Raw genomic sequence first — 57,671 nt, forward strand, 5'->3', positions numbered from 1 at the left:
CTCACAGGAACCTTAGAAGGGGATGTCGTCGTCGGAGAGCACGCCCGACCGGGTGCCGACCACCGCGAACGGGTCGGCGGCCTGGGTGATCGAGCGGAGCGTCCCGGTCGGTGCGGCGCCGGCCTCGGAGACCCGGGTCGCCCAGGCCGGGAACGGGAAGTCCAGGCAGAGCGGCACCGGGATGTCCGGCTGGTTGACGAACATCGTGCCCGGCTTGGCCAGCAGCGCCCGCTGCCGCTGCGCGGCGGGCAGGAAGCCGTACTCCGGGCGGGACGCCTCGGCCGGGTCGAGCCGGCCGACCACCCGGATCGCCGAGTTGGTGACGATCCGCCGCTCCACCTCGCTGGCGGTCTGCTGCGCCCCGATCAGGATCACCCCGAGCGAGCGCCCCCGCTCGGCGATGTCCAGCAGCACCTCCTTGATCGGCGAGGACCCCTCCCGGGGTGCGTACTTGTTCAGCTCGTCGAGTACGACGAAGAGCAGTGGCTTGGCGGTGCCGGCCTTCTCCTTGCGCTCGAACTCGGTCTTCAGGGTCACCCCGACCACGAACCGCTGGGCCCGGTCCGGCAGGTTGTGCAGGTCGACCACGGTCACCTGGGCGCTCTCGGCGGTGTTCACGCTGTGCGGCCGGCGGGTGGCGAGGTCGCCCCGGATGAGCCGGGCCAGGTCCTTCTTGCTGCCGATCAGCCGCCGGGCGAAGGCGTTGACGGTGCCCATGTTGACCGCGCTGCCGGCCCACTCCGACCGGGTCTCGTCGTCGGTGAGCTGCTCGACGATGTGGTCCACCAGGTCGGGGTAGGAGTTGATCCGTGTCCCGTCGACGCTGACGCCACCGTCGGCGGGCTGGGCGTACCGGGCCAGGTGGGCGGCGACCGAGTGCACCACCATGGTGTATTGCTGGCGCTCGTCGTCGGCGTCGGCGAAGACGTACGGCAGCAGCCGGTCGGCGCAGAACTCGGTAAGCGTCCAGTAGAAGCTGTCGACCCCGGTGAGCCGGCTGCTCACGTCGGGGGTGCCGGAGGAGTCGCCGGGCCGGGGCGGGGCGTAGACCCGGACGTCCGGGAACGCCCCGGCATCCAGCCCCAGCTTCGCGTACGTCTCGGTGGTGGCCGCGTCGAGCCGGCTGTTCGGGTGGTCGAGGAAAAGCAGGTCCTCGCCCTTGACGTTGAAGATCAGTGCCTTGGCGTTCACGGCGTCGCCGCCGAGCACTCCGGAGCGGAACACCGAGTAGAGCAGGAAGGTGGCGAAGCTGGTCTTGGTGGCCACCCCGGAGATGCCGGAGATCGATACGTGTGCCCCGCGCGAGCCGTCCAGGAAGTCGGCGTTGAGGAAGACCGGTACGCCGTCCCGGCCGATCCCCATCGGCACCCGGCGTTCCATCCGGTCGAAGTGCAGTGCCGCCGACCGGGCCTCGCCCTCGGCCCGGTAGACGACCGCGCCGGGGGAGGGTGGCACGTAGAACTCCGGGTCGACCCGGGTGGTGGTGATCTCGGCCGCCTCCTGCACCATCGCCGGCAGGGTGCCGTCGGCGATGGCGAAGACGTCGGAGTCGAACTGCGCCCCCTCGTGTCGGGCCCGGACCTGGGTGACCACCCCGGCGATGGTGACCGGCTCCCGGTCGGGCAGTTCGCGCCGGGTCACCACCACGTCGTCGAGCTGGAGGTAGCTGCCCGGGGTGACCGCCGTCCAGAACTGCAACGGGGTGGCGTCGGCGGTGCCCAGCACCCGGCCGACCGCCGCGCCCGGATCCTCCGGTGGGCTGTCGGTCACCGCGCCACTCCGGTCGGTATTGCCCCGGTCGGTGCCGTCCCGGTCATGGTGAGAATCTGGTCAAGACACACGAGTCGCATCCTGCCTCACTAGTACGACACCGTGCCACGCGGCGCGGCGGTGACACTCAGGGAAGCCGCCGGGTTCGTCCCGCAGTCGGTCGTACACGGCTGCTTTGCGGCACATTAACCAGATCTTGCCGGTCCGCTCCCGGTGCCCGGCTACCCTCTCGGGCCATGATGACCCTCAATCCGCCCCCGGTCAGGGGCAACACGCCGGCACCGGCGGGACGCGACACCCGGCGGAGCCGGCGTACTCCGGTCTTCGTGGCCGCCCTGCTGGTGGCCGCCGCCGTCGGCGCCGGAGCCGCCGCCACCGCCGAGCCCGCTCCGGCCGGTGCCGAGCCGGGCCGGGTGCACGTCTCGGAGAACTTCGACGGCAGCGCGCTGCCGGCCGGCTGGCGCGCGGTCGACGGCACCTGGCGGGTGCAGAACGGCCGGCTCTACGGCACCTCGGCCAGCTCCAGCCAGAACAACAAGATCACTTTTGGTACGTACCTGGCGCACTTCCGCTTCGAGGCGACCGTACGCTTCGAGTCCGTGACCGCGAGCACCCGCTGGGCCGCGCTCGGCCTCGACGTACCGGCGACCGGGGCGACCCCGTGGTGGATCGCCACCATGCGCAGCGGCAGCACCGCCGCCAACGGGCTGGAGTTCGCCGAACGCACCACCGGCGACGCCTGGAACGTGACGGAGACCGCCGCCGCGCCGACCGCCGCCGGTACCGGCCGGGACGTCCGGGTCGCCATCGAGGTGCACGGCAGCCAGGCCCGGTGGTCCTTCGACGGCCGGGAGATCCTCCGGACCAGCAGTCTGCGCCGCTCCGGTACGGCCGGCCAGGCGCTCTTCGTCAACGGCGCCACCGTCTCCTTCGACGATGTCCGGATCACCGAGCTGGCCCCGAGCGCCCTGCTCCGACCGCCGGGCAGCCCGGTCGCGGTGATCGCCCACCGGGGTGCTTCGGCGGCGGCCCCGGAGAACACCCTGGTCGCCCAGGAGATCGCCCGGCGCGGCGGCGCCGACTGGATCGAGAACGACGTGCAGCCGAGCAGCGACGGCGTGCCGTTCGTGCTGCACGACGCGACCGTGGACCGCACCACCGACGGCACCGGCGCGATCCGCTCGCTGACCAGCGCCCGGCTCAAGACGCTCGACGCGGGCTCCTGGTTCGCCCCGCACTACGCCGGCACCCGGATGCCGACCCTGGCCGAGCAGTTGGCGGACCTGCGTACCCGGGGTGGCCGGCTGGTCCTGGAGATCAAGGGCGCACACACCCGGGCCGAGGTCTCCCGGATCGTCGCGATCGTCCGCGAGCAGCAGATGACCGACCGGGTACTCGTGCAGAGCTTCGAGGTCGACGTGCTGCGGTACACCCGGGAACTCGCCCCGGAGCTGCCGCTCGGGCTGCTCCGCAGCACCCTGGACGCCGACCCGGTGGCGATCTCCACCGAACTCGGGCTGGCCACCTACAACCCCTCCTCGGCGGCCCTGCTCAGCCGGCCGGCGATCGTCGGCGACCTGCACCGGGCCGGGATCGCGCTGATGGTCTGGACGGTGGACACCCCGGCCGGCTGGCGGCAGCTCGACGACCTGGGCGTGGACGGGATCATCACCAACCGCCCGGCCGAACTCGTCGGCTGGAACGCCGCCCAGGGGTAGTGGTGCGCGGCGGTGCCCCGGGAGCCGGGGCACCGCCCTCGGGCGATTAGGCGCGGGCGTACCGGAGCAGCAGCTCGTCCCCGGCGGCGAGGACGTGCCGCAGCGACATCCCGTGCGGCGTGCTGGTCGGCCCGGCGGTGATCCGCCCGGCGCCCGGACCGGTCAGCATCGGCGCCACCGTCAGGCAGACCTCGTCGACCAGGCCGGCGGCGGTCAGCGAGCCGAACAGGTGCGGCCCGCCCTCGCTGAGCAGTTGGCCGTGCCCCCGGCGGTGCAGGTCGGCCAGGCCGGTGGCCAGGTCGACCTGCTCCTCGCCGCAGCGCAGCAGCTCGGCGACCTCGGCGAGCCCGGCCGGCGCCTCGGCCCGCGCGGAGGTGAGCACCACCGGCCGGACCGGGGCGTCCGCGAAAGCCGCCGACTCCGGGTCGAGGTTCAGCGCCCGGGAGACCACCACCAGGGTCGGGTACTCGGTCAGCCCGTGCTCCCGCCGCCAGGCCCGGCGCCGCTCGTCCAGCCGCAGCGCCCGGTACGCCTCGTTCCGCAGCGTGCCGGCGCCGACCAGCAGCGCGTCGCAGACCATCCGCAGCAGCCCGAAGACCCGCTTGTCCGGCGGGCTGGAGAGCCCGGCGGAGTGGCCGTCCAGCTCCACCGCCCCGTCGATGCTGGCGACGAAGTTCATCCGCAGGTGGGGCTGGTCGAGACGCGGATAGAGCGTGATCAGCGCCGACTCGTCCAGGGGTGCCGTCGCCGGGGCAGGCCACAGCCGGGTTATTCCGACATTACCGGTCATTCGCTGGCCGGACCGGTGACCGGAGGGACGGGTCCGGGGGTACGGTGCTGGCAGTCGCACCAGTTGCGGCCCCGGCAGTCGTCGTGCCTGTCGTCCCGGCAGGCTCGGCAGATCATGCCGGTAAGCCTATGCCGAGAGGGTGGGAGACGATGCGCCGTCAGATCTTCCAGCTCAAGGTGTCGCTCGCCGACGTCACACCGCCGGTCTGGCGGCGGGTGCAGGTGCCGGGCGGCTACACCCTGGACCGGGTGCACCGGGTGTTCCAGTCCGTACTGGGCTGGCAGAACTGCCACCTGCACTCGTTCGATATCGACGGGATGCAGTACGGCGTACCGGATCCCGAGGGGGAGTTGACGCTCCGCGACGAGTTGGACACCCGGCTGGACGCGGTGGCGACCAAGGGCGGTCGGTTCCTCTACACCTACGACTTCGGCGACTGGTGGGAACACGACGTGACCGTCGAGGACGTCTTCGGCGCCGATCCCGACGAGCGCTACCCGGTCTGTTCCGCCGGTGACGGAGCCTGCCCGCCGGAGGACGTCGGCGGCCCGTACGGCTACCGGCAGTTCCTCGCCGCGATGGCCGACCCGGCGCACCCGGAGCACGAGACGTTGCGTTCCTGGCTCGGCCGGTCCTTCGATCCGTCGACTTTCGACCCGGGCCGGGCGAGCACCCTGGCCCGCTGGCTGAGCTGACCCGGGTACGCCCCGGCCGCTGGCCACTGTGGAGTGGCGCCGTGTGCGGCGGGTACGGCGGTCGTACCCGCGCCTGCACCGGCGTCCGCATGCTGCCCGCCCGTCGGGCGGTGGCCCGGAGGTCGGCCCGGCCGTTACCTCGGGGATAACGCCCCGCTTTGCGGGTGAGTGACCCAGCGCCGACGGTAACGAAATGGGAACGCTCCCAGATGACCATTGACACCCTCGAAACGCGCCGGCAATCTCATGGGAGCGCTCCCGGCGGTTTGTGGCCGAGGCCACTCGACCGCTGACGCGGCGTCGAACCGAATCCCCATCGCGCGGCGTCGGGCCACCCGCCCGGCGCCGTCGGCGGGCGGACATACGCACCTCGGCGACACCGGAAATGCCAGAGGACACCAGCACCAGCAGCACCGTCGACACACGAATCTCCGCCACCACCACAACACGAGTTACCCACCTGAGAGGGGTCAGGGATGAGCGTCATCAGGCGCCGGCTCCGCACCGTCGCGGTCGCCGCGCTCGCCGCGGGCGTGGCTCTCGGCAGCACGGCGTGCAGTAAGAGCGACAACGAGGGATCCAGCGGCGAAGGGGGAGAGGTCAAGCTGGTCCTACAGACCTTCTCGAACTTCGGTTACGACCAGGCGATCAAGGACTTCGAGGCCGCCAACCCCACCATCAAGGTCGAGCACCAGAAGATGGGCGAGCTGCGGGACTTCCAGCCGAAGCTGGTGCAGTGGCTCGCCGCGGGCAGCGGTGCCGGCGACGTGGTCGGGCTCGAAGAGGGCGTGCTGCTGGGGTACGTGCAGAACCACGACAAGTTCGCCAACCTGCTGGAACTCGGGGCGACCGAGCTGAAGTCCAGCTTCCCCGAGTGGAAGTGGAACAACGCCCTGACCCCGGACGGCCAGAAGCTGATCGGGCTCGGCACCGACGTCGGCGGCCTGGCCATGTGCTACCGCAAGGACCTCTTCCAGCAGGCCGGCCTGCCGACCGACCGTGAAGAGGTGTCGAAGCGGATCAGCACCTGGCAGGACTACATCGCGCTGGGCAAGGAGTTCAAGGCCAGCGGTAAGGCCAAGGCCGCCTGGCTGGACAGCGCGACCAGCCTGATGCAGCCGTACGTGATGCAGAACTCCGAGACGTTCTTCTTCGACAAGGAGAACAAGTTCATCGGCGAGACCAACCCGGTCGTCAAGCAGACCTGGGACATGGGCCTCCAGATGGCCACCGACGGGCTGACCGCCAAGGCACAGCGCTGGAGCGCCGACTGGGACGCCGCCTTCAAGAACTCGGCGTTCGCCACCCTCCCCTGCCCGGCGTGGATGACCGAGGGCGTCATCGCCCCCAAGTCCGGCCCGGGGAACTCCGGCAAGTGGGACATCGCCAAGATCCCCGGCGGTGGCGGCAACTGGGGTGGCTCCTACCTGGCGGTGCCGGCCCAGACCAAGCACCCGAAGGAGGCGTACCTGCTGGCCAAGTACCTGACCAGCAAGGAGGGCCACCTGGCGGCGTTCAAGGAGGCCGGTGCGATGCCGTCCGACATCGCCGGCATCGAGGACCCGGCGTTCAAGGACAAGAAGAGCGACTACTTCAGCGGCGCACCCACCGGCCAGATCTTCGGCGAGAGCGTCAAGAACATGAAGCCGGTCTTCCTCGGCGCCAAGCACCAGCAGATCTGGGAGACGGTGGTCGAGCCGCAGATGCAGGCGGCCGAGCGCGGCCAGCTCAGTTCGGACGCCGCCTGGAAGAAGGCGATGGCCGAGGCCAAGAAGCTGACCAGCTAGGTCGACCGGTGACCTGCCGCGCCCCCGGGTGAGGAGTGCCCGTGGGCCGGCGGCGGTGCCCACACCCGCAGCACAGGGTGTGGGCACCGCCGCGAGGTCACCGGCCGGTCCACCTCCCCGGAAGGACCCCGCAATGAGCTCTGCTGTCGGCGCGGCACCAGTACGGCACGCTGCCACGCCACCCACCCCGGAACAGCCGCACCGCCGGCGGTCGTACCGCCTCGGGCGCTGGGACATCAAGTACTCGCCGTACCTCTACGTCGCCCCGTTCTTCCTGCTCTTCGGGGTCTTCGGCCTCTTCCCGGTCCTCTACACGGTCTACGTCTCGCTCTTCGAGTACGACCTGCTCAGCGGCAGCAAGGAGTTCGTCGGGCTGGAGAACTACCGGGTCCTGCTGGACGACTCCCAGTTCTGGAACGCCGCGTACAACACCTTCGGCATGTTCGTGCTCAGCACCGTGCCGCAGCTCGTGGTGGCGCTGATGATCGCCAACCTGCTGAACCGGCAGATGCGGGCCCGTACCCTGTTCCGGATGGGGATCCTGATCCCCAACATCACCTCGGTGGCCGCGGTCGGCATCATCTTCGCGTTGATCTTCGCCGACCGGTACGGCCTGGTGAACTGGCTGCTCGGCACCGTCGGCGTCGACCCGATCGCCTGGCGGGACAACCGGTACGCCTCGTGGTTCGCGGTCGCCTTCATGGTCGACTGGCGGTGGACCGGCTACAACGCGCTGATCTACCTCGGTGCGATGCAGGCCATCCCCCGGGACCTCTACGAGTCGGCGTCCCTGGACGGCGCCTCCACCTGGCGGCAGTTCTGGAAGATCACGGTCCCGCTGATCCGGCCGACCATCCTCTTCACGATCATCATCTCCACCATCGGCGGTCTACAGATCTTCACCGAGCCCCTGATGTACGGCTACGGGCTGATCCGCGGCGGCGCATCGAACGAGTTCCAGACGCTGGCGATGTACATCTACGAGCGGACCTTCACCGGCAACTTCGAGTACGGGTCCGGCGCCGCGATGTCCTGGCTGCTCTTCCTGATGATCGTCATCTTCGCGCTGATCAACTTCGCGATGGTCCGCCGCTCGGTCAAGGGGGAGCAGAAGTGACCACCACGCAGACCCTGCCCCGTACCGTGACTCCCACGCCACCGCCGTCCCGCCGACGCCGCCGGGCAGCACCCGGGGCCCGGCTCTGGCAGGCCAGCCCGCTGACCTACCTCGCGCTGGTGATCGGCTCGGTGCTCTCGGTCTTCCCGATCGTCTGGTCGTTCATCATCGCCTCCCGGGACAACAGCGCGGTCTACGAGATGCCGCCGACCCCGGGCGGCAAGCTGTTCGAGAACATCGACCGGATGCTGGCCAACGAGGACGCCGCGTTCCTCTACGGCCTGGTCAACTCGGCCGTGGTCTCCTCCGTGGTGACCATCTCGGTGATCTTCTTCTCCACCCTGGCCGGCTTCGCCTTCGCGAAGCTCAAGTTCCGGGGCAGCAACGCGCTGCTGCTGGTGATCATCCTGACCATGATGGTCCCGACCCAGCTCGGCATCATCCCGCTCTACCTGATGATGGTGGAGCTGGGCTGGACCGGCACCCTCCAGGCGGTCATCGTGCCGTTCCTGGTCCAGGGCTTCGGGGTCTTCATGATGCGCCAGTACGCGATGTCGGCGATCAGCGACGAGCTGATCGAGGCGGCCCGGCTCGACGGCTGCTCCACCTGGCGGGTCTACTGGAACGTGGTGCTGCCGGCGCTGCGCCCGGCGGCGGCCGTACTCGGGCTGCTGACGTTCATGCAGACCTGGAACGAGTTCCTCTGGCCGTTCGTCGTGCTCACTCCCGACACGCCGACCGTGCAGTACTCGTTGAAGATCCTTTCGTCCGGCCTGTACCAGACGGATTATGTAGCTCTGTTCGCCGGTACCGCGCTGGCGACCCTGCCGCTGCTGATCGTGTTCATCATCTTCGGCCGCCAGATCATCGGCGGCATCATGGAAGGCGCCGTCAAGTCGTGAGCAACTCCGCGAGCCCACAGTCCACGCAACTGCTCGAGGAGGGTGAGGGCGCAACCTTTCCCCCCGGCTTCGTCTGGGGCGCGGCCACCGCGGCGTACCAGATCGAGGGTGCGGTGCACGAGGGCGGTCGAAGCGCGTCGATCTGGGACACCTTCAGCCACACCCCGGGCCGGGTCCTGCACGGGCACACCGGGGACGTCGCCTGCGACCACTACCACCGGTACCCGGACGACGTGAAGCTGATGGCCGAGCTGGGGCTGAAGGCGTACCGGCTGTCGGTGGCCTGGCCCCGGATCCAGCCGGACGGGCACGGCCCGGGCAACCAGGCCGGGCTGGACTTCTACCGGCGGCTGACCGACGAGCTGCTGGAGCACGGCATCGAGCCGTGGATCACGCTCTACCACTGGGACCTGCCGCAGGCGATCGAGGACGCCGGCGGGTGGCCCAACCGGGACACCGCCGCCCGGTTCGCCGAGTACGCCGAGCTGACCGTCGCGGCCCTCGGCGACCGGGTCCGGCACTGGATCACCCTCAACGAGCCGTGGTGCTCGGCCTTCCTCGGCTACGGCTCCGGGGTGCACGCGCCGGGGCGTACCAATCCGGGCGAGGCGGTCCGGGCGGCGCACCACCTGATGCTCGGGCACGGCCTGGCCACCCGGGCCATCCAGGCGGCCCGGCCGGACGCCGAGGTCGGGGTGACCCTCAACCTGTACGCGGTCTCCCCGCAGACCTCCTCGGCCGGCGACGCCGACGCGGCCCGCCGGATCGACGGGCTGGCCAACCGGATCTTCCTGGACCCGGTGCTGCGCGGCAGCTACCCGGCCGACGTGGTCGCCGACCTGGCCCCGGTGACCGACTTCGGCCACGTCCAGGACGGTGACCTGGAGATCGTCTCCACCCCGATGTCGTTCCTCGGCATCAACTACTACAGCCGGCACGTGGTCGCGGCCCCGGTCGAGGGGGTCGAGCCGGAGCCGTACTGGCGGGCCCAGTCGAGCTGGCCCGGCAGCGAGCAGGTCCGGTTCGTCACCCGGGGTGTGCCGGTGACCGACATGAACTGGGAGATCGACGCCCCCGGGCTGGTCGAGACCCTGGAGCGGGTGCACCGGGAATATCCGGACCTGCCGCTCTACATCACCGAGAACGGCTCCGCCTTCGTCGACGAGGTGGTGGACGGCCGGGTCGACGACGCCGACCGGCTCGGCTACTTCGACGCGCACCTGCGGGCCTGCCACTCGGCGATCGCCTCCGGGGTACCGCTGAGGGGCTATTTCGCCTGGTCACTGCTTGACAACTACGAGTGGGCGTGGGGCTACACCAAGCGCTTCGGCATGGTCTACGTCGACTACGACAGCCAGCGCCGGATCCCCAAGTCCAGCGCCAGGTGGTATGCCGACGTGATCCGACGTAACGGTCTGGCCGCACAATGAACCTTCTTCGACCTCCGCTGGCGGTCGTCGTGCCCCCGGGTGAAGGTCGGGGCGCCGGCGAGGCGCTGTCCAGGTCGAAGAGGGTTCAATAGGCGTGGTCAGCCAGTATTGGGGGTGCCCGGCACCGGCCCGCACGGGGTCGGTGCCGGACATCCGACGTCGGAGGGACAGACGATGACAACCCAGCGCACCCGCTCGCTCGGGCGGCCCACCCTGGACGCGGTCGCCGCCCGCGCCGGAGTGGGGCGGGGCACCGTGTCCCGCGTCGTCAACGGTTCACCCCAGGTGAGCCCCGAGGCCCGGGCGGCGGTGCAGCGGGCCATCGCCGAGCTGGGCTACGTGCCGAACCGGGCGGCCCGGGCCCTGGTCACCCAGCGGACCGACTCGGTGGCCCTGGTGGTCTCCGAGTCGGAGGAGCGGGTCTTCGGCGAGCCGTTCTTCGCCGGCATCGTGCGCGGGATCAGTTCCGCGCTGCTGGAGACCCCGATGCAGCTCTGGCTGGCGATGGCACAGTCGCCGGCCGAGCGGGAACGGGTCGAGCACCATCTGACCAACCAGCACGTGGACGGCGTACTCCTGCTCTCGCTGCACGACGCGGACCCGCTGCCCACCCTGCTGGAGCAGCGCGGGCTGCCGACCGTGCTCGGCGGACGGCCGGCCCGGATGCTCGGCGACCCGTCCGGGGCGTACTTCGTCGACGTGGACAACGCCGGAGGCGCCCGGCAGGCGGTCGAACACCTGGTCGGGCAGGGCCGCAAGCGGGTGGCGACCATCGCCGGCCCGCAGGACATGGGCGTCGGCGTGGCCCGGCTGGCCGGCTACCAGCAGGCGGTACGGGACAGCGGCGGGCAGGTCAGCGACACCATGATCGCGTACGGCGACTTCAGCGAGACCAGTGGCGCGGCGGCGATGCGCCGGCTGTTGGACGGTTGCCCCGATCTCGACGCGGTCTTCGTCGCCTCCGACCTGATGGCCTGCGGCGCGTTGCGGGCGCTGCGCGAGGCCGGCCGGCGGGTGCCCGAGGACGTGGCCGTGGTGGGCTTCGAGGACGCCCCGATCGCCCGGCAGACCGAGCCGCCGCTGACCACCGTCTTCCAGCCGATGGAGGAGATGGGGCGGCAGATGGCCCGGCTGCTCGTCTCGCGGATCCGGCGGGAGGAGCGCGAGGTGCCGTACGTGCTGCTCGACACCCACCTGGTGCACCGCACCTCCGCCTGACGGCCGGTCGACCCGGCCGGGCTGCGGGCCCGGCCGCACCTTGGGCCGGCCCGGGAGCGCAAACACCGGAAGCGGATGCCTCAGTCGCCCGTCCAGCGGCGCAGTTCGCGGCGGGCCAGCGCGGCCCGGTGCACCTCGTCCGGGCCGTCCGCCAGCCGGAGCGTACGAGCACCGGCCCAGAGCGCGGCCAGCGGCGTGTCCTGGCTGACCCCGGCCCCGCCGTGCGCCTGGATCGCCTTGTCGAGCACCCACTCGGCCATCGCCGGAGTCACGATCTTGATCGCCTGGATCTCGGCGTGCGCGCCCTTGTTGCCGACCGTGTCCATCAGCCAGGCGGTCTTCAGCACCAGCAGCCGGGCCTGCTCGATCCGCACCCGGGACTCGGCGATCCACTCCTGCACCACACCCTGCTCGGCCAGCGGCCGGCCGAACGCGACCCGCCCGGCCGCCCGCCGGCAGAGCAGTTCGAGGGCGCGTTCGGCCATCCCGACCAGGCGCATGCAGTGGTGGATCCGGCCCGGACCGAGCCGCGCCTGTGCGATGGCGAAGCCGTCACCGGGCTTGCCGATCAGATGGTCCGCCGGCACCCGTACGCCGTCGAAGCTCACCTCGGCGTGCCCGCCGTGCGCGCCGTCGGAGTAGCCGAAGACGGTCAGGCCGCGCCGCACCGTCACGCCCGGGGTGTCCCGGGGCACCAGCACCATGCTCTGCTGCCGGTGCCGGGGCGCCCCCGGATCGGTCTTGCCCATCACCACGAAGATCCCGCAGCGCGGGTCCATCGCCCCGGTCGACCACCACTTCCGCCCGGTGACCACGTACTCGTCGCCGTCGCGTTCGATCCTCGTGGCGATGTTGGTGGCGTCCGAGGAGGCCACCTCCGGCTCGGTCATGCAGAACGCCGAGCGCAGCTCACCGTCGAGCAGCGGGCGCAGCCAGCGCTCCCGCTGTGCCGGGCTGCCGAAGTCGGCCAGCAGCTCCATGTTGCCGGTGTCCGGGGCGGCGCAGTTGAGCGCCTCCGGGGCCAGGTGCGGGCTGCGGCCGGTCAGCTCGGCGAGCGGGGCGTACTGGAGGTTGGTGAGGCCGGGGCCGTACTCGGGATGGGGCAGGAAGAGGTTCCACAGGCCCCGGCGCCGGGCCTCGGCCTTGAGCTCCGCCATGATTGGCGGCCGGCTCCACGGTCCCGCCGCGGTCGCCGGATCGGCCGCGGCGGCGACCTGCTCGGCGTGGACCGGCTCGGCGGGCAGGATCCGGTCGGTCAGGAAGTCGTGCAGCGCCTCGTGCAACTCGGCGGTGCGCGCGTCGAACCCGAAGTCCATCGATGCTCCTCGGCAGTTCAGCTCGGGGTGGTTTCCGGTGTGCCTTTCCCTCGGTCAGGACGGGTGTCCAGCTCGTCTCACGGTCCGTGCTACGGGCGCCGGCGCGGCGGTCTCGGGGTGGGGTCTGGCGGTTGCGACGGCCTGACCCGGGCCACCACCGCGCGCGCGGGCGCCGGGGTCAGCTCCGGCGGGACGCGGCCAGGCCGTACCCGACCAGCGGCTCGACGAGCGCGCCGATCCGGTCGAACCCCTCGCCGACGGTCTGCCCCAGGGTGTGCCGGTAGTGGATGCCCTCGCAGATGACGGCGAGCTTGAAGCAGCCCAGCGCCACGTGCCAGTCCAGCGGGCCGACGTCGACGTCGCTGCCGGCCGCGTACCGGTCGATCAGCTCGGCGCCGGGTGGGAAGCCAGCGCGCGGGCCGAGCCCGTCGGCGACCGGGTTGCCGTCGGCCGCGTCGGAGTCGCCGAGCACCTCCCAGTACGTCAGCAGCAGGCCGAGGTCGGCGAGCGGGTCGCCGAGGGTGGCCATCTCCCAGTCGAGTACCGCCCGGATCGTCACCGTGGCGCTCTCCGCCGTGCCGTCCCGGGGCGGCCGGCAGTCGGCGATCAGGTTGTCGAGCCGGTAGTCGCCGTGCACGATCCGCCCCGTGCCGGAGCCGTCCGGTGCGGTCGCGGCCAGCCGTCGGCGCAGCTCGTCGATGCCGGGCAGCGGCCGGCTGCGGGACCGGTCGAGCTGCCCGCCCCAGCGGCGTACCTGCCGGGCCAGGAAGCCCTCCGGCCGGCCGAAGTCGGCCAGCCCGACGGCGGCCGGGTCGACGGTGTGCAGCGCCGCCAGCACGTCCATCATGACCAGCGCGAGCGCCCGGCGCTGGGCCGGCGTCAGCGGGTCGGTCTGGCTCCGGCTCCGGTAGACCACCCCGGGCACCCGTTCCATCAGGTAGAACGGCGCACCGAGCACCTCCGCGTCGGCGCAGTGCAGCAGGGCGGCCGGCACCGGCACCCCGGTCGGGGCGAGTGCCGAGATCACCCGGAACTCCCGGGCCATGTCGTGCGCGGTGGCCAGCACGTGCCCGAGCGGCGGCCGGCGGAGTATGAACTCGTGGTCGCCGGCCCGGACCAGGTAGGTGAGGTTGGACCGGCCGCCGGGGATGAGTTCCGCCCGGAGCGGGCCGGTCAGCAGGTCGGGGCGGTGCGCCGCGAGATGCCCGGCCAGCCGGTCGAGGTCGAGCCCGGACGGTGACCCGGCGGGTGGCTCCGGCCGGACGGCGGTGGCCGGCGGATCGGTCATCGACACAGTTGATGGCATCCGGGCCGTCCAGTCAAGCCGGGGCGAGGGCTACGCCCCGGCGCCGCTGCTCGGCTCCGCTGCCGCCGGGCTCCGGCGGGGCGACACCCTATGTCTTCCAGGTGAACACGGGTTGTTGCTGCCGGGACATGCCGCTGCAACAGGGGCGAAATGGTCATAGGGCAGCCTGGTTGACAGCTCGCCGGCGGAACACGCGCCGGTCCGCCGACGGAGGGGACGGACATGTTGCTGAGGGTTCGGGTGACCCTGCCGGATCGACCCGGAACGCTCGGTCAGGTCGCTCGTACGCTGGGCGTCGCCGGTGCCGACATCGTCCAGGTGGTGGTGCTGGAGCGGCTCGGCGGTCGGGCCGTGGACGACTTCACCGTGGTCTGGCCGGGTGCGTCCCGGGTCGACCGGCTCTGCGCCGGGCTCGGCGCCATCCCCGGGGTACGGGTCAACGGCATGTGGCGGGCGATCGGCGCGCCGAACGGCGGGGGACAGGACGCCGAACTGCTCGCCCAGATCGCCGCGAACCCGGCCGACGGGCTGGCCACCCTCGTCGACGCGGTACCCGGCCTGCTGGCCGCCGACTGGGCCGCGGCGGCCGTCGTACCGGCGGACTGGGCGGCGCGTACCGGGATGGGCGCGGGTACGGTCCGGGGCAGCGGCGCGCCCGCGGTGGCGTACGCGAGCTGGCGGGCACCGAGCCCGCTCCACCTGCCCGAGGTGACCCCGCTGCGGGCCCGCTCGCTGAACGGGCCGGCGGGCACCCACTACGCGGTCGCCCCGTTCGGCCGGGCGGGGCTGGTGCTGATGCTGGCCCGGGTGGACGGCGACGGCCTGGCGGCGGCCGGTTTCCACGTCACCGAGGTCGACCGGATCGCCCAACTGGTGCGGGCCGCCGCGACGATCCTCGGCGACCGGCTCGACCTGGTCAGCGCGCCACCGGAGCCGGCCGGGACGGCGGTGCCCGACGAGCCGGCGGCGGCCGGATCGGCGCCGGCGCTGCCGATGCCGCCGGTGGCGGTACCGGCGACGACCGGGTCGGCGGCGACGCTGACCGGGCCGGTGGTGCCGGCGAAGCCCGGTCCGACCGGTGGACCGGGGATGACCGCGGCGATGGCCTCCGGCTCCGCCGTGGCACCGATACTCCCGGCCGCGCTCGCCCCGCCGAGCGGGCGGCTGCCGGCGATCATGACCCGTCACGGCTGAGCAACCGGCGGGTAACAGCAGGCGGGCAGGCTGGAACCGGGAAGGAGATGCGATGACACTGTGGCGGATCAGGGCGACGGTGGCCGACCGGCCGGGATTCCTCTCCGTACTCACCGCGAGCCTGGCGTTGCGCGGGGTGAACATCCTCACCGTCCAGGTGCACACCACCGAGGCGGGGGCGGTCGACGACTTCCTGGTGGACGCGCCGGCCGAGTTGACCGCGGACGACCTGGTCGCGGCGGTGGAGCGCGGGCGCGGGCGGAACTGCTGGGTGGCCCGCAGCGAGGCGCAGGGGTTGGCCGACCAGCCGACCCGGGCGCTCGGCCTGGCCAGCCGGCTGGTACGTGATCCGGACGCGCTCGGCGAGGCGCTGCTCAGCCTGCTCAGCGCGGACTCGGTCACCTGGCGACCGGTGGTGTCCGGCCCGGCGGGTTCGGGACACGGCGCCGAGACGATGCGGCTGCCCGACCCGTACGGCGGCTCCTTCGAGGTGCTCCGGACGGCCCCGAGCTTCACCCCGGCCGAGTACGCCCGGGCCCAGGCGCTGGTGGACCTGGCCGGTGCGGTGGCCCGGCAGGCCGCCGACCGGGTGACCCTGGTATTGCCGGACGGCGCCGAACTGGCCGTCCGTACCGCCGTCCCCGACGACCTGCCGGCGGTGCTGGCGATGCACGGCCGCTGCTCGGCGCGGAGCCTGCACCGGCGCTTTCCGGCGCGCGGCGCGGCCTCGCCGGACCGGCTGCGCCGGCTGCTCTCCCCGGCGCACGGGGTGACCCTGCTGGCGTCGACCGGTGGCGTGGACGGCGAGCCCGAGCGGGTGGTGGCGATGGCGAACCTGGCCGCCGAGGGGGTGCTCGCCGAACTCGCCCTGCTGGTCGAGGACGGCTGGCAGCGCCGTGGCCTCGGCGCTGCCCTGCTGCGCCGCCTGGTCGGGTACGCCACCCGGGCCGGCTACGCCGCGCTGCTCGCGCACACCGGGGCCGACAACGTGGGGATGCTGCGCATCCTGGACCGGCTCTACCGGCCGGGCGCGATCGACCGGGACGGCAACCTGCTGACCGTCACGGTGCCGCTGCACGACCGGCGGGCCGCAGTGCTTCCCGCCGCCGAGACTCCCGCCGGCGCCGAGGCGTAGCGGCGCGGCACAGACCCGGCGGTCCGGTCCTGGTTCGGGACCGGGCCCCGGAACCGCCTGACTGGGGCGAGATGGAAGGGGTCCCTCCGGTAGGACGGCCGGAGGGGCCCCTTCCCCGCGCGGGAGCCGTAGCCAGGCTTCTCAGGTGCTCGGGTAGCTGTTGTAGTCCGGGAAGTTGCCGTACAACCGCTGGGCGGAGGCGTTGACGGTGACCGCCTGCACCAGCAGGTCGCCGCCGACGAAGGCGCCCTTCCAGGAGGCGCCCCGGCCGCCGAACGGCTCGTCCCGGTCGCCCCGGGACCGGGGCTTGTTGATGCCCACCTTGAACGCCTGGAGGTCGACCGCGAGCTTTGCCGCCTCGTCCTCGTCGTCGCAGGCGAGGCTGGCCACCAGGGCACCGTTGCTGGCGTTCATCGCGGCCAGCAACTCGTCGGAGGTGTCCACCACCACGATCGTGTCGACCGGGCCGAACGGCTCGGCGTGCATCAGCCGGGACCGGCCGGGCGGGGCCAGCAGCACCGACGGGGCCACGTACGCCGAGGTGTCCTGGCCGGCCAGGAACGGCGCCCCGGCCAGCCGCCCCCGGTAGAGCGGCACCGCCCCGCCCCGGACCGCCTCGTCCACCTTGCGGCGCAGCTCGTCGGCCTTGGCGGCGCTGATCAGCGGGCCGAAGTCGAGTTCGGGCAGTGGGTCGCCCTCGGTCCAGCTCTCGTCGACCGCCAGCGGGTGGCCGAACCGGACCGAGCGGACCACCGGCAGGTACATGTCGAGGAACTGGTCGACCAGGTCCCGCTGCACCACGAAGCGCGGGTACGCCGTGCAGCGCTGCTTGCCGTACTCGAAGCCCTTCTTCAGGTGCTTGGCGAGGCTGTCCCAATCCGAGAAGTTCCAGATGCCCCAGGCGTTCAGCCCCTCCTGCTCGATCATGTGCCGCTTGTCGGTGTCGAGCAGCGCGGCGGCCACCTTGCCGCCGTTGGACCGGCCGCCGACGAAGGCGACCGCGCCGATCTCGGGGGCCCGGACCAGCACCTCGGAGAGTTCCTCGCCACCGCCGCTGAGCAGGGTGGCGGGCAGCCCGGCCCGGCGCATCAGCGCGTGCGCCACGGTGAGGCAGACCGCCCCGCCCTGGGACGGGGTCTTGGCGATCACCGCGTTGCCGGCGAGCAACTGCACCAGTTCGGCGTGCACCAGCACGCTCATCGGGTAGTTCCAGCTCGCGATGTTGCTGACCGGGCCGGCCAGCGGCTCCCGGCCGTCGGCCAGCATCCGGTCGATCTCCTCGACGTACCACCGCACGCCGTCCAGGGCCCGGTCCACGTCCGCGCAGGCCAGCCGCCACGGCTTGCCGATCTCCCAGACCAGCAGCAGGGCCAGCAGGTCCCGGTGCACGGTCAGCTCGTCGAGCGCCTCGACCACCCGGGCCTTCCGGTCGGCCAGCGGAGTCTCGGCCCAGTCGCGGTGCTCGGCCGAGGCGTACCCGACGGCGGCCCGGGCCGACTCCGCGTCCAGCCGGGCCAGGTTGACGAGTACGGCGTTGTCCACCGGGGTACGCACCGGGCTGGGCGTACCGACCGACTGCCAGGCACCTTCGACCAGGTTGCGTAGCGTGACGGTGTCGTCGGGGCGGCCGGGGTCGAGGTCGAACGCTTCGGGGGTGGTGCGTACCGCCCGGGCCAGGGTCTCGGGCCAGGCGGTGCCGTCGGCAAGGCGCAGTGCCATCGCTGTCTCCTCAGAGTTGTCGGCCGGTTGAGTCGTCGGGTGTGGAGGGCTCGGAAGGCCGGGTACGAGCAGCGTGCGGCAGCGTCGATGGCACCGCTGATCTGGGCGTTTGTCTCCCCGATCTGGGCGTACTGTCTCCCGGGCCGCTCGACGGCGGCAACCGTACGCTCGTATCCCAGGACGCGAGTTCCGCCAGTTGGCCCCGACTTTCGGTCAACTGAGCCGCTGCTCAGCGCCCTGAGCTGGGAAAATGGCACGATGCGATCGAGAGTTCTGGATGATGTGAGGATGGTCAAGCTAGAGGAAAGCCTTTTCCTCGGGCCATCCCGGCGATCGTCCCTAGTCGCCTCGGCCGGAGGTGTCGCCGGTTTGGGTCCTTCACAAACCGGCAATGGCGCGGTTACATTGTTGGCTATCCATGGGAGCGCTCCCGGGCTCCGGTGGACCGAGATCCAACCCTCGCCCCGGCACCACCGCAGCAGAGTCTTCCCAGGCCCCAGCACCCGCGTCGTGCACCGCGCAGGGAGAGGGGCGGATGCGCCCACATCCGCCCCTCGTGTCCTCCGCTACGCGTCGCCGCGCGCGGCTCCACGGACAGGAGCAATTCTAGTGCGCGACCGCATCGCCCCGGCCCGGCCGAACGGGCAACGTCCCCGCCCCGGCCCCCGGCCCAAGCCAGGTACCCGGCAACGCCTGAACGGTCGGCAGCGACCGGACGGCCGGCAGCGGCCTGACCGGGGCCAGCGGCCGGGTCGCTGGTATCTCCGGGCGGTGGCCGCCGGCGCTGCGGCCCTGAGTACCGCCGCCGCGCTGGTGCTGACCGGCCTCGCCCCGGCGACCGCCGGTCCGCCCCCGGCGGCCGGAGCCGCGCTGGCCGCCGCGCCGGCCTTCAACTACGCGGAGGCGCTCCAGAAGTCGCTCTACTTCTACGAGGCGCAGCAGTCCGGCCCGCTGCCCGACTGGAACCGGGTCTCCTGGCGCGGCGACTCGGCGCTGACCGACGGCTCCGACGTCCGGCTGGACCTCACCGGCGGCTGGTACGACGCCGGTGACCACGTCAAGTTCGGCTTCCCGATGGCGTTCAGCACCACCATGCTGGCCTGGGGCGCGGTCGAGTACCGCAGCGGCTACCAGGCCGCCGGCCAACTCCCGCACCTGCTCAACAACCTGCGCTTCGTCAACGACTACTTCATCCGGGCGCACCCGTCCGCGAACGTGCTCTACGGGCAGGTGGGCAAGGGCGACGACGACCACAAGTGGTGGGGGCCGGCCGAGGTGCTGCCGATGGCGCGGCCTGCGTACAAGATCGACGCGAGCTGTGGCGGCTCGGACCTGGCCGGCGAGACGGCGGCGGCGATGGCGGCCTCCTCGATGGTGTTCCGGCCCACCGACCCGGCCTACGCGGACCGGCTGGTCACGCACGCCCGCCAGCTCTACACCTTCGCCGACACCGTGCGCCGGGCCTACCACGAGTGCATCACCGACGCGACGAGCTTCTACCGGTCCTGGAGCGGCTACCAGGACGAGCTGGTCTGGGGCGCCATCTGGCTCTACCGGGCCACCGGGGACGCCAGCTACCTGACCAGGGCGGAGACCGAGTACGACCGGCTCGGCACCGAGCCGCAGCAGAGCAACCGGCTCTACAAGTGGACGGTGGCCTGGGACAACAAGCAGTTCGGCGCGTACGTGCTGCTGGCCAACCTGACCGGGAAGCAGAAGTACGTCGACGACGCCAACCGCTGGCTCGACTACTGGACCGTCGGAGTCAACGGGGAGAAGATCCGTACGTCGCCGGGCGGGATGGCCGTGCTGGACACCTGGGGCGCGCTGCGGTACGCCGCCAACACCGCGTTCGCGGCGCTGGTCTACAGCGACCGGACCACCGACGCGACCCGGAAGACCCGCTACCACGACTTCGCGGTCCGGCAGATCGACTACGCCCTCGGCGCCAACCCGCGCAACTCCAGTTACCTGATCGGATTCGGCGCCAACCCGCCGAAGAACCCGCACCACCGCACCGCACACGGCTCCTGGTGGGACAGCATGCAGGTGCCGGAGGCGACCCGGCACACCCTCTACGGCGCGCTGGTCGGCGGGCCGTCCGCGCCGAACGACGCGTACACGGACAGCCGGAGCGACTACGTGATGAACGAGGTCGCCACCGACTACAACGCCGGGCTCACCTCCGCGCTGGCCCGGATCGTCTCCGAGTACGGCGGCACGCCGCTGCCGAACTTCCCGCCGACCGAGACGCCGGACATCGCCGAGGTCACCGTGGAGACCACGGTGATGCAGGCCGAGCCGAGGGCGACCGGGATCAAGGCGATCGTCTACAACAAGTCCGCGTTCCCGGCCCGGGCGCTGACCGACTCCTCGTTCCGGTACTACTTCCGGCCCGAGGGGAGCAGCGCGATCCAGGTGACCAGCGGCTACACCCAGGGCTGCCCGGCGCCGACCACCGCCCGGCAACTCTCCGGGGACATCTGGTACGTCGAGGTCGACTGCTCCGGCTACACCATCGCGCCGGCCGGTCAGTCGGCGCACCGGATGGAGGTGCAGTTCAAGATCGGCGTACCCGAGGGTGGCACGTGGGATCCGAGCAACGACCCGTCGTACCAGGCCGCCGCCGGGCCGAACCCGAAGGTGGCGCTCTATGCCGGCGGCTCGCTGATCTGGGGCGCCGAACCGGCACCGTCGGCTCCGGACAGCACCGCGCCGAGCGCCCCGGGCACCCCGACCGCGACCGCGGTGACCGCCACCGGAGTCACTCTCGGCTGGACCGCCGCCACCGACAACGTCGGGGTCACCGGCTACGACGTCTACCGGGAGAACGGCGCCACCGACGTGCTGCTCGGCTCGGCGGCCACGCCGACGTTCGCGGTGACCGGGCTGGCGGCCGAGACGACATACCAGTTCTACGTGGTGGCCAGGGACGCCGCCGGCAACCGCTCCACGGCGTCCGCGCCGGTCTCGGTGACCACCCGTCCGGCCGGGACCGGCGACACCACCCCACCGGGTACGCCCGGCACCCCGACCGCCTCGGCGGTGACCTCGACCGGAGCCACGTTGAGCTGGACCGCGTCGACCGACAACGTGGGCGTCACCGGTTACCGGGTCTACCGGGAGGCCGGTGCGACCGACGCCCTGCTCGGCTCGCCGATCACGCCCACGTTCGCGGTCACCGGGCTGACGGTCGGCACCACGTACCAGTTCTACGTGGTCGCGGTGGACGCGGCCGGGAACGTTTCGGCGGCGTCGGCACCGGTCTCGGTGACCACCTCGAGCGGCCCGGCCAGCGGCTGCCGGATCGGCTGGACCAGCAACGACTGGGGCACCGGGTTCAGCGGTACCGTCACGATCACCAACACCGGGACGAGCACGGTGAACGGCTGGACGCTGGCCTTCGCCTTCACCGCCGGCCAGCGGATCACCCAGGCATGGTCGGCCACCGTGACCCAGTCCGGTACGGCCGTGACCGCCACCAACCTCTCCTACAACGGCACCCTCGCCCCGGGCGCCTCGACCAGCTTCGGATTCAACGGCACACACACCGGCAGCAACCCCCGGCCGACGTCGTTCACGCTCAACGGCGCGGCCTGCGCGACCGGCTGATCCGTCCCTCGGCCGGTCCCCGCCGGGGCCGTCGGGCGGTACCAGCAGGCTGCCCGACGGCCCCGGTCCGGTGGATCGGGGCCGTCCGTGCGGTCGTTCCCGGGCTTCCCGTGCGGCGGCTCCCGGGGCTATCCGTTCAGGCAAGCAGCTCCGCGCCCTCCTCGGCGACACCGTCGACGTGGCTCCCGGGCTATCGGTGTAGCGGCTCCCGGGCCTTGGCGGTCGCCTCGTCGAGCCAGTCGAGATACCAGCGGGCGAAGCCGATCCGCTCGCCGTGCGGGCCGGTCAGCGGCGAGAATCCGCCGTCGTCGGCGCTGTCGTCCGCCCACATCGTGCCGCGCTCCGGGCCACTGACCACCAGCATCTGCCGCAACGCGCAGCCGAGATGGCACAGGTAGACGGTGCCGACGGTGAGCTTCGGGTCGTACGCCACCCGGTCGTGCAACTCCCAGTAGGCGTCCTCGGCCGCGTCGAACTCCTCGACCGTGGTGAAGTCCTCCTCCTCCGGCGGCTCCGGCAGGTCGTCCGCCGGGTTGAACGCGCCACTGTGCGGAAACGGCTCGGCGAGGGTGCCCAACTCGGTGAGGTCGGCGCCGCCGTCCTCCCAGCGCCAGCGGCCGTCCACCCGGCGCAACGGGAACAGGCCGTAGAACGGGCCGGCGCCGCCCCGGCTCACCTCCAGCAGGAAGCCGCGGTAGTCCGCCGGCAGTCGTACGCCGAGTTGCTGCTCCAACTCCGCCAGCTCGGTCGGCACCAGCGGTGGTTCGAGCAGCCATTCGTGGCCGTTCGCGCCGAAGACCTTGCCGTCGGGCGTACGGGACAGCGCGGCCACCCGGTCCCGTACCCCGGACCAGTCGATGTTCGTCACGGGCCGGACCCTATCGGCACGGTCCGACGGATCCGGACCCCGTCCGTGGCGCTCCGGACTCCGCGCGTCGTGGCCCGGACCTCGCCCGTCGCGCCCCGGACCCGGTCAGAGCCCGCGCTCGGCGGCCAGCCGTTCCACCGCCTCCTTCGCCTCCCGCAGCCCTTCGCCGGTGATCTCCCGGTACGCCTTGATGGCCGCGAGCTTCTGGCCCTGTTCGAGGTGCGCCACCACCGTGGGCAGCGCCGCCTCGGGCAGGGCGAGACCGAGATGCTCCAGGACCAGGTCGAGTTTGGCCTCGACCCGGCGGAGTCGGGCGGCGGTCTCCCGGTGGCGACGCGCGGGCGACGACAACTCCGCCATCACCAGCACGAGCAGGGGGAGAGCGAAGACGAGAACCAGCCAGAATTCCATGGCACGGTATTCAAGCAGGTGACGCCGGAGGTGTCTCCGACGCGGATGACTCCTGCGCGTCGAGGGTCCGTCCCGGTGGAACCGTCCGATGTGGACGTCGCCGCCACCGGCACCCGGGTCACGGGGCCGGTGGCGGCGACTCGTCGAACCGGTGTTCAGCGGGTACGCAGGCCGTAGCCGTACGGGAAGAGCGGGCGGTAGTTCCGGTCGCCGACGTTGATCGGCACCTGCGCCTCGCTGCGCGGCCAGCTCACCGAGAGCTTGCCGGTGAACGGGCGCCTGCCGAACAGTACGTCGGCCACCCCGGCGCCCTCGCTGCCGGGCAGCCAGGAGGCGACCAGCGCGTCCATCTGACCGAGCTGGTCGGTGATCACCTGCGGCCGGCCGGAGACGACGACCACCACACAGGTGTCGATCGCACCGCAGACCTTGTCGACGACCGCCTTGTCACCCGGCTGGAGGGAGAGCGACTTCTCCTCCTGCTGCGGCGTCGTGCACCAGGTGCACTCCGGCCCGCCGACGTCACCGAAGCCCTCGGTGTACGGCGTCTCGCCGACCACCACGACGGCGACGTCCGAGCCGGCGGTCGGCGCCGAACCGTCCGCGCTGTAGGTGACCTTGGCGCGCGGCGCCACCTCCCGGATGCCCTCCAGGATCGTGGTACCCGGGATGATGTCGCCGGAGGCGCCCTGCCAGGTGATGGTCCAGCCGCCGGCCTGGTTGCCGATGTCGTCGGCGTTCCGGCCGGCGACATAGATCTTGGCGTCCTTGCGCAGCGGCAGTGCCCGGTCGCTGTTCTTCAGCAACACCTGCGACTCGGCGACCGCCCGCCGGGCCAGCGCCCGGTGCTCACGGCTGCCGACCTCGTCGGTGTCGTCTGGGGAGGCGTACGGGCGCTCGAAGAGGCCGATCTCGAACTTGGCGCGCAGGATCCGGCGTACCGCGTCGTCGATCCGGGCCTGGCTGACCCGGCCGGCCCGCACCTCGGCGAGCAGCAGGTCGATGAACTGCTTGGCGTTGTTCGGCACCATGAACATGTCGATGCCGGCGTTGACCGAGGTCCGCACCTTGTACGCGGTCAGCCCGGCCACGGTCGGCTCGTCCGGGTCGGGGATCTGGTGGATGCCCTCCCAGTCCGAGATGACGAAGCCCTTGAACCGCTGCGCCCCCTTGAGTACGTCGGTGAGCAGTTCCTTGTGCGCGTGCATCTTGACCGGATTGCCGATCCCGTCCTCGATCCAGTCCACACTGGAGAACGACGGCATCACGCTGTCCACGTCGTGCCGGCGCAGCGCGGTCCAGAACGGCGCGAGGTTGGTACGGGCGAAGTCGGCCCGTGTGGTGACCGTGACGCCCTGGTCGATGACGTACCGCTGGGAGCCGGGCGGCAGGCTCTCGTTGGCGTCGGCGGCGGCCTGGTCGTACTCGGTGTCGCCGTCCCCGGCGTAGTGCTTGATGGTGGCCAGCACCCCGGCGTCGCGCAGCCCGTCGACGTAGCTGCTCATCTCGCCGACCAGCCCCGGCTCCTCGCTGAACGCCTCGTACGCCCGACCCCAGCGCTCGTCGCGGGAGACGCAGAGGCAGGGGGCGAAGTTCCACGGGATGCCGGTGGCCTTCACCTCCTCACCGGTGGCCTTGCCGATCTGCCGGACGAGTTCCGGGTTGCGGGTCGCGCCGAGGCCGATGTTGTGCGGGAAGACGGTGGCACCGTAGACGTTGGCGTGCCCGTGCACCGCGTCGACGCCGTAGATGATCGGGATGCCCAGCCGGGTGCTCAGCGCCTGCCGCTGGAAGTTGTTGACCATCGACACCCAGGCTTCCGGGGTGTTCGGGGTGGGGACGGAACCACCGCCGGAGAGCAGCGAGCCGAGGCCCCACTGGGCGACCAGCGTCGGGTCGGCGTCCACCGCCAGCCGCTCTGCCTGGGCCATCTGGCCGACCTTCTCCGGCAGGGTCATCCGGCCCAGCAGGTCGTCGACCCGCCGGTCGATCGGCAGCCTCGGATCGCGGTAGTCGGGCTTGCCGCCGTGGCCGCCCGAGCCGGCGACGGAGGCGTCGGTGGCCTCGGCGGGCGCTGCGGAGGCCGCGCCGGTGGGCGTCAGCGAGACGACGAGCAGGCCGGTGAGCAGGGCTATCAGTGGTGTTCGGGATCGCGAGTGTGGACGCATGTCGTGCCCTCCAGAACAGATCGGGGTACGCGCCAAGGCCCGATCCTTCCGCTGACCATAAGACGCCGTCAATATCAGACGGTAAAGGTTCCTTCGTGAGAGCGCTCTATCCTTAGGTTTATGCCCGCTTTTGTGGATGCTTGTATCCCGCGTCGCTGCGGCTGGCCCCGCCCGGCCCGGCTCCGCCCCCACGGGGCTCGGTCGGGCGGGGAATAGGAACCTCGTCCGCCGACTGTCGAGCTGCCCCGTTCGTGCGCCCATGCGGCCCGACGCGACGCTCGACTCCCTGCGGGCCATCGTGCCCGCCGATGAGAAAGGAATGTCCATCGTGGTCTGTGGATAGCCGGGTGCTGTGGTCGGGCCTGACCCGATGCGCAAACCACGTTCCTCTTCCTCTCGTCAGTCCATGCCGGTGATCCGGCGCAGGTCCTCATCCGTCGGGGCCATCGTTGGGCGGAGAGCATCCACGGACGGCGGTAGGTAGTCGTCCCGGACCACCTCCAGCCACGTTGCCGCCAGTGCCATCCGGCCGCAGTCCGGTAGACCGCACGGCCGGCAGCCGTCGACCCCGCGCGGCCAGTGCGCCGTCATCACCTGCCGCGCCACGACGGTGACGAGCGTCCGCCGATCGGCCGGCACGATCCGGTCGGTGATGACGACCCAGAGCGCCCATTCGGCGGTCGGGCACCAGGTGCCCCGGCAGCCGCCGCAGTGGCCTGACTCGGCGTGGTTGGTGATGGTGGCCCAGGCCCAGTCGGCGGCCAGGCCGGGCGCGCTCTCGTGGCCGTTCACCGGACCCGCTCCAGCGCCGCGCGTACGTCCCCGGCCGTGACCGCTGCCGGCAGGGTGCCGCCGAGCAGCACCCGCACGGCCTGCTCCCGGCGGTGGACCTCGGTCGCCCACGACCAGAGCGGGCAGCCGTCCGGCCCGCACCGGCCGCACTCTCGGAGTGCGTGCGCGCCGAGGACGAGGCGGGCGAGAGCGCATTCGATCGGCGCCGGCCATTCGACGGTCAGCCAGCGCCGGAGCAGCCGGGTCACCACACCAGCCGCCCAGGGCCGTGCCGGACGCCGGTGACGGCCGCGAGCAGGTCGGCGTGCTCCTGACGGCGGCGGATGATTCGCAGCATCCGCATGCAGCCGCCCCGGGGCGCGCACTCCGGACACCGGCGGCCGTCGAGGTGCTGGGCGATGGTCTGTTCGTCGGTCTGTGGCTGGTCCACGATGCCGTTCACGTCGGCGCCTCCCTGGTAATGCCACGGCGCCCCGGACTCGATGTCACGGAGCGCCGCTCAGACGGGCGGATGGCTGGTGCCGGCCGGGCCCTCCCACGGGGAAGGACCAGGCCCGACCGGCCGGGGCGCCCGGTTGCGACCGGTGGTTCGACGTCCACCGCCGTGCGTCCCTGCCAGCCAGCCTTGCCGGTCGGCGTGGGCACACAACAGCTATGACGCGTCCTCTGGCTGTCCGCCGGGCTGTCCGCGGACGGCTACGCTCTCCGCGTGACCGACTATCTGGAAGTGGCCACTGCGACCGAAACGCGGGAGGCGGCAGTGGCGCTCGCCCAGCATGCCGTCGGCGCCCGGCTGGCCGGCAACGCGCAGGTGATCGGGCCCGTGACCAGCGTGTTTTGGCACCTCGGCGAACAAGGCACCGGGGAGGAATGGCGCCTGATGCTCTACACCACCGCCAGTCGGTACCCGGAGCTGGAGACGGTGCTGCTGGAGCAGCACACGTGGGACAACCCACAGGTGACGGCCACTCCGATCGTGGCCGGATCTGCGGCGTGTCTCGCCTGGCTGTCCGATTCGGTCAGCCCTGCCGGCCGCTGACCAGTCCTCGTAGCTCGGTAGCGCAGGGCGTCAGCGCGTACGGACCAAGCCGGCCAAGGAACGCCTCGATACGCTGCCCCGGTCGGGTCGATCCCACCCCGGCGGACAGCCGGACGGCGCGGGCAGCGGTGGCACAGCCCTGCTCGACCTCATTCGCGTCCAAGTAGGCGTCTGCCAGCCAGGACAGATACAGGGCCTTCTCCCGGGCGTGCGTGTCCTCGTAACACCCGAGCGCGGCTTCGAGGATCGGGATGGCCCGCATCGGCCGACGCAAAACAGCCCAGCAGCGACCTGCCATGATGTCCGCTTCGCGGCGATCGACCCAGTACACCCAGTCGGGCTCGGGCCGGTCGTGGTGCTCGGTCAGGCACGCTGTGCCGAGGTCCAGGTGCCGCTCCGTGTCGTCCGCGTGCCCGTTGACGGCATGCACCCACGCGCCACGCATATGCAGCAACGCCCGCACGACGGGCGTCGCCGACTCGGCGGCCGTGTCGTACGCCGCCGCGATCGTCGCCGTCGCAGCCTGGCCCAGCGCCAGTTCTTGATAGGCGAGAAGATTGATCGCGTTGCCGGCCAACGGCAGATCCCCTGCGTCACGCGCCGCAGCGAGGCTGGACCGATACCACTGCCCTGCGTCGTCGTGCTGGCCGGCGTCGAACGCTGCCCAGCCGGCCATCTGCGCCTGCTCCGCGAAGACCCGCAGCAACTCGCGCCCGGTGGTCGCCGTGTAGCTGCCGTCTTGGATGATCCGCAATGTCGACTCCAACTCGGCCGCGTACATCGCGACCGTGTCGGCGCCGCCGAGGTAGTCATCGATCCGCCGCAGCCTGGCGGTCCGGTCGGCAATCTGCCGGGGTGTATCGGCGCCGACCCTGCGGCCGTGGTCGAGGATCGTGTGTGGAAGCGCGACGGCCAAACCGGCCCGGGCGATCACTTCCCGGCGCCGCATGCCGGTGCTCGCCAGTGCCGCGAGTGTCCCACCCGCTCCCAGCGCGTCATCGATCCGCTTGGCCGCCTGGGGCGTGGGCTCCTTCATCCCGGTCTCCAGCTCGTGCAGATAGCTCTTGCCGTAGAAGGCGGTGGCGGCCAGCTTGCGCAGCGACATACCGCGCTCGGTACGTAGTTCGCGCATCCGAGCCGCGAACCCGGTTTCAGGCATCGGGACTCCCAGGTAGCGGTCTGGGCGGCGGGGCGGCGGCCGCTACTCCGACGCCCACCCGGCTTGGACGGTACACCTGGCAGGGGTCCCGGGGTGGCCGTCGGCGTCCTGCGCGTGCCACGGGTCGGGGTGGGCCGTTCCGTCGCGGCCTGTGGATCGACGGTTGACACCGTGTCGACGTTCGATCAAGATCTACTTTGTGCGAAGCGCCTTTCTGACCAAGCGGGGTCACATCGACCTGCTGCGCGTCGCCAGCGCTGCCTGTCGACCGTCCCTCTGACGCCGGGCTCCAATCCGTTCCGCCCTGCCGGCGGCGTTTCCCGACCCGTGGGTCTCCGGCCCCGCGGTGGCGACCGCCCACGCGGCAATTCCCCCTATCCCGACAGGAGAACTCTCCTTCATGTCCAGACGTCCGCATCACCGGCTCGCCGCCGCGGCGGTCGCCGTCTCGCTGCTCGGCACGCTGGCCTGGACCGGGCCCGTGTCCGCGTCCGCGCTGCCGGCCGTACCGGCGCGTCCCGTCGACCTGCACGACATCAAGGGCTACCCCCGGCAGAACGTGCTGCCGGTCTGGCCGGACAACCCGAACGACGCGTCGATCCCGATCGGCGTCACGCCGTACGACGAGATCGCGCCCAAGCTGAACGCGTTGCAGAAGGCCAGCGACCGGGTCTCCGCCCGGGTGGCCGGGAGGTCCTCCGGCGGCTACGACCTCTACGCGGTCACGGTCACCGCGCCGGAGAGCCGCGCCGAGGCACGCCAGCAGGAGGCGTGGAAGCGCCTGATCGAGGAGGAGCCGGTCAGGGCCCGCACCGACCGCACGCTGCTCCGCGACTACAAGACCCCGCTCTTCGTCAACGCCAACATCCACGGCAACGAGTGGGAGGGTACCGACGCCGCGCTGCGGGTCATCGAGGAGTACGCCACCAGCACCGACCCGGCGGTCGCCACGCTGCTGCGGCGGAACCGCCTGGTCTTCAACATCACCTCGAACCCGGACGGCCGGGTCGCCGGCACCCGGCAGAACGCCGCCGGCTACGACCTCAACCGCGACCTGACCATCGTGTCGCAGCCGGAGACCAACCTGATCCGCGAGCTGATCGTCGACAGCAAGCCGATCATCACGCTCGACCTGCACGGCTACGTCAACCCGACGCTGCTGCACCCGAGCACCCCGCCGCACAACGTCAACAACGAGTACGACCTCTACATCAAGCACGGCCTGCCGAACGCGCTGGCGATCGAGGAGGGGCTGCGCGCCCTCGGCTACCCGGAGACCCAGCGGGCCCGGATCCCGTTCCGGGACGACGAGCCGGGGGTCTGGGACGACTTCCCGCCGATCTACGTACCGTCGTTCGCGATGTTGCAGAGCAGCATCCCGTACACCATCGAGGCGCCGCTGAACCCGCGCGGCAACCTCACCCCGGAAGAGAAGGTACGCCGCTCCGGCATCAACACCGACGTGCACGAGGTGGCGATCAAGACCTCGTTGGCGTACATCCAGGAGCACCGTGACCAGGTGCTGCACGACCAGGCCGAGGTGTACCGGCGCGGCTGGGCCGGCGAGCCGCTGCGCAAGCTCCCGGACGGCTACGTGCCGGGGTGGGGTCCGGAGGACGACTACCGGACCACCTTCCCCCGGGCGTACGTGATCCCGACCGGCCCCGGGCAGCACTCCGAGACCGCCGCGGCCCGCCTGGTCGACCTGCTGGTCGGCAGCGGCGGCCGGGTCTGGAAGGCGAAGAAGGACTTCCGGGCGAACGGGAAGTCCTACCCGGCCGGCTCGTACGTGATCGACCTGCACCAGCCCAAGCGCGGCCTGGTCAACTCCCTGCTCGAACCCGGCATCGACCTGACCGGCCGGGTGGACGACCTCTACGCCGGCCCAGCCGCCTGGAGCCAGGGGCTGACCTGGGGTGCCACCGTCGACACGGTGTGGGACCGCCTCCCCGACGTACGCCTGGAGCGGACCTACGACGGCACCGCCGAGGGTGACCTGCCCGGCGGCAACGGCGACCTGCGGCTGGACGTCCAGGACGGCGCCGACCTGCTCGCGGTCAACTCCCTGCTGGACAAGGGCGCCAGGGTCTACCGGCTGGCCGACGGCTCGGTCGTCGTCCCCGGTACCCCGGACAACCGCCGGCTGGCCCGGACCGAGGTCCGCGAGCACGGCGTGACCTTCGAGCGCGCGCCGGCCCGCTGGCAGGGCACCCTGCTGGCCGAGGTGGTCGTCGGCTACCTGGGTACCGTCGAGGAGCGGGACACCCTGCTCGACACCGGTTTCGAGGCCCGCGCGCTCACCACGACGACGCTGGCCACGACGCTCACCGCCGACGTCGACGTGCTGCTGGTGGCGAGCAACGTCAACCTGACGACCCTGACCCCGGAGAACCGGGCCGCGCTGGACGCGTTCCTCGGCCGGGGCGGTGGGGTGGTCGGACTGGGTACCGCCGGGGCGGGCTTCGGCAACGCCACCGGACTGCTCAGCGTCACCGCCACCGCCGGCGCCAGCCTGGCCAGCGGGGTGGCCAACATCGTCAACCGGGGCGGCCCGGTGACGGCGGGTGCCGTACCGCACGCGTTCATCAACCAGCCGGTCTGGTTTACCGGCCTGGGTGCCGGGGTCACGGTCGAGCAGTCGTACGCCGCCGATCCGCTGCTCGCCGGCTGGTGGGCGGCGAACGAGGCCGGCACCACCGGGCAGGCCGCGGCGGCCGGGCAGGCCAGCATCGTCCGTACGGTCAGCCCGGGCGGCAACGGCGTGGTGCTGTTCGGTACGGACCCGACGTTCCGGCTGCACCCCAAGGGCCTGCACTCGCAGTTGGGCCGGGCCCTGCTCTGGGCGGCACAGCGCTGACCCGGTCCCGATGACCGGGTGAGACCGGGGCCCGGGTGTCACGCACCCGGGCCCCATCCGCGTCCGGCGGGCGGGTCGGGCCCGGTCGGAGCTACCGACTCTGACCACCGCCGTCCGGTACGCGCCCACCTCGCCGGGCCCGCCCGGACGGCGGCTCGGCCGACCGGGTGATCGGCCTCGACCGATTCGTCACGGACTGTGCATGGTAGGTCTCACAGTTGTCGTCGCAGCGGTCCGCCGGCATCGCCCCGCGTGCGAGCATCGACGGAAGTTCACGTGGTCGCCGGGGGGCGAGCGCGGGCTCGGGGACCGGCGGTGGGGGGCGTCTCCTTGGACCAGGAACGGCGGGACCAGTTCGGAGTTCTGCTTCGGACACTTCGGCGGCGGGGCAGCCTGACCCAGGAGGAGTTGGCGGAACGCTCCGGCTCCAGTGTCCGGAGCATCCGGGAGATGGAGCGGGGCCGGGTCCGGTCACCGCAGCGCCGGACCGCCGTACTGCTCGCCGACGCGCTCGACCTCGACGGGTCCGACCGTGTCGAGTTCCTCGCCGCCGCGCGCACCGTACGCCTGCCGCCGGACGGTCCCGACCGGCCAGAGCGTCCGACCGGAGCCGTGCCGCGCGATGTCGTGCCGCGCGATGTCGTGCCGCGCGATGTCGTGCCGGGTGAACTGCCCAGCGCGGTACGGGACCTGGCCGGTCGGTCCGGCGAACTCGCCGCCCTGCGGGCGCTCGCCGGTGAGGCCACGGCCGGCCAGACCGGTACGGCCACGCTGGCGGTCGTGCACGGCCCGCCCGGTACCGGTAAGACCAGTGTCACCGTCGTGGCCGGTCACCAGTTCAGCGGCGGCTTCCCCGACGGGCAACTCTTCGTCGACCTCGGCGGCGCGGCGGCCGACCCCGGCGGTGCGGTGCAGCGGGGGGACCCCGGCGGCGCTCCGGTGCCCGGGCGGGTCGAGCCGGCCGAGGCGCTGGCCGGACTGCTGCGCTCGCTCGGCCTGCCCGACGACCGGATGCCGGCGTCACCGGCCGAGCGGGCCGGCCTGTTCCGGACCCTCACCCGGGACCGTCGGCTGCTGCTGGTGCTGGACAACGCCGCCGACGAGGCACAGGTACGCCCACTGCTGCCGGCCGGGCGGCACTGCCTCGTCCTGGTCACCAGCCGGCGACCGCTGACCGGGCTGGCCGGTGCCGTGCGGGTGCCGCTCGGGCTGCTCGATCCAGAGCCGGGGCGGGAACTGCTGACCTCGATCGTCGGCGCCGAGCGGGTCGCCGCCGAGCCGGCCGCCGCCGAACAGCTCGTCCGGCTCTGCGGGCGGCTGCCACTGGCGCTGCGGATCGCCGGCAACCGGCTGGCCACCCGACCGCAGTGGAGCATCGCCAGGTTGGTCGGCCAGTTGCGTGACCAGCGCCGTCGGCTGACCGTACTCACCGCCGGGGATCTCGGGGTCCGGGCCGCGTTCGAGGTCTCCTACCGGCAGCTCGACCCGGTCACCGCGACGGCGTTCCGGCGGGCGTCGCTGATCCCCGGCGCCGACTTCGACGCCGGCCTGGTGGCGGCCGCCGCCGGCTGCGACGAGGAGACCGCCGGGCAGGCGGCCGAGGACCTGGTCGACGCCGGACTGCTGCTGCCGCTCGGCGACCGCTACCGGTTCCACGACCTGGTACGCCTCTACGCCCACGAACGCCTCGCCGGTGACGAGTCGGCGGAGCAGCGGACCGGGGCGCACGACCGGCTGGTCGGCTGGCTGCTGCACCGGACCGAGCAGGCCGGTGCGATGTTCTCCCCGGGCGCCCGCCGGCCGGGCAACCCGTTCGACGACCACCGCGAGGCGGGCGCCTGGCTGGACCGGGAGTCCGGCAACTGGCCGGCGGCGCTGCGGGACGCGGCCCGGCAGGGCTGGCACGCCGACGTCGTACGGGTGGCCCGGGCGATGCACTGGTATTCCGACGCCGCCACCCACCGGCACTCCTGGGACGAGGTCTTCTCGCTCGGCGTGACCGCAGCCCGGGCCCTGGGCAGCCCCCGGGACGAGGCGGTACTGCTCAACTTCCTGGGCTGGGCGCGGTACTACTGCCGGGAGCGGAACGCCGACGGGCTGGCCGCGCTGGAACAGGCGCTGGAGCTGGCCCGGCGGATCGGCGACCGCCGAGAGGAGGCGTGGGCGTTGACGTACTCGGCCTCGATCTTCGTCCGGTCCGGCCGGGCCGGGTACGCCGTCGACTCCGCCCGGCAGGCCGTCGCGCTCTTCCGCCAGCTCGGCTACGAACTCGGCGAGGCCACCGCCGCCAACGTCCACGGTTCGGCGCTGGCCGCGCTCGGCCGGTACTCCGAGGCCGCCGACGTGCACCGCGAGGTGCTCGAGTTCTATCGCCGGGAGAGCGGGCTGAGCAGCACCGGAGCGCTGGTCGCCCAGGCCGCCACGACGATGGCGCTCGGTGCCGACCTGGCCGGCGGGCGAGACTGGCCGGCTGCCGCAGCCGAGTACGCCCGGGCCCGTACCCTGTTTCGGCGCTGCGCGGCGACGTTCGGCGAGGCCGGCGCGGCGTACCAGTACGGCACGGCGCTGCGGGAACTTGGCGAGGTCGGTGCGGCCACCGAAGAGTTGCGGCAGGCCCTGGCGCTGTTCGCCGGCGTACCCAGTCCGTGGTGGGAGGCGCGGACGCTGCACGCCCTGGCGGCGCTGGCCGGCGCGGACAAGGTCGGTTCGGCGGACGCCCGGCTGCTACGCCAGCGGGCGCTGGATCGCTGCGGTGAACTGGACGCCCCCGAGGCCCGGAGCCTGCGCGCCACCCTGCTGCGCGAACTGGCGGCGGAGTAGTCCGGGGCCTGGGGAGGGTTCAGCGGCAGCGCCAGACGACCGCCTGCAGCGCTGCCGGCTCGTCCCGCATCCGCCGAGCCCCCATCGGGATCCCACCTACCGACGGGACCCGTGCCGGATCGGTTGTACGGCGGCGCGGATCACCCGGACGCGATCTCGCCTCGGGCCTCCCGCACCCAGCGCAAGATGCCGTACGCCTCGGCGGTCTCGGCGAGCGTCGCCGCCTCGTCCAGCAGCGCGAGCGCACCGGACCGGTCACCACCGGCGGCGGCGAGATGCGCCAGCCCGATCAGGTTCGCCGCGACACCGGCCGGGAAGCCGATCTCCCGGCGCAGCCGGGTCGACTCGGCCAGCCGCTCCCGTGCCGTGTCCAGCCGGCCGGCGCGGTGCTCGGCGATGCCGAGGTGGCGCAGCGCGTACGAGAGGGTCAGCCGATCCCCGGCTCGGGCGGCGAGGTCGGCGGCGCGGAGCAGCGCCGGCTGCGCGGTCTCGAAGTCCTGCCGCACCACCTGGTGGAAGGTGCCGACCCAGAAGAGCGCCTCGGCCTCGCCGCGCGGGTCGGCGAGCCGCTGGTAGAGCCGGACCGCCCGTTCGAACAGTGGCAGCTCGTCCGGGTCCTCGGTCCGGTCCGCGAGGTAGCGCGCGTGCACGATCCGGCCCCGGGCCAGCGCCAGGTCGGCCTCGACCGCGTCCAGGTCCCGGTCGGCCGCGTCCAGCGCGTCGGCGTCGCCGCCGAAGACGGCGCGTTCGTAGTGCAGTCTGGCCCGCCCGATCCGGTCGTCGGTCATCGTCGCCCGTCCCCCCGTCCGCGAGCCGCCGAGTCTAACGTCGAACGGGCCCTGCTACCGCCGGGCGGGCCCTGCCGCTGGTGGCGGCAGGGCCCGTGGGATGTGGTGAGGTCGGTGGAACGGCTCGTGGCCGTCGGCCTCGACACCGGTTGCCGGGGCGGATCAGCTACAGGGCGCGCCGTTCAGGGTGAACGGTGCCGGGGTGACCGGGGTACCGCTTGCGGTGAAGCCCAGGTTGACCGAGCCGCCGGCCGGGATGGTGGCGTTGTGTGCCTCGTTGGTGACCACGACCGCCGCGCCGCTCTGCTGGAACTGCCCGTGCCAGTGGCCCTGCACCACCTGGTCACCCGGGAAGGACCAGCCGAGGCTCCAGCCGGTGACCGCCGGCCCGCTGTTGTGCACCGTGACGCTGGCCGCGAAGCCGCCGCTCCACGAGTCGGTGACCGCGTACGAGACCCGGCAGGTGGTGCTGGCGGTGCCGGTCACCGGCACGATGTCGCCGAAGTCGTCCCGGTAGGTGGCAAAGTCCTGGAAGCCGAGACCCGGGCCGCCGGAGCGGGTGACCGTGCCGGCGGCCAGTACCGTGCCGTCGGGGTTGACCGCGTAGACCGGTCCGCCGCTGTCGCCGCCGCGCGCCGCCTCCTCGCCGTCGAGCTGGGTCGCCTCGACCAGGTCCTCCCGGTCCTCGTAGTGGAACTCGACCCGGAAGTTGCAGATCGGCCGGGACAGCTCCCAGGCGCTGGTCGCGCCGGACTGGCAGAGCAACTGGCCGGGGAAGACCTCGGTCCAGCCGACCACCCTCGCGCGTACCTCGTCGTGTGACCCGCCGACGTAGAGGTCGCCGCTGACCGACGGCGTCGAGATCAGCATCGCGTCGTGGTCGGAGTTCTTCCGGGCCGCCGCTCCGATGGTGGCACCGCTGCCGGCCGTCCACACCGCGCCGAGGTCGCTACAGTGGCCGGCGCTGAGCAGGTAGCCGGCGCCGGTGCCGGCGTCCCGGGCGCCAAACGCCGAGCTGCACAGGATGCCGCCGTTCCAGATCCGGGCTCCGCCGGTCCACGGTGCGGCGTCGTCCTCCCGGGACCGGTCGACCATCGGACGCCGCTGCACCACGGTGGTGCGTACCCCGGTGGCCGGCAGCTTCGGGAGCCGGGCGGCGGACGGCGTACCGGAAACCGCGACCTCCAGGCCGGCGCCGTCGGTGCGCAGCCGGACCGTGGGCTTCGCGGCCGAGGCCCGAACCGTCGGCGCCAGCTTGGCGGCGGCGGCCCGCAGTTCGGCCCGGGAGTACGTCGCGGCGGCCACCTCGACCGGCGCGGTCTTCCGAGCCCGGGCGACCGCCGAGGCGACCTCGGCCGACAGTGGTCCCTTCCACCAGAGGGTGACGTGCTGGTCCACCAGGCCGAGCCCGGCGTATCCGGCGGCGTCGCCGCGCTCGACGGCGGTCCGGATCACGCTGGCCGCGTCGACCAGCGGGACCTGCGCGGTCATCCGGTCGGCGACGCCGGCCGGCAGCAGGTCGAGCAGCGAGGAGCCGGCGTCCGTCCGGCCTGCCGGGGCGGGTGCGGGCGGGGCCGCGGCGCCGGGCACCGGTCCGGCGAGCGCGGCGGCGCCGACGAGTCCGCCGGCCAACAGGGTGCGAACGACGGCTTTCCATGGTCGCGTCATGGCTCGAAGTCAACCGGCGGCGGTCGGCGGCGAACAGGAAGGACGCCCGGCAGGAGCACTCCTGCCGGGCGTCCTGCCGGGCCTCGTGGGCGGCGGTCGGCCGGTACTGCTCAGACCGGTACGGTCCACTTCTGGTTGGCGGTGCCGGTGCAGGTCCAGAGCTGGGTCGGCGTACCGTTCGCGGAACTGTTGTCCAGCACGTCCAGGCACTTGTTCGCGCTGGCGCTGGTCAGATCCCGGCCGGCGGTGGCGGTCCAGCGCTGGTTCGCCGCGCCGGTGCAGCTCCAGATCTGCACCCGGGCACCGTTCGCGGTCGAGTTGTCCCGGACGTCGAGGCACTTGCCGAGTGCCCGCACCGTGCCGTCGGTGCCCAGGGTCCACTGTTGGGCCGCACTGCCGTTGCAGTCGTAGAGCTGCACGGCGGTACCGTCCGCGCTGTTCGCGCCGGCCACGTCCAGGCACTTGCCGGCGAGCCCGACGATCTGGCCGGTTCGGCCGCCGCCACCGCCGGACTGGGTGCCGGACCAGGTGAAGGTCGCGGTGGTCCGGGCCGGCAGGGTGTACGTGAACGACTGTCCACCCCAGACCACCCGGACCGACTGGCTGCCGGTGCCGCCGTTGTGCGCGATCAGCGCCTTGGAGCCGTCCGGGTTGACCCAGGCCACGTTCTGCACCGTGCCGTTCGCGGTCGAGTCGATCCGGTACGCCCCCGGCTTGACGAACTTCGTCAGGTGCCCGGTGGTGTAGTACTCGATGGTGTTGTCGACCTGGCCGGCGCGTGGGCCGCCCTCCTGTACGGTGACCAGCCCGGTGCAGACGTCACAGCCGCCGTTGTGCGGACCCATGCTCTGGTTCAGCGCGAGACTCCACTTGACGACGCTGCCGCTCCAGTTCCGGGTGTAGTTGACGATGTCGGCCAGGTCCTCGTTGTGCTGGTTGCCGATCCAGGTGCCACCGGAGTGCTCGGTGCTGAACTGCCGGACCGCCGGATACTGGGCGTGCACCTGGGAGCCGACGCTCGGGCTGCCGGCGTAGCCGTGCCAGGCGATGCCGGCGAAGAGCGGGTCGTTGCGCAGCGCGGCGTCGGCGACGATCCCGCTGCCGATCTGGCCCCAGTCGCCGTAGTTCCAGTCGTGCACCATCACCTTGGTGCTGATGCCGGCGGCCCGGAAGGCCGGCAGCAGGTGATTCTTGGTGAACTCCAGCAGGCCGGAGGAGTTCCAGCTCATCCCCGGGTAGTTCATCGCCGGCGGGTTCGCCGCCTGGCAGCAGTTCGGCTCGTTCTGCACCGAAACGTAGTTCACCGGGATCCCGGCCGCCTGGTACGACTGGACGTACCTCACGAAGTACTGGGCGTAGAGCGGGTAGTACTCCCACTTCAGCCAGCCCATCTGGTCCATCCGGCCGTTGTCCTTCATCCAGCCCGGCGCGCTCCACGGCACGCCCTTGACCCGCAGCGCCGGGTTGAGCTGCTTGGCCTGCGCGGTGAGCAGCCGGACGTTGGTGTCGTAGCCGTTGGCGCCGAAGTCGTTCAGGTCGCAGCAGGTGTCGTCCAGCGACACGTGGCCGGGCCGGGACAGGTCGGAGGCGCCGATCGGGTTGCGGACGAAGGAGAGCCCTATCCCGTCGGTGGGGTGGAACAACCGGCGCATCACCGCGTCCCGGGTCGCCGCGCTGATCGGCCCGCCCCGGAACAGGTAGGCGGTGGTGTCGGTGATCGAGGCGCCGCCGCCCTCGAACTGCTGGTAGCGGACGTTCTCGTTGACCGTGACGGTGTGCGTGGCGCCGGGGCTGGTGGCGGCGAAGTTGATCGGCGTCTGCTGTTGCAGGCCACGGGTCACCGTCCGGCCGCCGGAGTCGGAGGTGCTGGTCAGCCAGATGTTCACCGGCTCGTTGGCCGCGTACGCCGGGGTGGGCCCGGCGACCGTGCCGACGGCGGCGACGCAGAGCGAGAGCAGCCCGGCGGCGACGGACCGGCGGCGGGTGGGTGCGCGGTGGCGGGTGGGTGTGCGGCGGTTGGTCGCCGTCGTACCTGCGGAGGACATGCGGGGGTCTCCCCTCCGTGGACGGATCTCCAGAGGTCAGCGGCCGGCCGGCATTAATAGATAACACTCTTTAATAAAGAGTGTCAATGCGACCGTACCGCCACACGCCGGCCCGACCGGCCGCACGTCGACGTCTTCCCCGACAAGACCGCACGCTCACCTGGACGCCAGATGCGTTACACAGGGCAGTTAACGCACCTGGCGTCCAGGTGAACAGCTCCGCCCCGCCCGACGGCCGCTCCGCCCCGCCCGACGGCCGCTCCGCTCCGCCCGTTCGCCAGCGGGAGGGTGGGGGTGGGCGGGTCAGCCTTGGGCTGTGCCGTGCTCGACGCAGACCGCCGACCAGCCGGAGGGGAGGACCTGCACCTTCATCCGGCGCCGGCAACGTGGGCAGAACCGGGGCGGCTCCCACTCGCGCGCGGCCTGGCAGCCCGAGTGTTTCCCGGCGGACACCGGCTCACCGCAACGGTCGCACCAGAGGTCGGTCGGGTTCGTCGTACCCGCCATGTCGGCCCTGCCCTCCCGTTCGTCGCTCCCGCCGTCGGGCGCCGCTTCCTCGTCCCGCTCGCCGGTCGTGCCACTTCGGCGCCCACGGCACCGAGGCTCGGCCGGCGGGAACGCGCCGGACTACAGCGTCGCAGACAACACCTTGGCCGGCATCTTCAGCCGGACCACAGCGTTGCCGACAACGCCTTGACCAGCATTTTCGGCCGGACTACAGCGTCGCCGAGAGCGCCTTGACCGGCATCTTCAGCTCGTCCAGCAGCGCCAGGTCCTCGCCGGCCGGGCGGCCGAGCGTGGTCAGGTAGTTGCCGACGATCACCGCGTTGATCCCGCCGAGCAGGCCGTCCCGGGTACCGAGGTCGCCGAGGGTGATCTCCCGGCCACCGGCGTACCGGAGGATGGTGCGGGGCATCGCCAGCCGGAACGCGGCGATGGCCCGGAGCGCGTCACGCGGCTCCACCACCGGCTGGTCGCCGAGCGGGGTGCCCGGCCGGGGGTTGAGGAAGTTCAGTGGTACCTCGTGCGGGTCCAGTTCGGCGAGCTGCGCCGCGAACTCGGCACGCTGCTCGACGGTCTCGCCCAGCCCCAGGATGCCGCCGCAGCAGACCTCCATGCCCGAGGCGCGGACCATCCGCAACGTCTCCCAGCGCTCCTCCCAGGAGTGCGTGCTGACCACGTTGGGGAAGAAGGAGCGGCAGGTCTCCAGGTTGTGGTTGTAGCGGTGCACGCCCATCTCGACCAGCTCGTCGACCTGGGCCTGGGTCAGCATCCCGAGTGAGGCGGCGACCTGGATCTCCACCTCGGCCCGGATCGCGGCCACGCCCTCGCGCATCTGCGTCATCAGCCGCTCGTCCGGGCCCCGGACCGCCGCGACGATGCAGAACTCGGTGGCACCGGTGGCGGCGGTCTGCTTCGCCGCCTCGACCAGGGACGGGATGTCCAGCCAGACCGACCGGACCGGCGAGGCGAACAGCCCGGACTGCGAGCAGAAGTGACAGTCCTCCGGGCAGCCGCCGGTCTTCAGCGAGACGATCCCCTCGACCTCGACCTCCGGGCCGCACCAGCGCATCCGTACCTCGTGCGCGAGCTGGAGCGCCGCCGACAGGTGCTCGTCGGGCAGCCGCAGCACGGCGAGTATGCCGGCCTCGTCGAGACCGACACCACCGTCGAGCACCTGGGTACGCGCCCGGTCGAGGATTTCTGGCATGGGTCGTACCCTACAAGCGGATCGTCCGTCGATGTGCGGCCACCCGGCCGAGCTGCCCGGATGCCCCCGCCGCCGGGCCACCGGTCCCGGTTCGGCCGGCCCGGCGGGCCGCCGGAGAACGCGACGGGTGGTATTTTCGCCGGTCGGGGCCGCCGCAGGCCCGCCGACCCGGACCCGGCGCGAGTCGACTCCGGGCGGGCCGGAAGGTTCCGGACGTGTGCGAGCCGACTCCGGGCGGGCCGGCGCTGTGCCGGACGTGCGGCGATCGGGTTTCCGACAGCGCCCGGGGGCGGACGCGGACCAGGGTGGGGGTGGCGGTGCCGAGCTGGCTGGAGGGCCTGGACCGGCGGGCGCGGCTGCGTGCCAAGGCCGGCCTCACTCGACGGCTGCGGCCGAGGAGCGCCACCGAGGACGTGGTCGACCTCGCCGGCAACGACTATCTCGGGCTGTCCCGGCATCCGGCGGTGGTCGCCGCCGCGGCCGAGGCGCTGACCGGGTACGGACTGGGCGCCACCGGCTCCCGACTGGTACGCGGCTCCACCGACGCCCACCACGCGCTGGAGGACACCCTCGCCGACTGGCTCGGCACCGGGCGGACCCTGGTCTACTCCTCCGGCTACCTCGCCAACCTCGGCGCGGTACGCGCCCTGGTCCGGCCCCGCTCCCTGCTGGTCTCCGACGCGCACAACCACGCCTCGCTGATCGACGGCTGCAAGATCTCCGGTGCGGAGACCCGGGTCACCCCGCACCTGGACGTCGACGCCGTCGAGGCGGCCCTGGCCGGGGCACCGGGCCGACCGGCGGTGGTGGTCACCGAGTCGGTCTTCTCCGTCGACGGCGACCTCGCCCCGCTCGCCGAACTGCACGACGTGGCCCGCCGGTACGGCGCGCTGCTGCTGGTCGACGACGCGCACGCGCTCGGCGTACTCGGTCCGGCCGGGGCGGGCGCGGTGGCCGGCGCCGGGCTGGCCGGCGAGCCCGACGTGGTGGTGACCGCGACGCTGTCCAAGGCGCTCGGCGGAGCCGGCGGGGTGGTGGCCGGGCCGACGGAGCTGGTCCGGCACCTGGTCGACACCGGCCGTACCTTCATCTACGACACCGCGCCGCCCCCGGCGGTGGTCGCCGGGGTGCTCGCCGCCGCCGGGCTGGCCCGGGCCGGCGACGCGCTCCGGGCCGAGCTGGCCGACCGGGCCGGCACGGTGACCCGGCGGCTCGGCGCGGCCGGGCTGGCGGTCTCGGCCCCGGCCGCCGGGGTGGTCTCGGTGACCGCACCCGGCCCGGAGACCGCGGTGGCCTGGGCGGCCGACTGCCGGGACCGGGGCGTCGCGGTCGGCTGCTTCCGGCCGCCGTCGACCCCGGACACCCGCTCCCGGCTGCGGCTGACCATCAACGTCGGCATCGACCGGGCCGACTTCGACCGGGCACTCGACGTGATCGTGGAGTGTGCCCCGTGAGCGCGACCGGAGGTGTGTGGTGAGCGGCGTGGCGTGGCGCGGGCCGATCCTGGTCACCGGTACCGACACCGACGTGGGCAAGACGGTGGTCACCGCGGCGATCACCGCCGCCGCCCAGGCCGCCGGCCTGCGGGTCGCGGTCCTCAAACCCGGCCAGACCGGTACGGCGACCGGCGCCGAACCCGACGTCGACACGGTGAACCGGCTGGCCGCGCCGATGACCGCGCGTACCCTGGCCAGCTATCCCGACCCGCTGGCACCACTCGCGGCGGCCCGGGTCGCCGAGGCCGAGCCGCTGGAGCTGTACGCGGTCGCCGACGAGATCAAGGCCGACGCGGAAAAGCACGACCTGGTACTCGTCGAGGGGGCGGGCGGGCTGCTGGTCCCGATGGGGTTGCGCCCGTCCGGCGAGGCGTGGACGCTGGCCGACCTGGCGGTGTCGATCGGTGCCCCGGCGGTGGTGGTCACCCGGGCCGGGCTCGGCACGTTGAACCACACCGCGCTCACCCTGGAGGCGTTGGACCGGCGGGCGGTGCCCTGCGGGGTGGTGCTCGGTGCCTGGCCGGCCGAGCCGGAGTTGGTGCACTGGGCCAACCTGCGGGAACTGGTCCCCAACATGGTCGGCGCGCTGCCGGACGGGGCCGGCACGCTCGAACCGGGGGTGTTCCGCCGCTCCGCGCCGGGCTGGCTCACCCCGGCGCTCCACGGCGTACTCGACGACTGGCGTGCCTGGGCCGAGGAGGTCAGCTAACCGGGCTGGAGGTGCGCCGCCGCGACGTCGGGTTTCGTCTCGACCAGCCCGTACCTCGCCATCCGGTCGGCGAAGAACTCCAGCGACTCGACGTCGACCCCGGTCCCCCAGACCGGGATGTTCACCTTCGGGGCGAGGTCCGGCCGCACGTTCGCGATGCCGGGCAGCGCGGCCCGGTATTCCTCCGGATGGGCGGTGATGTGTGCGGCGGTCCGGGCGGCGGCCCGCTGGAACGCGCGTACCACTGCCGGGTTGGCCCGGATGTACGCCTCGGACGCCGCGTACGTCCCGACCGCCAGGTTCGGCTTCGCCTCGACGTACGGCCGGAACAGCACCCGTACGCCCTGGCCGACCGCGATGGTGACGAACGGCTCGATCACCAGGGCCGCCGCCACCCGCCCCTGGGTGACCGCCGGGAGCATCTCCGGGAAGCCCAGCTCCAGGAACGTGATCGAGTTCGGGTCGGCACCGGCCTTCTCCAGCGACGCCTTCAGCACGACCTCGCTGACGTTGGTCAGGGTGTTCACCGCCACCGTCCGGCCGGCCAGGTCCGACACCGTCCGGATCGGCGAGTTCGCGGCGACGACGACGGCGGAGAAGTCCCGGGCGGGATCGGCGCCGACCGACGTACCGGGGGCGATGATCCGCACGGGTATGCCCCGGCTGCGGGCCAGCAGCATGGAGACCGCGTTCGAGCCGCCGATCGCCAGGTCGCCGGAGACCAGCCCCGGCACGATCGCGGCACCGCCCTGCTGCCGGACGAGTGCGACGTCGAGACCCTGCTCGGTGAAGAACCCCTGCTGGATGCCGAACGCCAGGAAGGAGGCGGGCGCCCCCTCGATGTCGCCGACCTTGATCGCGACCGGTCTCTCCCGGCTCGGCCCGTCGGCGTCGGCCGGTGTGGTCGGCCCGGAGCCGCCGCAGGCCGCCGTCGTCAGGACCAGGAGTGCGGCGCCGCCGTACCGGATGATTCTGCTGGCCAGCCTGCTCATCGGAGCTCCCCGCAGGGATCGGAATCCATCGGCGTTCCCGAATCTTAACAGCGGGCGGGCGGGGTAGCACCGGTTGCCACCTGCCCGGGAGACGCGCCGTCCTCCGGGTCCCGGCCCGGCCGGAGCGACCGGCGGTTCCTGACTTTCGGCAGTAACCGGCCGGTGGCGCGGCTTGTAGCCTGGCCGGGTGATGGCCGGGCTCCGCGACGTACGGCGGTGGCATCTGCCGGCCGGCTGGCGGTCGGTGCCGGTCGGGCTGCCGCGACCCGGCGGCGCGGTGCCGCCGCGCCGGCGCGACCGCCTGCTGGACCTGGCGCTCTGGGCGGTGATCTCGGTACCGATCGCGGCGCCGCTGCTCACCCCGCCGCACCCGCCCTGGTTTCCCGGCCGGCTGGTCGGTTCGTTGCTGCTGACCGGGCTCGCGGTGCTGGCCAGCCGGCGGGCGCCGCTGCTCGGGCTGCTGCTGGTGGTGCTGCCGACCGCCGGGGACGGCAACTTCATGTTCGGGATCCCGGTGCTGAGCTACCTCGTCGGGCTGCGTGAACGCCGCTCCGGCCCGGCCGCGCTCGTCTTCGCCGGGATCGGGCTCGGCGGTACGGTCCTCAACCTCGGCCTGCTCGGCATCGACGCCGAGGTCTGGTTCCTGCTCGCCGGCACACTGCTGGTCGGCGGGGTCTTCCCGTGGCTGGTCGGCCGCTACCACCGGCAGCACCGGGCCCTGGTGCTGGCCGGCTGGGAGCAGGCCGACCTGCTGGAGCGGGAGCAGCGCGGTGCCGCCGAGCGGGTCCGGATGCGGGAGCGGGCCCGGATCGCCCAGGACATGCACGACTCGCTCGGCCACGACCTGAGCCTGATCGCGCTGCGCGCGGGCGCCCTGGAGGTGGCGGCGGACCTGGACGAGGGGCACCGGCGGGCCGCCGGCGAGCTGCGGGCCAGCGTGGCGCTGGCCACCGACCGGCTCCGCCAGGTCATCGGGGTGCTGCGGGACGACGCCGAGCCGGCGCCGACCCGGCCGCCGGGGGAGCGGGTCGACGACCTGGTCGCCCGGGCCCGGGCCGCCGGGATGGCCGTCCGGCTGCTGGTCGAGGGGGAGTGCCCGGCGGCCGGGGACTCTCCCTCGATGGCGGAGCGGGCGGTCTGCTCGGTGGTGCGGGAGGCGCTGACCAACGCGACCCGGCACGCGCCCGGAGCCGCCGTGACGGTGGCGGTGCGCCGGGGCGTCGAGCGGGTCTCGGTGCGGGTCGGCAACGACCGGCCACCGGCGGGACCGCTGCCCGGGGTCCGGGGCGCCGGGTCCGGCCTGGTCGGGCTCCGTGAGCGGGTACGCCTGGCCGGCGGCACCCTGCGGGCCGGCCCCGCTAGCGGCGGCTTCGAGGTGTACGCCGAACTGCCGACCGCGCCCCGACCGGAGACCGGAGCGGCCGAACCGCCCGAGCCGGCGTACCCGGATCGGTGGCCGGGGACGGACCTCGCCGCACCGCTGGCCGGGACGGTGGAGGTGGCCACCGCACACCGGCTGCGCTCGGCCCGGCAGCGGGTCCGGCGCAGCCTGCTGGCCGTGGTCACCGTACCGGCCGCGATCGGTGCCCTGCTGGTGCTCGCCTACTACCCGATCGCCACCCTCGGCGCGGTGCTGGACGCCGACCGGTACGAGCAGCTCCGGGTGGGTCAGGACCGGGCCGAGCTGCGTGACCTGCTGCCGGACCGGCAGGTCGTCGCGCCGTCCGGTGCCGTGGGCGGGCCGGTGCCGAGCGGGGCCACCTGCGAGTTCTACTCCGACGGCGCCTTCCCGTTCGGGGCGACGGTCTACCAGGTCTGCTTCCTGCACGGGCGTCTGGTGCTCAAGGACCACCTCGGCGGGTGACCCCCCGCCCGTCCCGTCGGCGCCCCGGCCAACCGCCCCGCCGTCCGTCACCGAGTTGAGGAGTACGCGTGATCCCCGTCCTGCTGGCCGACGACGAGGCGATGATCAGGGCCGGTGTCCGGGCGATCCTCGCCACCGACCCGGAGATCGAGGTGGTGGCCGAGGCCGCCGACGGGCGCGACGCGGTCGCACTGGTCCGGGCGCACCGGCCCCGGGTGGCGCTGCTGGACATCCGGATGCCCCGGCTCGACGGGCTGGCCGCCGGAGCGGAGATCCGCCGGCTGGTACCGGAGACCGCGGTGGTCATGCTGACCACGTTCGGCGAGGACGACTACATCGCCCGGGCGCTGGGCGAGGGGATGAGCGGATTCCTGCTCAAGTCCGGGGACCCTCGGGAGCTGATCGCCGGGGTGCGGGCGGTGGCGGACGGCGCGGCGTACCTGTCGCCGGAGGTGGCGCGCCGGGTGATCGAACTCGGCGGCGGGCTGCTGGCCCGGGCACCGGCCGCCCGGGAGCGGATCGAGGGGCTGACCGAGCGCGAACGGGAGGTGCTGGCGCTGGTCGGTGCCGGGCTCTCCAACGCCGAGATCGGCCAGCGGCTCTTCCTGGTCGAGGGGACGGTGAAGAGCTATCTGAGCAGCATCTTCACCCGACTCGGGGTACGCAACCGGGTGCAGGCGGCGATCATCGCGTACGAGGCGGGCCTGACGGCCTGAGGCCGTACGGCGGTCCGGGCGGGGCCGACTGTCGTCAGGTTGCCGGCCGGTGCTCTGCCGCGCCGGCCGTCGCCCAGGCCGAGGTGCTGCCCCGGCATCCCGGTCGGGCGGCGACGTAGGCTGGGTGCCGTCCGGGCAGCCGTCGGTGCTGGAGGTCCACTGTCATGCAGCAGGTCGAGGCGGATTCCTCGATGCCGGAGGCGGACCGGGCGGCCGGCGCCGTCCGGTGGTACCCCCGGGTGCTCACCCTGGCCGTCGTGATCGTCCTGGTGGACCAGATCACGAAGTACCTCGCCGTGGCCGCGCTCTCCGACGGTGGCGTCGTACCGGTCCTCGGCGACCTGCTCAGCCTGCGCCTGCTCTACAACCCGGGCGCGGCGTTCTCGATCGGTACCGGCGTCACCTGGATCTTCACCATCATCGCCGCCGTCGCGGTGGCCGCGATCACCCGGGCCGCCTGGAAGGTCCGCAACCGGGCCTGGGCACTCGCCCTCGGCCTGGTACTGGGCGGCGCCACCACCCACCTGCTGGACCGGCTCTTTCGCGCGCCCGGGTTCGCCCGGGGCCACGTGGTCGACTTCATCGACTACGCCGGCTTCTTCGTCGGGAACGTCGCCGACATCTGCCTGGTACTGGGCGGTGCGCTGATCGTCCTGCTGTACCTGCGCGGGATCGACATCGACGGCCGGCGCGACCGGGCCTGACCCCGCCCTCGGGCGGAGCCGGGCCAGCCCGAGCACGCCTCGTCCGTGCCGGACCGGACACGCCTCGTCCGTGCCGGACCGGGCACGCCTCGTCCGTGCCGGACCGGAGTCGACCTCGGCCGGAGCCGGCTTCGCCTCCGTCGGAGTGTTCGCCGGGCGGATCGGCCCGGCCGGCGGCGGCAGCCGGTCGGACAGGGCGGCGCAGAGGTCAGCGGCGTGCGACGACCAGCGCGTCCGGCATCCGGAACGAGAGGTTGTCCGGATACCAGGGCGCCCGGAGTACGGTCACGTCGGCCAGCAGCGGAGCCGTCTCGGCGACCACCACCGCCGCCTCCAGCCGGGAGAGCTGCGCGCCGACGCAGCGGTGCGCACCGGCCCCGAACGCCAGGTGCCGGCGGGAGCCGCGCTGCCCGGGCAGGAACGCCTCCGGCGCGGCGACCACCGCCGGATCGCGGCCGGCGCGGGCCAGCCAGAGCACCAGGCTGGTCCCCGCCGGTACGGGGGTGCCGGCCAGCTCGGTGTCCCGGGCGGCCACCCGGCGCCAGGTGACGATCGGCGGCTCCAGCCGCAGCCCCTCCTCGACCACGTCCTCGACCTGCACCGTGCCGGCCCGCACTCCGGCGAGCACCTCCGGGGTGCCGGTGAGCCGGTGCAGCAGCAGGGTGAGGAACTGCGAGGTGGTCTCCTGGCCGGCGACCAGCAGGAAGAACAGTGCCCCGATCACCGCGTCCGGCGGGTGCCCGGCGGCCCGCAGCTCGGCGACCAACCCACCGCCGATCTCGGCGAACTCCCGCAGTACGGCGTGGAACCGGCCCACCACCTCGGCGAGTACCCGCTGGCGCGGCAGGTCGACCGGGGCCCAGAACAGTTCCAGGGCGGCCCGGGTGAACTCCTTGACCACCTCGGCCGGCGCCTCGGGCAGGTCGACCAGCCGGGCCAGTACCAGCAGCGGCAGGTCGGCCGCGAGGTCCGCGTACAGGTCGACGGGTGCACCGGCGTCGAGCGCGGCGCCGAGCCGGCCGACCCGCTCCCGTACGACGGTGGTCAGCCACGGCCGCTGGGCGGCGACCCGGTGTGGATGCAGCGCCCCGGCCACGATGCCCCGGATCTCGGGATGACTCGGACCGCCGTTGTTGGCCAGCGTGGCGGGTAGCCGGAAGCCGTGCCGGGCGAGGATCCGGAGCGCGCCGACCGGGATCGGGGTCATCGCGTCCAGGGCGTTGTCCGGGCGGAACGCCTCGGGATCGGCGAGCACCTGGCGGACCAGCGCGTGCCGGGTCACCACCAGGTGCGCGACCCCGACGTGATCCGGCACGGCGACCACGTCCGGCCACGGCCGCTCGACCGGCTCCTGCCAACTACGGAACAGCACCCGACCACGCTAACCAGTACGCTCTCGCCGGCCGGTGCCGCCGGTCGCCGGGGTGACCTTCGTCAGTTCCCAGACCCGGCTGTGCTTCACCCGGACGCTCTCCAGGGCGACCGTGACCGGGATGTCGTAGCCGGCCAGCGCCTCGAACCGCCCCCGCGGCAGGTACGCCCGCTCCGGGTCGCCGACCAGCACCCGGGCGCCGGCCCGGGATGCCCGGATCAGGAACCGGAGCACCCGGTTCGCCATCGCCTGGCTGTAGAAGACGTCGCCGGCCAGCACCACCTGGGCGCCACCGGCGTCGCCGTCCAGGATGTCGCCGAGTTCGCCGGCCACCACCACCCCGTTGGCCTCGGCGTTCACCTCGACGGCGGCCAGCGCCATCCGGTCGACGTCGACGGCCCGGACCTGCGTGGCGCCGGCCCGGGCGGCGGCGATCGCCACCAGTCCGGAGCCGGACGCCAGGTCCAGCACCCGGCGGCCGGCGACCGTCTCCGGATGGTCGAGCAGATAGCGGGCCAGCGCCTGGCCGCCCGCCCAGGCGAAGGCCCAGAACGGTGGCGGTTGCTCGCTGCGGAACTCGCCCTCGGTCAGCTCCCAGAGGCCGATCGGCTCGGCCGCCTGGTGCAGCCGGATCTCCGGCACCGCCGACACCGGGCTCAGGTGGGCGTACGTTCGGACGAACTCCGCAGGGCTCTCGGACACAACCGCCGATTGTGCCGGTCAGCCCGCCGGGCACACCGTCCGCCCCCGCCGATCCCCGCCCGTCCGTCCGCACTCGGCCCCGGCATGCCGGCCGGACCGGACGTCGACGCGCCGCCCACGCGTCGGTCCCGTTCCCCTGGGTCGGGCGAGTTTCCCGTACCCGGGCGTGTCGCGGCGGGGCGGTAACCGGTTCAGTACTCCGCGTCAAAAGCACCCTTTTCATTGCTGAATGGTGCTGATACGCCAGTCTTCCGCCCGCCCTTCGATGCCCATAGCGTCGATCTCGAAGGTAATCGGCGCGGAATGGGTGGTGGTGACGGTGTGGCGGCTCGCGACCCGGCTCGGGTCCACGCTGGTGTGTGCGACGGCGGGCTGGGCGATGCTGCCGGCCGAGCCGGCCGGGGCGGCTCCCGGCTTCGACACCGCGCTGACCCGGCTACCGGGGCGGTTCGTCGCCGGCGCCGGTGCCGAGACGGTCACCGCGGTGGTCTCCACCACGCTTGACGGCGAATGCCGCAAGGTCCGCTGGTCACTGGTGCTGCGCGCGGACGGCCTGCGGCTCGACCAGATCGGGATCGACCGGATCGAGGCGACCGGGGTGGTCCCGATGGACGTCCGGGGTGAGGGCGGCGGGGCCCGGCTCACCGACCGGGACCTGGATCCCGGCACGCTGTGCCGGAACCGGACGGTCACCGCCCAATACCGGGTGGCCGTCGACGAGGCGGTCACGGACGGCCGGATCGAGCTGACCGTGGAGGCGTTCGACGCCCAGTCCCGGCTGCTCGACCGGCAGAGCGCCAGCCGGGAGGTGGTCAGTGCGCGGGGCGGGCCGCCGCAGCGGCGGGCGCCGGTACCGACCGCACCGGAGCGTGCCCGGGCCACCCCGACCGAGGCGGCGCCGAGCCCGACCGAGCCGGAGCCGACCGAGTCGGTGGAGGACGATTCTCCGATCCTCGCGGAGGGGGCGGACGGGGCCGCCGGGTCGGACGAGGGCGGCTCGGGCGGCGGCGAGGCCAGCGCCACCGCCGGCCAGGGCGGGACCGGGCTGACCCAGGTCGGCTTCGCGGTCGGCGCCCTGCTGCTCTTCCTCGGCGCCGGCCTGCTGCTCCGGCTGCGCTCCCGCAGCCGGCTCGCCGAGGCGACCCCGGCACCCGCGCCGGCCCGCCGCGGCCACCAGCCCGCCGTCCGACGCGGCCACCCGGAGGCGGTACGCCGACGCGGCGGCGCCCGCCGCTATCCCGACGACTGGTGAGCACACCGAATACCCGAAGCGGCCCCGCCCGATCCTGACCGCGATCGGACGGGGCCGCTGCCCAGTGGGTGTGACTACCTGCCGAACGCCTGGAACTCGGCGATCCGGACGTGGTTCCGGGCCGGGCTGGCGGTCGTGCAGTCGGTGGTCGTCGCCGGGTCGTTGTCCTGCTCACCGGCATACTCCGGGCCGCCGGTGCACTGGCTGTCCAGCACCTGGATCCGCAGGTGCGTGGCGACGGTACGCGGGATGTCGAACGAGCGTAGGTTGATGTCCCGCGAGTACGCCCGGTACTTCCCGCCCGGGAACGCGTCCGACCGGCTGGTGTAGACCTTCCGGTAGTTCGCGTCCACGGTGCAGTCGACCCGGGTCGCGTCGCAGGCCAGTACGGCGAACGAGCGCAGCGCCGAGAGCGCGTTCTGGCTGCCCGGGTCGGCCGTGTTGGCGCTGTTCGTCGGCCGGAGATAGGCGCTCACGTTCACCCGCCGTACGGTCTGCGGCCGGTCACCGGCCAGGTCGACGGTGACCTGCTTGCCGACCACCCCCTCCAGGGAGGCCCAGTTGGTCGCCTCGGTGTCGTCGACCAGCGCGGCGGTGTTGACCCCGTCCCCGGCCACGGTCGCGCCGGAGGCGGCCGAGGCGAGGTTGCGGTCCAGCTCCAGCTCCAGGGTGACCGGCTTGTCGCCGTGCCGCCCCCGGCCAGGCTCGAACTCCTTGCTGAACCGGGTGTGCCCGAAGCCCGGGGCGACCGCCACGAACGAGAACTTCGTGTCCGCGATCACCTCGAAGGTGTCCGGCAGCGGGGTGGCCGGGTCGGTGTCGGCGACCGGGATGGCTCGGGCCTCGTACTCGCCGAGGTAGAGCCGGATCGGCGCGTCCTTGCTCTCGCCGTCGGCCTTGAGCTGGACGGTGACGTTGCGGGCGTGCGGCGAGGCGAAGCTCGGCGTCGGGTCGGTGTCGGCGGCGCCGTTGGTGGCGGCGTCCCGGCCCATCCCGGAGACGGCGAAGGCGTTCCAGATGATGTCCTGGTTGGCCCCGCCGAACCGGAGCTGGTCGGCGGCGAGCATGTTGTTTCGCATGTCCAGCATGCTGACCGAGCTGGCCGCCTGGAGCAGGTACGAGTCGAAGACGAGCTGGGTCCAGCGCCGGTTGCCCGGGCACTTCTCCACCGCCACCTTGCCGAGGGCGCAGTCGAGCTGCTTCGCCGGCGTGCCCTCGCCGTACCGCTTGACCAGCGCGGACCGGACCCGGATGTTGGTCGCGCTCCAGATCTCGCCGTCGGCGTGCACCGCCGGGCCGGCGGTGTTGTAGCCGACGTCGGAGTAGTTCAGCGGGCTGCGGCTGAAGTCGTAGTTCCGGATGCCGCTGACGGTGTTCCCGGTGACGTAGCCGCCGGTGATGAAGGGCGTCTCACCGGGGGCCCGCAGGTTGTGCTGGATCAGGTATTCCGCGCCCATCAGGTCGCCCCAGGACTCGCCCATCGCGCCGCCCTGGTGCCCGCTGATCCCGCTGTTCGGGCCGCCGATCATCCGGTTGGTGACGGCGTGCATGTACTCGTGCCCGATCACCGTCATGTCGTAGTCGCCGTCCACGCAGGGCGGGTACGGGCCACCGGCGGCGGGCTGCCACAGGTACATGTTGGTGGTCGGTTGGAGGCCGTCGCGCGGGGTGCTCTGGTTGGCGTTGTTCCGGTTGCCGCTGAGCGCGCCCTGCTGGGCCCGGCCCTGCTCGGCGTCGCCGCCGAGGCCGTCGGCGGTGAGGTTGACCGCCTGGAGGTTCCAGGCAGCCTCGTCGAAGCCGAGCCGGTAGGTCCAGTCGTGCATCCGGTTGTGCATCGCGAAGAGGTTGGCGATCGCCGCGTCCGCGTCGTTGCGCCCCTCGGAGGTGAAGACCGCCGGGTCGCACTTGGAGGTCTTCCACGGGTCGGAGAACGGGTAGACGTAGTCCCGGGTGAGGCTCTCGGTCGCCGGTACGGCGGGGGAGCCGGCGCCCCACGACACCACGTTGTTGGCCGAGTTGCCCCGCGAGGTGAACGTCGGCTGCCCGGTGGTCAGGTCCACGTCCCATGCCTGCCCGCTGTTCGCGTCCTGGACCGGGCGCTCGCAGCCGCGCTCGACGGTCAGGCACCAGAGCACCCGGGAGTCCTTCCCCGGCTTGGTCTTGCTGGGCGGGGTGGCCGGGAAGACGGCCCACTTCGGGTTGTCGGAGTCGAAGTCGACCAGGTCCTCGCGGACCAGCACACTGCTGCGCTCACCGTCGACGAAGGTGGTGAACGCGGTCGGGTGGTCGGTCCGGTCGGAGATCAGGGTGACCTCCCAGGCGGCCCGGGGCGCGGCGTCCGGCACCGGCACGGCGACCTGTCGGACGTCCCGGCTGGCCACCTCGTCGGCGGTCAGCCCGGCGTCGGCCAGTGCGACCGCGTACGCCTGGTCGGCGGTGACGGTGACCGGCTGGGGGGTTCCGGTGTTCCGGGAGAGCGAGGAGCTGACGTTGATCACGTTGCCGCCGGTGACGGCGATGCTGACCAGTCCGTCGTAGCCGGCGGGGAGGTCGCCGAAGCGCTGCCGCAGGGTCACCACGGCACCGGCGCCGATCTGCCGGACCAGCAGCTTCTCCAGGCCGGCCACGGCCGCCTCGTCCAGGCCGAACAACTCGCTGTTGCGGGCCAGGTACTGCCGGGCGGCCGTCTCCGGGTCGGCGTCCAGCCCGGTGGCGAGTGGACCGTCGGTGGCGGTCAGCGCGTGCGGGGTGCCGAGCGCGTTCCACCGGACCTCACCGGCGACCTGGTTGGCCAGGCCGCGCTGCCGGGCGTTCGGGGCGGCCGAGCCGGATCGGTTGTCCACGTCGCGGGGGGCGTGGCTGCCGCCGTACGACTCCGGGTGCTCTCCCGGCTGGACCGCAGCGCCGGGGTCGCCGGCGGGTGCCGCGTTGGCGATGGTGGCGCCGGGCAGCAGGGCGGCGGCCACCACGGCCGCCATCAGCGCGGGTACCCCGCGCCGACCGGTCCAGATCGTTGATCTCCACCGGGTGTGTGGCAAGGCGTCCTCCTTGGACGAGGTACGAAGAAGCCGACCGGTCAGGTCGGCTTACGGGTGGGGAAGTTGGATCATGAGCGCGTGTAGATACGTGGATATCAGGAGGTGCGGGGGGAAGCAAGGATCAGTCGGGTACAGACGCCGGGGATAGGTTCCGTTCGTATAACGGTTCAACGGAGCCGGTCCGTGGTCGGGCGTTCTCGCAGGTCCGGCCGGTCTTCGGTCGCGGTGCTGTCTCTTGACAAGCGGCCCGCGTCACCCCTAGCGTCCGGTTCTGTTGGATCGTTTCATTGCCGTACCGCACGACCAGCCACCGTCAACTACCGCCCCCGCGACCCGGCCCACGTCGAGGGAGGATCCGCCGCTGCCCGCCCAGGCATCCCTGCGCCCGCTCAGGCAAGCGGTTTCCTGCCCCGGCCCTCCCAGCACCACCGCACCGCCGGTCGCCCCTGGGAAGGAGAATGTCCATGGTGCACACCCGACGGGTTCGCCGAGCCGCGAGGGCGGCAAGCCTCGCCGCGGCGGCCCTGCTCGTCCTGCCGCTGGCCGCCTGTGGTGGTGACGACGCCTCGGACGGCCCGGTCACCCTCGACTTCACCTGGTGGGGCAACGAGGACCGGGCCAAGGTGACCGAGGCGGCCATCGACCTGTTCGAGGCGAAGCACCCGACCATCAAGGTGAACACCTCCTTCGGCGCCTTCGACGCGTACTTCCAGAAGCTCTCCACCCAGATCGCCGGTGGGGACGCGCCGGACGTGGTGCAGATGGACCGCGCCTACCTGCGGGAGTACGCCGACCGCAACGCGCTGCGCGACCTCACCGAGTACATCGAGGACGGCACCCTGAAAGTCGGGGACATCACCCCGACCCTGCTCCCGGCCGGCAAGGTGGGCGACGCGACGTACGCGGTGCCGATCGCCCAGAACACCCAGGGCGTCGTCTACGACCCGGCGCTGTGGCAGAAGGCCGGCGTACCGGCGCCGAGCCCCGAGTGGACCTGGGCCGACCTTCAGGCGGCCGGGCAGAAGCTGAGCCAGTCCAGCGGCGGCAAGGTGGCCGGCTTCGGCGACTTCGGCTTCGCCATCGACTGGTTCGACATCTGGCTGCGTCAGCGGGACAAGGCCATCTACACCGACGACGGCAAGCTCGGCTTCACCGAGGCGGAGCTGACCGAGTTCTGGACGATGACCGGCCAGATGCGTGCGGCCGGCGCGCTGGCGCCCCCGGCGCTGACCACCCAACTCGACGGCTCGGTGCAGAACTCCTCGCTGATCAAGAAGGGCGTCACCGCGGAGGTCAACTACGATTCCGGCTTCACCGGCATGGTCAGCGCGTACGGCGGCCCGCTGGCCATCGTGCCGATGCCGAGCGACACCCCGAAGCGCGGGATGATCGCGGCGATGTCGATGGCCTACAGCGTCGCGCAGCGCAGCGAGCACCCGAAGGAGGCGACCATGCTGGTCGACTTCCTGGTCAACGACGTCGAGGCGGGCAAGGCGCTGGCGGTCTCCCGGGGGATGCCGGCCAACGCCAAGGTGCGGGACGCGATCGCCCCGAGCCTGGCCCCGAACGACAAGCTGGTCTACGAGTTCGAGCAGTCGGTGGTCGACAAGCTGCTGCCCACCCCGCCGCCGCAGCCCAAGGGCGGTGGCGCGGTGAAGGCCGAGTTCCAGCGGATCTACGACGAGGTCATCTTCGGCCGGATCCCGGTCGCCGAGGGGGCCAAGCGGGTCATCGACGAGGCCAAGAGCCAACTCGGCTGACATCGCCACGAAGACCGGAAGGTGCCCCCGTCCCACCCGGGACGGGGGCACCTTTCCCGGCCCGACCGCCCTGGGATGCGGCGGAGCCGGAAACCCGGGCGGCCGACCCGGCCATCCGGCCGGCCGCGGCCGGGGTCGGCCGGGATCGGCGCGACGCGACCGCCCTCGCCTGTCGGTTGAAACGAATCAATCAGATACGACGCTATTGCGGTACGGCGACACCTGTCAAGGCATCGCCGACAGACATCCGAGGTCAGGGCCGTCACTACTCGGTCGCCGGACCCGGTTACCGGTGCACGGCGGCCGGTGCGTCGGCCGCCCCGATGTGCGCGAATCGGCTTGGACAGATGCCGATGCGCCGTAACAGATGCCGATTCGTAGTCCGACCGACGAATGTCACCAGATCGCCGATTCGGGGTACGCCGAGGCATCGGACGAGCGCGGCCGGGGCGGGGCCGGGGCTGGCTGCCGCGTCCGGCCCGGCGTACCGCCTCGTTCGCTGCGGCTCGGCTGGGCGACTCGCCGACCTGGCGGTCCTGCGGCCAGCCGGCGGGGGCTGAAAGCCCGACGGCGGTGCCCGGACCAGCCGCTTTCTGGTCCGGGCACCGCCGTCTCGGTGCGGGTGTTGCTCAGAGCAGGCCGTCGGTGAGCAGGTTGGTGGTGCCACCCAGGTCGGCCGCGCCGCCCACCAGCCCGGTCACGCTGCCCAGGGTGCCGTCGACGGTGCCGGTGACCCCACCGACGGTGCCGCCGAGGTCGGTCACCCCGCCGACGGTGCCGGTCACGCCGCCCAGGCCGATGCCGCCGAGCGTCCCGTCGACCGTGTCGGTCACCCCACCGACCGTGCCGCCGAGGTCGGTCACGCCGCCGACGGTGCCGCCGAGGTCGGTGACTCCGCCGACGGTGTCGGTCACGCCGCCCAGGCCGATGCCGCCGAGCGTCCCGTCGACGGTGCCGGTGACGCCGTTCACGGTGCCGCCGAGGTCGGTGACCCCGCCGACGGTGTCGGTGACGCCGCCCAGGCCGATGCCGCCGAGCGTTCCGTCGACCGTGTCGGTCACCCCACCGACGGTGCTGGTGACCCCGCCGGCGGCGCCGCCCAGGTCGCTGGTGTCGGCCAGCTCGGTGACTCCGCCGACGGTGCCGGTGACGCCGCCCAGGCCGATGCCGCCGAGCGTCCCGTCGACCGTGCCGGTGACGCCGTCCAGGGTGCCGCCGATGTCGGTGACGTTGCCCAGGTCGGCGAGACCGGCAACGTTGGTCAGGTCGGTGATGTTGGTCAGGTCCGTCACGCCGCCCAGGCCGTCGCCGCCGACCAGGGTGGTCGTGCCGGTGACGGTGGAGGTCACGGTGGTGGCGGCGAAGTCGGCGGTGCCGAGTACGCCGTCGACGGTGCCGAGCCCACCCGTGGTGCCCAGCAGCGTCGAGTCGAGGGTGCCGGCCACGTCGTTCACGCCGGACAGGTCGACGCTCAGGCCGCCGTCCAGGCCCAGCACCGGCAGGGCGGAGCTGACGCCGACCTCCAGGCCGCTGGGGTCCACGCTGACGCCGGCCACGCCGGCCACGTTGACGTCGGCGCCGGTGCTGTAGACGCCGGCGGTGAACTGGTTGGCGACGGTCTGCACCTGCCCGACGACGCTGGTCGGGCTGAGGCTGACCGAGCCGAGGCTCAGGCTCTCCACCGCGCCGAGGTCGGTCAGGCCCTGTAGCGGTACGGAGTCGACGACCAGCGGGAGGACGTCCGCGACGTCGGCCGGGACCACGTCGCCGAGCCCGACGCTCGCCAGCGTGCCGGTCGGGTCGAGTTCGTACGCCGTGCGCAGGTCCACGTCGCCGAGCAGGTTGACCACGAAATCCTGCAAGGTCTGGGGGCATTCCATGTCGGGAGTCGCCTCGGGGGCCGGGGCTGCCTCGGGGGCCGGGGCGGGGGCAGGGGCCGCCGGGGCCGGAGCCGGGGCGGGGGTCTCCACGGTCGGTGCCGATTCCACGGTGACGATCTCCTCAGAGGTTTGGGCGGGATGATCTGGGCATGTCGTTCCAGACCTGGCGCCGACCGTACGGCGTTGCCGACGTACCGGACATCGGGGACGATCCCCGGTTCTCGCCCCAACCGGTTAGGTCCGAGGTCCCGCCCCGGGTTAGGGGCATAGGGGCTGCGCTCGGCGGGCCGCCCCGACCGTGGGCCCGGTCCGACCCGGCGGGCCGGTCCAGTCCGGCGGATCGGCCCAGTTCAGCCGGCTGCCCCTGCGGGGTCGGGGCGTCGGCCCGGGAACCCCCGCGGTCGACGTCCACGTCGTAGCGGTCGACCAGCTCGACCGGCGGAGTGCTACGCCGGACGGTCCGAACCGGACCGACCCCGCGCCCGGTCCAGCCGGCCGGCCAGCAGGCCGAGTTCGTCGGCGAGCTCGGCGGGTTCGAGCACGGTGAACTCGGGGCCGAGCAGGGCGAGGTGCAGCGCCAGGAAGCCGAGCGAGTCCGCTCCGGTGCTGAGCAGGCAACTGTGCCGGTCCACCGCCTCCACCAGCCCGGCCGTCGGCGGGACCCGTTCGGCGACCTCGGCGGCCGGCGCGTGCACCAGTACCCGGGCGCGGTACCGGTACGGCGCCGCCCCGACCGAGTCCGCGACGAAGGTCGCCGGGTCGGGCGGCTCGTCCGGCGTGAACCGCGACCCGATCGAGCGGATGTCGTCGATCCGGTCCGCCCGGAACGTACGCCAGGCGTCCCGGTCGGTGTCCCGGGCGACCAGATACCAGCGGCGGCCGGTGTGCACCAGCCGGTGCGGCTCCACCCGTCGGATGCTCGCCTCGCCGTCCCGATCGCGGTATCCGAAGGTGATCCGGTGCAGGCTCTGGCACGCCTCGGCGATCGCGGTCAGCAGCTCCGGGTCGACGGTGGGTGCCCCGCCGGCCAGCGGGACGGTGGTGAGCCGGAGCGCGGCGGCGCGCTGGCGCAGCCGGGCCGGCAGGATCCGTTCCAGCTTGGCCAGCGCGCGCAGCGAGGTCTCGGCGATCCCGGTCACGCTCTGGCTGGC

Annotated in this window: 43 protein-coding genes and 1 pseudogene (1 of these 44 running past the window's edge); 21 read left to right on the forward strand and 23 right to left on the reverse strand. The window is 72.7% G+C overall.

Features of this window, described 5'->3' with window-relative positions; translation table 11 throughout:
- Positions 1-12: 12 nt before the first annotated feature.
- Entirely contained in the window at positions 13-1,770 is a 1,758-nt protein-coding gene (locus tag Pma05_RS31165; RefSeq protein WP_203861079.1) for an ATP-binding protein, read from the reverse strand.
- A 236-nt stretch (positions 1,771-2,006) separates the two neighbouring features.
- On the opposite strand from Pma05_RS31165, the gene Pma05_RS31170 reads away from it, so the two are divergent.
- The gene (locus Pma05_RS31170; protein WP_239313450.1) at positions 2,007-3,488 is read left to right on the forward strand and encodes a glycerophosphodiester phosphodiesterase; all 1,482 of its coding nucleotides are present in this window, start codon (positions 2,007-2,009) and stop codon (positions 3,486-3,488) included.
- Between the two features lie 46 nt (positions 3,489-3,534).
- Here Pma05_RS31170 and Pma05_RS31175 read toward each other — a convergent pair whose 3' ends face one another.
- The gene (locus Pma05_RS31175) at positions 3,535-4,278 is read right to left on the reverse strand and encodes a pyrimidine reductase family protein (RefSeq protein WP_203861080.1); all 744 of its coding nucleotides are present in this window, start codon (positions 4,276-4,278) and stop codon (positions 3,535-3,537) included.
- Between the two features lie 149 nt (positions 4,279-4,427).
- On the opposite strand from Pma05_RS31175, the gene Pma05_RS31180 reads away from it, so the two are divergent.
- The 6 genes from Pma05_RS31180 to Pma05_RS31205 all read left to right on the forward strand — a co-directional run bounded on the left by Pma05_RS31180 (position 4,428) and on the right by Pma05_RS31205 (position 11,427).
- The gene (locus Pma05_RS31180; RefSeq protein ID WP_203861081.1) at positions 4,428-4,973 is read left to right on the forward strand and encodes a plasmid pRiA4b ORF-3 family protein; all 546 of its coding nucleotides are present in this window, start codon (positions 4,428-4,430) and stop codon (positions 4,971-4,973) included.
- A 476-nt stretch (positions 4,974-5,449) separates the two neighbouring features.
- Positions 5,450-6,760: an extracellular solute-binding protein gene (locus tag Pma05_RS31185; RefSeq protein WP_203861082.1), complete on the forward strand. Its 1,311-nt coding sequence runs from the start codon at positions 5,450-5,452 to the stop codon at positions 6,758-6,760.
- A gap of 133 nt (positions 6,761-6,893) precedes the next feature.
- Positions 6,894-7,877, forward strand: a complete 984-nt coding sequence (locus Pma05_RS31190; protein WP_203861083.1) for a carbohydrate ABC transporter permease — start codon at positions 6,894-6,896, stop codon at positions 7,875-7,877.
- A gap of 26 nt (positions 7,878-7,903) precedes the next feature.
- The gene (locus Pma05_RS31195) at positions 7,904-8,779 is read left to right on the forward strand and encodes a carbohydrate ABC transporter permease (RefSeq protein ID WP_203861124.1); all 876 of its coding nucleotides are present in this window, start codon (positions 7,904-7,906) and stop codon (positions 8,777-8,779) included.
- Positions 8,776-10,209: a GH1 family beta-glucosidase gene (locus tag Pma05_RS31200; RefSeq protein WP_203861084.1), complete on the forward strand. Its 1,434-nt coding sequence runs from the start codon at positions 8,776-8,778 to the stop codon at positions 10,207-10,209. Before Pma05_RS31195 ends, Pma05_RS31200 begins: the two co-directional genes overlap by 4 nt.
- Positions 10,210-10,383: 174 nt before the next feature.
- Positions 10,384-11,427, forward strand: a complete 1,044-nt coding sequence (locus Pma05_RS31205) for a LacI family DNA-binding transcriptional regulator (RefSeq protein ID WP_203861085.1) — start codon at positions 10,384-10,386, stop codon at positions 11,425-11,427.
- Between the two features lie 80 nt (positions 11,428-11,507).
- Here the strand turns inward: Pma05_RS31205 and Pma05_RS31210 are convergent, their stop codons facing one another.
- The gene (locus Pma05_RS31210; protein WP_203861086.1) at positions 11,508-12,743 is read right to left on the reverse strand and encodes an acyl-CoA dehydrogenase family protein; all 1,236 of its coding nucleotides are present in this window, start codon (positions 12,741-12,743) and stop codon (positions 11,508-11,510) included.
- Between the two features lie 178 nt (positions 12,744-12,921).
- Positions 12,922-14,031, reverse strand: coding sequence for a phosphotransferase family protein (locus Pma05_RS31215; protein ID WP_203861087.1), 1,110 nt, complete (start codon positions 14,029-14,031; stop codon positions 12,922-12,924).
- 240 nt (positions 14,032-14,271) lie between these two features.
- Between Pma05_RS31215 and Pma05_RS31220 the strand changes: the two are divergent.
- Positions 14,272-14,979: pseudogene (locus Pma05_RS31220) on the forward strand (ACT domain-containing protein); the annotation flags it as partial.
- A 316-nt stretch (positions 14,980-15,295) separates the two neighbouring features.
- On the forward strand, positions 15,296-16,378 hold the full coding sequence (locus Pma05_RS31225) for a GNAT family N-acetyltransferase (protein WP_203861088.1): 1,083 nt from the start codon (positions 15,296-15,298) through the stop codon (positions 16,376-16,378).
- Between the two features lie 141 nt (positions 16,379-16,519).
- On the opposite strand, the gene Pma05_RS31230 is transcribed toward Pma05_RS31225, so the two are convergent.
- Positions 16,520-18,097: an aldehyde dehydrogenase family protein gene (locus Pma05_RS31230; protein ID WP_203861089.1), complete on the reverse strand. Its 1,578-nt coding sequence runs from the start codon at positions 18,095-18,097 to the stop codon at positions 16,520-16,522.
- Positions 18,098-18,868: 771 nt separating this feature from the next.
- On the opposite strand from Pma05_RS31230, the gene Pma05_RS31235 reads away from it, so the two are divergent.
- Complete coding sequence (locus Pma05_RS31235) at positions 18,869-21,709, forward strand: glycoside hydrolase family 9 protein (protein WP_372441586.1); 2,841 nt, start codon at positions 18,869-18,871, stop codon at positions 21,707-21,709.
- Between the two features lie 190 nt (positions 21,710-21,899).
- Here Pma05_RS31235 and Pma05_RS31240 read toward each other — a convergent pair whose 3' ends face one another.
- From Pma05_RS31240 to Pma05_RS31265, 6 genes are all read right to left on the reverse strand, one after another.
- A complete protein-coding gene (locus Pma05_RS31240) occupies positions 21,900-22,577 on the reverse strand; it encodes an SMI1/KNR4 family protein (RefSeq protein ID WP_203861091.1) in 678 nt (225 codons plus the stop codon).
- 105 nt (positions 22,578-22,682) lie between these two features.
- Positions 22,683-22,988, reverse strand: coding sequence for a ribosomal protein L7/L12 (locus Pma05_RS31245; RefSeq protein ID WP_203861092.1), 306 nt, complete (start codon positions 22,986-22,988; stop codon positions 22,683-22,685).
- A 155-nt stretch (positions 22,989-23,143) separates the two neighbouring features.
- Positions 23,144-25,156, reverse strand: coding sequence for a glycoside hydrolase family 3 protein (locus Pma05_RS31250; RefSeq protein ID WP_203861093.1), 2,013 nt, complete (start codon positions 25,154-25,156; stop codon positions 23,144-23,146).
- Positions 25,157-25,555: 399 nt separating this feature from the next.
- Positions 25,556-25,948: a hypothetical protein gene (locus Pma05_RS31255; protein ID WP_203861094.1), complete on the reverse strand. Its 393-nt coding sequence runs from the start codon at positions 25,946-25,948 to the stop codon at positions 25,556-25,558.
- Positions 25,945-26,196 carry a hypothetical protein gene (locus Pma05_RS31260; protein ID WP_203861095.1) on the reverse strand — a complete coding sequence of 84 codons (252 nt, stop codon included), beginning with the start codon at positions 26,194-26,196 and terminating at the stop codon, positions 25,945-25,947. The genes Pma05_RS31255 and Pma05_RS31260 overlap by 4 nt, the downstream gene beginning before the upstream one ends.
- Positions 26,193-26,390 carry a hypothetical protein gene (locus Pma05_RS31265; protein WP_203861096.1) on the reverse strand — a complete coding sequence of 66 codons (198 nt, stop codon included), beginning with the start codon at positions 26,388-26,390 and terminating at the stop codon, positions 26,193-26,195. The genes Pma05_RS31260 and Pma05_RS31265 overlap by 4 nt, the downstream gene beginning before the upstream one ends.
- Positions 26,391-26,657: 267 nt before the next feature.
- Here Pma05_RS31265 and cutA point away from each other — a divergent pair, with 267 nt between their 5' ends.
- A complete protein-coding gene (gene cutA / locus Pma05_RS31270) occupies positions 26,658-26,987 on the forward strand; it encodes a divalent-cation tolerance protein CutA (RefSeq protein ID WP_203861097.1) in 330 nt (109 codons plus the stop codon).
- Here the strand turns inward: cutA and Pma05_RS31275 are convergent.
- On the reverse strand, positions 26,968-28,146 hold the full coding sequence (locus Pma05_RS31275) for a helix-turn-helix domain-containing protein (RefSeq protein WP_203861098.1): 1,179 nt from the start codon (positions 28,144-28,146) through the stop codon (positions 26,968-26,970). The two genes, cutA and Pma05_RS31275, sit on opposite strands and share 20 nt — an antisense overlap.
- 199 nt (positions 28,147-28,345) lie before the next feature.
- Between Pma05_RS31275 and Pma05_RS44110 the strand changes: the two genes are divergently transcribed.
- From Pma05_RS44110 to Pma05_RS31285, 3 genes are all read left to right on the forward strand, one after another.
- A complete protein-coding gene (locus tag Pma05_RS44110; RefSeq protein ID WP_369938690.1) occupies positions 28,346-28,426 on the forward strand; it encodes a putative leader peptide in 81 nt (26 codons plus the stop codon).
- Between the two features lie 120 nt (positions 28,427-28,546).
- The gene (locus Pma05_RS31280) at positions 28,547-31,003 is read left to right on the forward strand and encodes a M14 family zinc carboxypeptidase (protein WP_203861099.1); all 2,457 of its coding nucleotides are present in this window, start codon (positions 28,547-28,549) and stop codon (positions 31,001-31,003) included.
- 315 nt (positions 31,004-31,318) lie between these two features.
- The gene (locus Pma05_RS31285) at positions 31,319-33,823 is read left to right on the forward strand and encodes an ATP-binding protein (protein WP_203861100.1); all 2,505 of its coding nucleotides are present in this window, start codon (positions 31,319-31,321) and stop codon (positions 33,821-33,823) included.
- Between the two features lie 140 nt (positions 33,824-33,963).
- Here Pma05_RS31285 and Pma05_RS31290 read toward each other — a convergent pair whose 3' ends face one another.
- From Pma05_RS31290 to bioB, 5 genes are all read right to left on the reverse strand, one after another.
- The gene (locus Pma05_RS31290; RefSeq protein WP_203861101.1) at positions 33,964-34,611 is read right to left on the reverse strand and encodes a tetratricopeptide repeat protein; all 648 of its coding nucleotides are present in this window, start codon (positions 34,609-34,611) and stop codon (positions 33,964-33,966) included.
- Between the two features lie 162 nt (positions 34,612-34,773).
- The gene (locus Pma05_RS31295) at positions 34,774-36,279 is read right to left on the reverse strand and encodes a cellulose binding domain-containing protein (protein ID WP_203861102.1); all 1,506 of its coding nucleotides are present in this window, start codon (positions 36,277-36,279) and stop codon (positions 34,774-34,776) included.
- Between the two features lie 110 nt (positions 36,280-36,389).
- Positions 36,390-38,324: a lectin gene (locus tag Pma05_RS31300; protein ID WP_203861103.1), complete on the reverse strand. Its 1,935-nt coding sequence runs from the start codon at positions 38,322-38,324 to the stop codon at positions 36,390-36,392.
- 303 nt (positions 38,325-38,627) lie between these two features.
- Complete coding sequence (gene bsaP / locus Pma05_RS42975; protein WP_239313453.1) at positions 38,628-38,831, reverse strand: biotin synthase auxiliary protein BsaP; 204 nt, start codon at positions 38,829-38,831, stop codon at positions 38,628-38,630.
- Positions 38,832-39,039: 208 nt separating this feature from the next.
- The gene (gene bioB / locus Pma05_RS31305) at positions 39,040-40,035 is read right to left on the reverse strand and encodes a biotin synthase BioB (RefSeq protein WP_203861104.1); all 996 of its coding nucleotides are present in this window, start codon (positions 40,033-40,035) and stop codon (positions 39,040-39,042) included.
- A gap of 317 nt (positions 40,036-40,352) precedes the next feature.
- On the opposite strand from bioB, the gene Pma05_RS31310 reads away from it, so the two are divergent.
- Together Pma05_RS31310 and bioD are read left to right on the forward strand one after the other, a co-directional pair.
- A complete protein-coding gene (locus Pma05_RS31310; RefSeq protein ID WP_203861105.1) occupies positions 40,353-41,489 on the forward strand; it encodes an 8-amino-7-oxononanoate synthase in 1,137 nt (378 codons plus the stop codon).
- A 46-nt stretch (positions 41,490-41,535) separates the two neighbouring features.
- The gene (gene bioD / locus Pma05_RS31315; RefSeq protein ID WP_203861125.1) at positions 41,536-42,240 is read left to right on the forward strand and encodes a dethiobiotin synthase; all 705 of its coding nucleotides are present in this window, start codon (positions 41,536-41,538) and stop codon (positions 42,238-42,240) included.
- Here the strand turns inward: bioD and Pma05_RS31320 are convergent.
- Positions 42,237-43,232, reverse strand: a complete 996-nt coding sequence (locus Pma05_RS31320; RefSeq protein ID WP_203861106.1) for an ABC transporter substrate-binding protein — start codon at positions 43,230-43,232, stop codon at positions 42,237-42,239. The two genes, bioD and Pma05_RS31320, sit on opposite strands and share 4 nt — an antisense overlap.
- Before the next feature lie 190 nt (positions 43,233-43,422).
- Here Pma05_RS31320 and Pma05_RS31325 point away from each other — a divergent pair, with 190 nt between their 5' ends.
- From Pma05_RS31325 to Pma05_RS31335, 3 genes are all read left to right on the forward strand, one after another.
- Positions 43,423-45,096, forward strand: a complete 1,674-nt coding sequence (locus Pma05_RS31325; protein ID WP_203861126.1) for a sensor histidine kinase — start codon at positions 43,423-43,425, stop codon at positions 45,094-45,096.
- Positions 45,097-45,197: 101 nt separating this feature from the next.
- Positions 45,198-45,812: a response regulator gene (locus tag Pma05_RS31330; RefSeq protein ID WP_372441587.1), complete on the forward strand. Its 615-nt coding sequence runs from the start codon at positions 45,198-45,200 to the stop codon at positions 45,810-45,812.
- 164 nt (positions 45,813-45,976) lie between these two features.
- Complete coding sequence (locus Pma05_RS31335) at positions 45,977-46,516, forward strand: signal peptidase II (protein WP_239313456.1); 540 nt, start codon at positions 45,977-45,979, stop codon at positions 46,514-46,516.
- A gap of 208 nt (positions 46,517-46,724) precedes the next feature.
- On the opposite strand, the gene Pma05_RS31340 is transcribed toward Pma05_RS31335, so the two are convergent.
- Together Pma05_RS31340 and Pma05_RS31345 are read right to left on the reverse strand one after the other, a co-directional pair.
- Entirely contained in the window at positions 46,725-47,888 is a 1,164-nt protein-coding gene (locus Pma05_RS31340; RefSeq protein WP_203861108.1) for a cytochrome P450, read from the reverse strand.
- A 9-nt stretch (positions 47,889-47,897) separates the two neighbouring features.
- On the reverse strand, positions 47,898-48,590 hold the full coding sequence (locus tag Pma05_RS31345) for a class I SAM-dependent methyltransferase (RefSeq protein WP_203861109.1): 693 nt from the start codon (positions 48,588-48,590) through the stop codon (positions 47,898-47,900).
- 310 nt (positions 48,591-48,900) lie between these two features.
- Between Pma05_RS31345 and Pma05_RS31350 the strand changes: the two genes are divergently transcribed.
- Positions 48,901-49,842 carry a hypothetical protein gene (locus Pma05_RS31350; protein WP_203861110.1) on the forward strand — a complete coding sequence of 314 codons (942 nt, stop codon included), beginning with the start codon at positions 48,901-48,903 and terminating at the stop codon, positions 49,840-49,842.
- A 74-nt stretch (positions 49,843-49,916) separates the two neighbouring features.
- Here Pma05_RS31350 and Pma05_RS31355 read toward each other — a convergent pair whose 3' ends face one another.
- Positions 49,917-52,880, reverse strand: coding sequence for a M36 family metallopeptidase (locus tag Pma05_RS31355; RefSeq protein WP_239313459.1), 2,964 nt, complete (start codon positions 52,878-52,880; stop codon positions 49,917-49,919).
- Between the two features lie 464 nt (positions 52,881-53,344).
- Here Pma05_RS31355 and Pma05_RS31360 point away from each other — a divergent pair, with 464 nt between their 5' ends.
- Positions 53,345-54,640: an ABC transporter substrate-binding protein gene (locus Pma05_RS31360; protein ID WP_203861111.1), complete on the forward strand. Its 1,296-nt coding sequence runs from the start codon at positions 53,345-53,347 to the stop codon at positions 54,638-54,640.
- Between the two features lie 629 nt (positions 54,641-55,269).
- Here the strand turns inward: Pma05_RS31360 and Pma05_RS31365 are convergent.
- Together Pma05_RS31365 and Pma05_RS31370 are read right to left on the reverse strand one after the other, a co-directional pair.
- Positions 55,270-56,520, reverse strand: coding sequence for an IniB N-terminal domain-containing protein (locus Pma05_RS31365; RefSeq protein WP_203861112.1), 1,251 nt, complete (start codon positions 56,518-56,520; stop codon positions 55,270-55,272).
- Positions 56,521-56,966: 446 nt separating this feature from the next.
- A protein-coding gene (locus tag Pma05_RS31370) for a helix-turn-helix transcriptional regulator (RefSeq protein ID WP_203861113.1) crosses the window boundary here: on the reverse strand, positions 56,967-57,671 show its 3' portion. It continues 267 nt past the right edge of the window; 705 of the gene's 972 nt are visible here — the last part of the coding sequence; its start codon lies beyond the right edge, outside the window — the gene reads right to left on this strand; its stop codon occupies positions 56,967-56,969.

The sequence above is a fragment of the Plantactinospora mayteni genome, assembly GCF_016862935.1.
GTDB classification, from domain to species: Bacteria; Actinomycetota; Actinomycetes; order Mycobacteriales; family Micromonosporaceae; genus Plantactinospora; species Plantactinospora mayteni.

What these genes read in the sequence shown, in the direction of transcription:
- Pma05_RS31205 (WP_203861085.1), top strand. Translation starts at nt 10,384, where the DNA reads ATGACAACCCAGCGCACCCGCTCGCTCGGGCGGCCCACCCTGGACGCG.
- Pma05_RS31325 (WP_203861126.1), top strand. Translation starts at nt 43,423, where the DNA reads ATGGCCGGGCTCCGCGACGTACGGCGGTGGCATCTGCCGGCCGGCTGG.
- bioB (WP_203861104.1), bottom strand. Translation starts at nt 40,035, where the DNA reads ATGCCAGAAATCCTCGACCGGGCGCGTACCCAGGTGCTCGACGGTGGT.
- Pma05_RS31300 (WP_203861103.1), bottom strand. Translation starts at nt 38,324, where the DNA reads ATGTCCTCCGCAGGTACGACGGCGACCAACCGCCGCACACCCACCCGC.
- Pma05_RS31210 (WP_203861086.1), bottom strand. Translation starts at nt 12,743, where the DNA reads ATGGACTTCGGGTTCGACGCGCGCACCGCCGAGTTGCACGAGGCGCTG.
- Pma05_RS31170 (WP_239313450.1), top strand. Translation starts at nt 2,007, where the DNA reads ATGATGACCCTCAATCCGCCCCCGGTCAGGGGCAACACGCCGGCACCG.
- Pma05_RS31190 (WP_203861083.1), top strand. Translation starts at nt 6,894, where the DNA reads ATGAGCTCTGCTGTCGGCGCGGCACCAGTACGGCACGCTGCCACGCCA.
- Pma05_RS31335 (WP_239313456.1), top strand. Translation starts at nt 45,977, where the DNA reads ATGCAGCAGGTCGAGGCGGATTCCTCGATGCCGGAGGCGGACCGGGCG.
- Pma05_RS31330 (WP_372441587.1), top strand. Translation starts at nt 45,198, where the DNA reads ATGATCAGGGCCGGTGTCCGGGCGATCCTCGCCACCGACCCGGAGATC.
- Pma05_RS31290 (WP_203861101.1), bottom strand. Translation starts at nt 34,611, where the DNA reads ATGACCGACGACCGGATCGGGCGGGCCAGACTGCACTACGAACGCGCC.
- Pma05_RS31295 (WP_203861102.1), bottom strand. Translation starts at nt 36,279, where the DNA reads ATGACGCGACCATGGAAAGCCGTCGTTCGCACCCTGTTGGCCGGCGGA.
- Pma05_RS31175 (WP_203861080.1), bottom strand. Translation starts at nt 4,278, where the DNA reads ATGACCGGTAATGTCGGAATAACCCGGCTGTGGCCTGCCCCGGCGACG.
- Pma05_RS31320 (WP_203861106.1), bottom strand. Translation starts at nt 43,232, where the DNA reads ATGAGCAGGCTGGCCAGCAGAATCATCCGGTACGGCGGCGCCGCACTC.
- Pma05_RS31185 (WP_203861082.1), top strand. Translation starts at nt 5,450, where the DNA reads ATGAGCGTCATCAGGCGCCGGCTCCGCACCGTCGCGGTCGCCGCGCTC.
- bsaP (WP_239313453.1), bottom strand. Translation starts at nt 38,831, where the DNA reads ATGGCGGGTACGACGAACCCGACCGACCTCTGGTGCGACCGTTGCGGT.
- Pma05_RS31180 (WP_203861081.1), top strand. Translation starts at nt 4,428, where the DNA reads ATGCGCCGTCAGATCTTCCAGCTCAAGGTGTCGCTCGCCGACGTCACA.
- Pma05_RS31230 (WP_203861089.1), bottom strand. Translation starts at nt 18,097, where the DNA reads ATGGCACTGCGCCTTGCCGACGGCACCGCCTGGCCCGAGACCCTGGCC.
- Pma05_RS31250 (WP_203861093.1), bottom strand. Translation starts at nt 25,156, where the DNA reads ATGCGTCCACACTCGCGATCCCGAACACCACTGATAGCCCTGCTCACC.
- Pma05_RS31360 (WP_203861111.1), top strand. Translation starts at nt 53,345, where the DNA reads ATGGTGCACACCCGACGGGTTCGCCGAGCCGCGAGGGCGGCAAGCCTC.
- Pma05_RS31225 (WP_203861088.1), top strand. Translation starts at nt 15,296, where the DNA reads ATGACACTGTGGCGGATCAGGGCGACGGTGGCCGACCGGCCGGGATTC.
- Pma05_RS31245 (WP_203861092.1), bottom strand. Translation starts at nt 22,988, where the DNA reads ATGGAATTCTGGCTGGTTCTCGTCTTCGCTCTCCCCCTGCTCGTGCTG.
- Pma05_RS31215 (WP_203861087.1), bottom strand. Translation starts at nt 14,031, where the DNA reads ATGACCGATCCGCCGGCCACCGCCGTCCGGCCGGAGCCACCCGCCGGG.
- Pma05_RS31275 (WP_203861098.1), bottom strand. Translation starts at nt 28,146, where the DNA reads ATGCCTGAAACCGGGTTCGCGGCTCGGATGCGCGAACTACGTACCGAG.
- Pma05_RS31365 (WP_203861112.1), bottom strand. Translation starts at nt 56,520, where the DNA reads ATGGAATGCCCCCAGACCTTGCAGGATTTCGTGGTCAACCTGCTCGGC.
- Pma05_RS31280 (WP_203861099.1), top strand. Translation starts at nt 28,547, where the DNA reads ATGTCCAGACGTCCGCATCACCGGCTCGCCGCCGCGGCGGTCGCCGTC.